The 57,671-nt window shown below is 41.9% G+C and carries 52 protein-coding genes, 1 pseudogene and 1 riboswitch (2 of these 54 cut by a window edge); of the genes and pseudogenes, 26 read left to right on the top strand and 27 right to left on the bottom strand.

Translation table 11 applies throughout. From position 1 onward, the window contains the following. The 4 genes in view from mobA to HNW13_RS19315 are tightly spaced (at most 1 nt apart) and all read right to left on the bottom strand, a layout consistent with a single transcriptional unit that may run on beyond the window. Positions 1-106 carry the 5' end (the start) of a molybdenum cofactor guanylyltransferase MobA gene (mobA, locus tag HNW13_RS19300; protein WP_182744905.1) on the bottom strand. The gene continues 485 nt to the left of window position 1, outside the view, so the window shows 106 of its 591 coding nt (coding positions 1-106); its start codon is at positions 104-106; its stop codon lies off the left edge, out of view. Further along, positions 90-839 carry an energy-coupling factor ABC transporter ATP-binding protein gene (locus HNW13_RS19305; RefSeq protein WP_192116203.1) on the bottom strand — a complete coding sequence of 250 codons (750 nt, stop codon included), beginning with the start codon at positions 837-839 and terminating at the stop codon, positions 90-92. Before HNW13_RS19305 ends, mobA begins: the two co-directional genes overlap by 17 nt. A gap of 1 nt (position 840) precedes the next feature. Continuing rightward, on the bottom strand, positions 841-1,548 hold the full coding sequence (locus HNW13_RS19310) for an ABC transporter permease (protein ID WP_192116202.1): 708 nt from the start codon (positions 1,546-1,548) through the stop codon (positions 841-843). Next, the gene (locus tag HNW13_RS19315) at positions 1,545-2,369 is read right to left on the bottom strand and encodes a substrate-binding domain-containing protein (RefSeq protein WP_192116201.1); all 825 of its coding nucleotides are present in this window, start codon (positions 2,367-2,369) and stop codon (positions 1,545-1,547) included. The genes HNW13_RS19310 and HNW13_RS19315 overlap by 4 nt, the downstream gene beginning before the upstream one ends. Positions 2,370-2,662: 293 nt before the next feature. Here HNW13_RS19315 and HNW13_RS19320 point away from each other — a divergent pair, with 293 nt between their 5' ends. Together HNW13_RS19320 and HNW13_RS19325 are read left to right on the top strand one after the other, a co-directional pair. Continuing rightward, complete coding sequence (locus HNW13_RS19320; protein WP_101088587.1) at positions 2,663-4,051, top strand: sigma-54 dependent transcriptional regulator; 1,389 nt, start codon at positions 2,663-2,665, stop codon at positions 4,049-4,051. Between the two features lie 56 nt (positions 4,052-4,107). Next, on the top strand, positions 4,108-6,198 hold the full coding sequence (locus HNW13_RS19325) for a HAMP domain-containing sensor histidine kinase (protein WP_192116258.1): 2,091 nt from the start codon (positions 4,108-4,110) through the stop codon (positions 6,196-6,198). Between the two features lie 687 nt (positions 6,199-6,885). Here the strand turns inward: HNW13_RS19325 and HNW13_RS19330 are convergent. After that, a complete protein-coding gene (locus HNW13_RS19330; RefSeq protein WP_192116200.1) occupies positions 6,886-7,566 on the bottom strand; it encodes a 7-cyano-7-deazaguanine/7-aminomethyl-7-deazaguanine transporter in 681 nt (226 codons plus the stop codon). Between the two features lie 306 nt (positions 7,567-7,872). Then, the gene (locus HNW13_RS19335; protein WP_162024146.1) at positions 7,873-9,255 is read right to left on the bottom strand and encodes an isochorismate synthase; all 1,383 of its coding nucleotides are present in this window, start codon (positions 9,253-9,255) and stop codon (positions 7,873-7,875) included. A 318-nt stretch (positions 9,256-9,573) separates the two neighbouring features. On the opposite strand from HNW13_RS19335, the gene HNW13_RS19340 reads away from it, so the two are divergent. Next, positions 9,574-10,767, top strand: coding sequence for an HD-GYP domain-containing protein (locus tag HNW13_RS19340; protein WP_192116199.1), 1,194 nt, complete (start codon positions 9,574-9,576; stop codon positions 10,765-10,767). A gap of 28 nt (positions 10,768-10,795) precedes the next feature. On the opposite strand, the gene HNW13_RS19345 is transcribed toward HNW13_RS19340, so the two are convergent. From HNW13_RS19345 to HNW13_RS19360, 4 genes are read right to left on the bottom strand one after another with little or no spacing between them, the layout of a single operon-like run. Then, complete coding sequence (locus HNW13_RS19345; protein WP_192116198.1) at positions 10,796-11,227, bottom strand: group 1 truncated hemoglobin; 432 nt, start codon at positions 11,225-11,227, stop codon at positions 10,796-10,798. Next, a complete protein-coding gene (locus HNW13_RS19350) occupies positions 11,227-12,069 on the bottom strand; it encodes a DUF3034 family protein (protein WP_192116197.1) in 843 nt (280 codons plus the stop codon). Before HNW13_RS19350 ends, HNW13_RS19345 begins: the two co-directional genes overlap by 1 nt. Continuing rightward, positions 12,069-14,399, bottom strand: coding sequence for a bifunctional diguanylate cyclase/phosphodiesterase (locus HNW13_RS19355; protein ID WP_192116196.1), 2,331 nt, complete (start codon positions 14,397-14,399; stop codon positions 12,069-12,071). Before HNW13_RS19355 ends, HNW13_RS19350 begins: the two co-directional genes overlap by 1 nt. A gap of 1 nt (position 14,400) precedes the next feature. Continuing rightward, entirely contained in the window at positions 14,401-15,072 is a 672-nt protein-coding gene (locus HNW13_RS19360) for a methylamine utilization protein (RefSeq protein ID WP_192116195.1), read from the bottom strand. Between the two features lie 154 nt (positions 15,073-15,226). Between HNW13_RS19360 and HNW13_RS19365 the strand changes: the two genes are divergently transcribed. From HNW13_RS19365 to ccoG, 3 genes are all read left to right on the top strand, one after another. Further along, positions 15,227-15,865, top strand: a complete 639-nt coding sequence (locus HNW13_RS19365; RefSeq protein WP_192116194.1) for a paraquat-inducible protein A — start codon at positions 15,227-15,229, stop codon at positions 15,863-15,865. 214 nt (positions 15,866-16,079) lie between these two features. Beyond that, the gene (locus tag HNW13_RS19370) at positions 16,080-17,522 is read left to right on the top strand and encodes a sigma 54-interacting transcriptional regulator (RefSeq protein WP_192116193.1); all 1,443 of its coding nucleotides are present in this window, start codon (positions 16,080-16,082) and stop codon (positions 17,520-17,522) included. A gap of 172 nt (positions 17,523-17,694) precedes the next feature. Further along, the gene (gene ccoG, locus HNW13_RS19375; RefSeq protein WP_192116192.1) at positions 17,695-19,158 is read left to right on the top strand and encodes a cytochrome c oxidase accessory protein CcoG; all 1,464 of its coding nucleotides are present in this window, start codon (positions 17,695-17,697) and stop codon (positions 19,156-19,158) included. Between the two features lie 172 nt (positions 19,159-19,330). Here the strand turns inward: ccoG and HNW13_RS19380 are convergent, their stop codons facing one another. Beyond that, positions 19,331-19,849, bottom strand: coding sequence for a malate synthase (locus HNW13_RS19380; protein ID WP_011639313.1), 519 nt, complete (start codon positions 19,847-19,849; stop codon positions 19,331-19,333). Positions 19,850-19,996: 147 nt separating this feature from the next. On the opposite strand from HNW13_RS19380, the gene HNW13_RS19385 reads away from it, so the two are divergent. Next, positions 19,997-21,532: a DUF3612 domain-containing protein gene (locus HNW13_RS19385; protein ID WP_192116191.1), complete on the top strand. Its 1,536-nt coding sequence runs from the start codon at positions 19,997-19,999 to the stop codon at positions 21,530-21,532. A gap of 76 nt (positions 21,533-21,608) precedes the next feature. On the opposite strand, the gene HNW13_RS19390 is transcribed toward HNW13_RS19385, so the two are convergent. The 6 genes from HNW13_RS19390 to HNW13_RS19415 form a co-directional block, all read right to left on the bottom strand. After that, positions 21,609-22,949 carry an ATP-binding protein gene (locus tag HNW13_RS19390; RefSeq protein WP_192116190.1) on the bottom strand — a complete coding sequence of 447 codons (1,341 nt, stop codon included), beginning with the start codon at positions 22,947-22,949 and terminating at the stop codon, positions 21,609-21,611. Next, a complete protein-coding gene (locus HNW13_RS19395) occupies positions 22,913-23,590 on the bottom strand; it encodes a response regulator transcription factor (protein ID WP_192116189.1) in 678 nt (225 codons plus the stop codon). The genes HNW13_RS19390 and HNW13_RS19395 overlap by 37 nt, the downstream gene beginning before the upstream one ends. Positions 23,591-23,633: 43 nt before the next feature. Next, positions 23,634-24,392, bottom strand: a complete 759-nt coding sequence (locus HNW13_RS19400; protein ID WP_011639309.1) for a membrane protein — start codon at positions 24,390-24,392, stop codon at positions 23,634-23,636. A gap of 25 nt (positions 24,393-24,417) precedes the next feature. Then, positions 24,418-25,227 (bottom strand): hypothetical protein, encoded by an 810-nt coding sequence (locus HNW13_RS19405; RefSeq protein WP_192116188.1) that lies wholly within the window; start codon positions 25,225-25,227, stop codon positions 24,418-24,420. A gap of 275 nt (positions 25,228-25,502) precedes the next feature. Beyond that, positions 25,503-26,135, bottom strand: coding sequence for a type 1 glutamine amidotransferase (locus HNW13_RS19410; protein WP_192116187.1), 633 nt, complete (start codon positions 26,133-26,135; stop codon positions 25,503-25,505). Next, positions 26,132-26,989 (bottom strand): hypothetical protein, encoded by an 858-nt coding sequence (locus HNW13_RS19415; protein WP_192116186.1) that lies wholly within the window; start codon positions 26,987-26,989, stop codon positions 26,132-26,134. Before HNW13_RS19415 ends, HNW13_RS19410 begins: the two co-directional genes overlap by 4 nt. 331 nt (positions 26,990-27,320) lie before the next feature. Between HNW13_RS19415 and HNW13_RS19420 the strand changes: the two genes are divergently transcribed. The 5 genes from HNW13_RS19420 (at position 27,321) to HNW13_RS19440 (ending at position 33,540) form a co-directional block, all read left to right on the top strand. Beyond that, positions 27,321-28,841 carry a flavocytochrome c gene (locus HNW13_RS19420; RefSeq protein ID WP_101088569.1) on the top strand — a complete coding sequence of 507 codons (1,521 nt, stop codon included), beginning with the start codon at positions 27,321-27,323 and terminating at the stop codon, positions 28,839-28,841. 28 nt (positions 28,842-28,869) lie between these two features. After that, a complete protein-coding gene (locus tag HNW13_RS19425; RefSeq protein WP_011639305.1) occupies positions 28,870-29,223 on the top strand; it encodes a cytochrome c3 family protein in 354 nt (117 codons plus the stop codon). Positions 29,224-29,538: 315 nt separating this feature from the next. Continuing rightward, the gene (locus HNW13_RS19430) at positions 29,539-30,783 is read left to right on the top strand and encodes a hypothetical protein (protein WP_192116185.1); all 1,245 of its coding nucleotides are present in this window, start codon (positions 29,539-29,541) and stop codon (positions 30,781-30,783) included. Between the two features lie 40 nt (positions 30,784-30,823). After that, positions 30,824-31,951 (top strand): hypothetical protein, encoded by a 1,128-nt coding sequence (locus HNW13_RS19435; RefSeq protein WP_192116184.1) that lies wholly within the window; start codon positions 30,824-30,826, stop codon positions 31,949-31,951. 287 nt (positions 31,952-32,238) lie between these two features. Beyond that, a complete protein-coding gene (locus HNW13_RS19440) occupies positions 32,239-33,540 on the top strand; it encodes an anaerobic C4-dicarboxylate transporter (protein WP_101088568.1) in 1,302 nt (433 codons plus the stop codon). 76 nt (positions 33,541-33,616) lie between these two features. Here HNW13_RS19440 and HNW13_RS19445 read toward each other — a convergent pair whose 3' ends face one another. Then, positions 33,617-34,483, bottom strand: a complete 867-nt coding sequence (locus tag HNW13_RS19445) for a LysR family transcriptional regulator (protein ID WP_162024128.1) — start codon at positions 34,481-34,483, stop codon at positions 33,617-33,619. A gap of 121 nt (positions 34,484-34,604) precedes the next feature. Between HNW13_RS19445 and HNW13_RS19450 the strand changes: the two genes are divergently transcribed. Beyond that, positions 34,605-35,237 (top strand): TetR/AcrR family transcriptional regulator, encoded by a 633-nt coding sequence (locus HNW13_RS19450; RefSeq protein WP_162024127.1) that lies wholly within the window; start codon positions 34,605-34,607, stop codon positions 35,235-35,237. A gap of 60 nt (positions 35,238-35,297) precedes the next feature. On the opposite strand, the gene gorA is transcribed toward HNW13_RS19450, so the two are convergent. The 3 genes from gorA to HNW13_RS19465 form a co-directional block, all read right to left on the bottom strand. After that, positions 35,298-36,653, bottom strand: coding sequence for a glutathione-disulfide reductase (gorA, locus tag HNW13_RS19455; RefSeq protein WP_192116183.1), 1,356 nt, complete (start codon positions 36,651-36,653; stop codon positions 35,298-35,300). 76 nt (positions 36,654-36,729) lie between these two features. Beyond that, positions 36,730-37,275, bottom strand: coding sequence for a hypothetical protein (locus HNW13_RS19460; RefSeq protein WP_192116182.1), 546 nt, complete (start codon positions 37,273-37,275; stop codon positions 36,730-36,732). 79 nt (positions 37,276-37,354) lie between these two features. Further along, positions 37,355-38,119: a hypothetical protein gene (locus tag HNW13_RS19465; protein ID WP_243756348.1), complete on the bottom strand. Its 765-nt coding sequence runs from the start codon at positions 38,117-38,119 to the stop codon at positions 37,355-37,357. Positions 38,120-38,487: 368 nt separating this feature from the next. On the opposite strand from HNW13_RS19465, the gene prlC reads away from it, so the two are divergent. Together prlC and HNW13_RS19475 are read left to right on the top strand one after the other, a co-directional pair. Then, the gene (gene prlC / locus HNW13_RS19470; protein WP_192116180.1) at positions 38,488-40,527 is read left to right on the top strand and encodes an oligopeptidase A; all 2,040 of its coding nucleotides are present in this window, start codon (positions 38,488-38,490) and stop codon (positions 40,525-40,527) included. Positions 40,528-40,742: 215 nt separating this feature from the next. Beyond that, positions 40,743-41,405 (top strand): PilZ domain-containing protein, encoded by a 663-nt coding sequence (locus tag HNW13_RS19475; protein WP_243756350.1) that lies wholly within the window; start codon positions 40,743-40,745, stop codon positions 41,403-41,405. A gap of 278 nt (positions 41,406-41,683) precedes the next feature. On the opposite strand, the gene HNW13_RS19480 is transcribed toward HNW13_RS19475, so the two are convergent. Together HNW13_RS19480 and HNW13_RS19485 are read right to left on the bottom strand one after the other, a co-directional pair. Continuing rightward, complete coding sequence (locus tag HNW13_RS19480) at positions 41,684-42,061, bottom strand: carboxymuconolactone decarboxylase family protein (RefSeq protein ID WP_192116179.1); 378 nt, start codon at positions 42,059-42,061, stop codon at positions 41,684-41,686. A gap of 58 nt (positions 42,062-42,119) precedes the next feature. Continuing rightward, positions 42,120-42,476, bottom strand: coding sequence for a MerR family transcriptional regulator (locus HNW13_RS19485; RefSeq protein ID WP_192116178.1), 357 nt, complete (start codon positions 42,474-42,476; stop codon positions 42,120-42,122). Positions 42,477-42,814: 338 nt separating this feature from the next. On the opposite strand from HNW13_RS19485, the gene HNW13_RS19490 reads away from it, so the two are divergent. The 3 genes from HNW13_RS19490 to HNW13_RS19500 are packed head-to-tail and all read left to right on the top strand — an operon-like array spanning position 42,815 to position 44,478. After that, the gene (locus tag HNW13_RS19490; protein ID WP_243756352.1) at positions 42,815-43,390 is read left to right on the top strand and encodes a DUF2975 domain-containing protein; all 576 of its coding nucleotides are present in this window, start codon (positions 42,815-42,817) and stop codon (positions 43,388-43,390) included. Next, the gene (locus tag HNW13_RS19495) at positions 43,390-43,599 is read left to right on the top strand and encodes a helix-turn-helix transcriptional regulator (RefSeq protein ID WP_011639279.1); all 210 of its coding nucleotides are present in this window, start codon (positions 43,390-43,392) and stop codon (positions 43,597-43,599) included. Before HNW13_RS19490 ends, HNW13_RS19495 begins: the two co-directional genes overlap by 1 nt. Before the next feature lie 15 nt (positions 43,600-43,614). Further along, the gene (locus HNW13_RS19500; RefSeq protein WP_192116176.1) at positions 43,615-44,478 is read left to right on the top strand and encodes an alpha/beta fold hydrolase; all 864 of its coding nucleotides are present in this window, start codon (positions 43,615-43,617) and stop codon (positions 44,476-44,478) included. 63 nt (positions 44,479-44,541) lie between these two features. Here the strand turns inward: HNW13_RS19500 and HNW13_RS19505 are convergent, their stop codons facing one another. The 3 genes from HNW13_RS19505 to ribB all read right to left on the bottom strand — a co-directional run bounded on the left by HNW13_RS19505 (position 44,542) and on the right by ribB (position 46,355). Continuing rightward, entirely contained in the window at positions 44,542-44,928 is a 387-nt protein-coding gene (locus HNW13_RS19505; RefSeq protein WP_192116175.1) for a VOC family protein, read from the bottom strand. A gap of 143 nt (positions 44,929-45,071) precedes the next feature. Continuing rightward, the gene (locus HNW13_RS19510) at positions 45,072-45,500 is read right to left on the bottom strand and encodes a GNAT family N-acetyltransferase (protein WP_192116174.1); all 429 of its coding nucleotides are present in this window, start codon (positions 45,498-45,500) and stop codon (positions 45,072-45,074) included. A 198-nt stretch (positions 45,501-45,698) separates the two neighbouring features. Further along, complete coding sequence (gene ribB, locus HNW13_RS19515) at positions 45,699-46,355, bottom strand: 3,4-dihydroxy-2-butanone-4-phosphate synthase (protein WP_192116173.1); 657 nt, start codon at positions 46,353-46,355, stop codon at positions 45,699-45,701. Positions 46,356-46,449: 94 nt separating this feature from the next. Beyond that, positions 46,450-46,620: riboswitch (FMN riboswitch) on the bottom strand. A 275-nt stretch (positions 46,621-46,895) separates the two neighbouring features. Here ribB and HNW13_RS19520 point away from each other — a divergent pair. Both HNW13_RS19520 and HNW13_RS19525 read left to right on the top strand, forming a co-directional pair. Next, on the top strand, positions 46,896-47,426 hold the full coding sequence (locus HNW13_RS19520) for a thioesterase family protein (protein ID WP_101088556.1): 531 nt from the start codon (positions 46,896-46,898) through the stop codon (positions 47,424-47,426). Between the two features lie 97 nt (positions 47,427-47,523). Beyond that, a complete protein-coding gene (locus HNW13_RS19525) occupies positions 47,524-48,210 on the top strand; it encodes a DNA-3-methyladenine glycosylase I (protein ID WP_162024118.1) in 687 nt (228 codons plus the stop codon). Between the two features lie 17 nt (positions 48,211-48,227). On the opposite strand, the gene HNW13_RS19530 is transcribed toward HNW13_RS19525, so the two are convergent. After that, entirely contained in the window at positions 48,228-48,845 is a 618-nt protein-coding gene (locus tag HNW13_RS19530) for a TetR/AcrR family transcriptional regulator (RefSeq protein WP_192116172.1), read from the bottom strand. A gap of 96 nt (positions 48,846-48,941) precedes the next feature. On the opposite strand from HNW13_RS19530, the gene HNW13_RS19535 reads away from it, so the two are divergent. The 6 genes and pseudogenes from HNW13_RS19535 to HNW13_RS19560 all read left to right on the top strand — a co-directional run. After that, positions 48,942-50,051, top strand: coding sequence for an MBL fold metallo-hydrolase (locus HNW13_RS19535; RefSeq protein WP_192116171.1), 1,110 nt, complete (start codon positions 48,942-48,944; stop codon positions 50,049-50,051). A 327-nt stretch (positions 50,052-50,378) separates the two neighbouring features. Next, a complete protein-coding gene (locus tag HNW13_RS19540) occupies positions 50,379-51,527 on the top strand; it encodes an efflux RND transporter periplasmic adaptor subunit (protein ID WP_101088552.1) in 1,149 nt (382 codons plus the stop codon). A 9-nt stretch (positions 51,528-51,536) separates the two neighbouring features. Then, complete coding sequence (locus HNW13_RS19545) at positions 51,537-54,692, top strand: efflux RND transporter permease subunit (protein ID WP_192116170.1); 3,156 nt, start codon at positions 51,537-51,539, stop codon at positions 54,690-54,692. 418 nt (positions 54,693-55,110) lie between these two features. Next, positions 55,111-55,650 carry a hypothetical protein gene (locus HNW13_RS19550; protein WP_162024116.1) on the top strand — a complete coding sequence of 180 codons (540 nt, stop codon included), beginning with the start codon at positions 55,111-55,113 and terminating at the stop codon, positions 55,648-55,650. 379 nt (positions 55,651-56,029) lie between these two features. Further along, positions 56,030-56,650 (top strand): annotated as a pseudogene (locus HNW13_RS23580) (lytic transglycosylase domain-containing protein); the annotation flags it as partial. A gap of 16 nt (positions 56,651-56,666) precedes the next feature. Continuing rightward, positions 56,667-57,671, top strand: partial view of a M28 family peptidase gene (locus HNW13_RS19560; protein WP_192116168.1) — the 5' portion only. The gene runs 432 nt beyond the window's last position; 1,005 of the gene's 1,437 nt are visible here — the first part of the coding sequence; its start codon is at positions 56,667-56,669; its stop codon lies off the right edge, out of view.

Raw genomic sequence — 57,671 nt, forward strand, 5'->3', positions numbered from 1 at the left:
GACAAATCATCGCTTGGCCATTGAGATCCACTAAGCCTTTGTCATTGCCGCCCATTCGTCTTGCCATGCCGCCAGCTAAAATCACCGCATCAATTTGTGGTGCCATAATGTAATTCCGTTGTGTGGGTATCATGTAAATCATCTGTTTGAGGTACATGAATACTGGTATGAATTGTGCGCTGCTTTATATGCCAATGTTGTTGACACAACGCGGTCAGGCCACAAGTTTGATGGCTGCTAATTAGCAGTCCTGTGCCGTCTTGTTTGAGTTGATTAATCATCGCGAGAACCAAGCGCAGTGAGTGTTTGTCCATATTCGAAATCGGTTCATCAAGCATTAACAATTTAGGTTGTGCAATCCAAGCTCTGGCAATGGCAAGACGTTGTCTCTCACCACCCGACAGGTCGCTGGCATTATGATTCAGTAAATCGGTGAGTTGAGCCATATGAATGGCCTGTTGGATCCGTTTTTTACGTTGTTCAGGCGCTAAAGCCTGCTGATCCAAGGCGTAGGTTAAGTTGTACTTTACTGTGCCTTCAAAAAGATAAGGATGTTGATGTAAATAAACCGCTTTACCTAAAAGAGATGACGGTCGCCACCACGTTTGAGGCGCAAACCCCTGGCTGGTGATCTGGCCTTGGTTTGGTTTAATCAATCCAGCGAGGAGTTTCATTAAGGTCGATTTACCCGAGCCATTGTCACCTTGCAGGTAAATGACATCACCTTGGCTAAAATGTAAATCAGTTGCGCTAAAGAGTCTCTGCTGATTAAAGGTTACCAGTAGGTTAGTTGCATGAATACTGGCCAAAGAGGTGTCTGAGTCATGTGATAATGTCATTTTAATGACTCCTCGGGACGGCTTTGCCTCGCAATGAACCTAAGATGAAGTTTAACACTACCGCTAATATCAATAAGACTAATCCTAGCGCGATAGCTTGTGCAAAATCGCCTTTGCTCGTTTCAAGTGCTATTGCGGTGGGAATATTACGGGTGACATTCATAATATTACCCCCTACCATCATCGAGCAACCTACTTCAGTTAAAATGCGACTAAACGCTGCAATAATGGCGAGTAGTAAGGGGCCTCGCAGTTCACGACATAAGGTCCAAATCGCGCGTAGCCATGAGGCTCCTAATGTACGAGATGTTTCCCACGCTCTACGATCTACACTGGCAAAAGCGGCTTGCGACAATGCGATTAATACTGGAGCACAAATTAACATCTGCCCTAAAATCATTCCTTTTTGAGTGAATAGCCACTTTAAATCGCCCAAGACACCATTGCGAGTTAACAATAAATACACTAATAAACCGATCACGACAGTGGGAATAGATTGCAATGTTTGCACTAAGTTAGTGACGATCCAGCGGCCTCTGAAATGACTAAACGCGAGGATAAAACCTAACATCATCGACGGAATAATGGTGATCAACAGCGCGGCAAAAGACACCGAAAATGAGATGTTAATAATTGCCCATACATGTGGGTCAAAAGATAGCAGCAAGCTAAATGCTTGCTGCAATAGGGCTAACCAGCCGTCACTCATTTTTTATAAGTTGCCTTAAACAATTGCTCTCCTTGCACTTTATAATTATTGATCATAGTTTGCGTTGCAGGGCTAATAAACCAATCGCTTAATGCTCTTGCCCCTTTATGATTCAAGTCTGGGTATTTTGTAGGGTTGATCAAAATAATTTGGTAAGGGTTAGCTAATTCCGCGCCACCTTCAAAACTAATATTAAGGTCTAGCTTAGCTTTATAAGCAATAAACGTACCGCGATCCGCTAAGGTATAAGCCTGAAATTCATTGGCCATTAATAAGGTTTTACCCATGCCTTGGCCAACAGAGGTATAGCCAGTAAATTCAGGTTTAACGCCCGCATCTTTCCAAATGGCTAACTCTTTCATATTAGTACCAGAGTTATCACCACGAGAAATAAATTTACTTGGCTTATGAGCAATTTTGCTAAATGCTTCAGTGGCATCTTTGCTCGACTTGAGCCCAGCCGGATCATTTTTAGGCCCTAATACAATAAAATCATTTTCCATAATTCCGCGAGGCTCAATACCATAACCGTCAGCAACAAACTGTGCTTCGGCTTCTGGAGCATGAGTCATAACAACATCAACATCTCCCTGACTTGCCAGCTTCAATGCTTTACCTGTACCCGTAGCAATCACTTGTACACTATAGCCTGATTCCGCTTCAAATTTTGGCAACAGCGCCCCAAGTAATCCTGAGTTTTCAGTACTGGTTGTGGTCGCTAACTTGATCACTTCATTTGCGAGTGCAGTTTGGCTGAACATTGCTCCACTGAGTACCGATGCCGCCAACAGAATACTAACGCTTGCTTTGAGTTTTAACATTGCCGCTCCTTGATATATTAATAATCATGATGTTCATACTGAAAACTTGTACAAAACATTAAGCCGTTTTGCTTAATTACTAATGCAATAAGCAAGTTAGATGCCAAGCAGTGTTAATGCAAATACAGTTCACGCATAAAATCGAAACTGTGAACTTGCTCCCAAGCTTTAATCATTTATCTTAGACAAATTGTCCCACGATCACTTTTCTGTGGTTCATAGTGACCAAGTGTTGTGATTTCGATGATACAGTAGTGAAAAGCGCGTCAAAATGTCCAAATAAGAGTCCATTTATGAGTCCAAATGAACATATTTCCCCAGTAAGCAAGACCACTATGTCGGTTCTTATCGTTGATGATGAGCCTGGCATGCGTAGTTTTTTGATGAAAGCCTTGGCAAAGAAGTTTGCCTTGGTAGAAACCGCCTCCACAATTGCCCAAGCAGAAGAATTACGCAGTCACGGCCATTTCGATTTATTGATTGTTGATATTCGATTGCCCGATCGTTCAGGTATCGAGTGGCATGAAGCGCTAGATGATCCAGATCGTCAATCAGATATCATTTTTATGACCGGTTATGCTGATATGGATGTGGCAATCAAAGCATTACGTGCTGGCGCCTCTGATTTCATTATGAAACCGTTTCACTTAGAGCAAATGATTACCGCCGTTGACCGCTGTATCGAGAAACGATTGCTAAAGCGTGAAAATTTTATGCTAAGGCGAGAACTATCGCACGGACAGTCATCCACCATTATCGGCAACAGTGAAGCTATACGTGATGTGAAAGAGGTCATTGAACGCATCGCACCGACTAACGCAGTTGTATTAATTGAGGGCGAATCAGGCACAGGTAAAGAGCTGGTGGCCAGACAATTACATCAACAGAGTGGCCGAAGTGGTGCATTTGTCCCAGTAAACTGTGGTGCCATCGCCCCTGAATTGTTAGCCAGTGAGCTATTTGGCCATACAGCGGGCGCATTTACCGGGGCTAAAGGTAATCGTGAAGGGTTATTTAGTTATGCCTCTGGTGGCACGATATTTTTGGACGAAATTGGCGAAATGCCGATGAACATGCAAACCGCTTTACTCAGAGTGCTTGAGCAACGAGCTATTCGTCCTGTAGGAAGTGAAAAAGAAATCGATATTAATGTGCGCGTTGTCGCGGCCACTAATCGTTTATTAATTGATGAAGTTGAAGCGGGTCGTTTCAGACGTGATTTATTTTATCGTCTGAATGTATTAAACATTGTTATTCCATCTTTGCGCTCTCGGCCAGAAGATGTTGTTGAGTTGACTCATTATTTTACCTTGCAGTTGTCACAAGAGCTGGGTATTAAAGATGTTATTTGGAGCCACGAAGACCTACAAGTACTGCAACAGCATGATTGGCCCGGTAACATTCGTGAACTGCGAAATATGATTGAACGTTGCATCTTATTAGGCAAACCGCCTGCGGAATATTGGAAAAAACCAGTGTCAGTTATGGTGAATGATGCGATGGGCTACCCACTAAATTGGCCATTAAAAGAAGTTGAAAAACAACATGTGACCAAAGTGGTCGATAGCCATAGTGGTAATAAATCTGCTGCAGCGCGAGATTTAGGAGTGTCACGAAAAACATTAGATAGAAAATTTAAAGATTGGCTAACCCATGAAAAACAAGGCCTTGAGGAAGAATAATAGTGGTGCATTCTACTGGTATTTTTACACGAGTTTTCGGTATTAGTTGGCTGCAAATGCAAGCCAAAGTGCGTTATCGGATTTTGTTTTTGACATCATTACCCATCTTATTAACCTTAATTAGCTTAGTATTTATTACCATTTATTGGAATGTGATATACACAGGTAAGCAATTGTTTATGAAGGTAAAGGCTGACTTAATTGTCGCTAATAGTACCTTGGTGCAAGTGCAGGGACGCCAACAAGACAAGCTCGACTCGATAAGTGAATCATGGGATTTTCAACATGCATTTAGGCTAATAAAACACAGTGAGCAACAACCTAATCCAAGTGCGATAAGTGCATTAAATATTCTATTGGCACAACAGAAAAAAGAGTTAGGGTTAGACTTTTTACGTTTAATTAGTGTTGCCGATGCCGCTGGAGACCCTGATTTACGTTTGATGTTACATCAAACCAAACAGAAGGTTTTTTCGGGTTTAATGGTATTGCCAGCCAAACGTCTCGAAAGAATTAACTCAGGTTTAGCAAAACAAGCTCAAATTACATTGATCCCGACATTACATGCTAAAAACCCTAAACAAACTATAGAAACCCGAGGTTTATTAAGTCGAACGCTACTGCCAATAGCCGATCAGTCGGGAAATGTATTTTGGTATTTAGATGGTGGGATGTTGTTTAACCACAATACCGACATAGTCGATAATATTCGTGACTTAGTATACGGCAAAGGCACTTTGCCTGAACGTTCAATCGGTACCGTAACCCTTTTTTTGGATAACATTCGCATTAGCACCAACGTGCCTATGGAGTTGTTTCCAAAAGACAGCAATAAATCCAATAGAGCCTTGGGGACCTTAGTGTCTGATGAGGTTTATCAGCAAGTACTCATTGAAGGCGAAACGTGGATAAATCGTGCCTTTGTACTTAATGATTGGTATATCTCGGGTTATCTACCTTTACTCGATGTTCGTGGCAAAAGGGTTGGGATGGTGTATGCCGGTTTTTCTGAGTCGCCTTTTTTACATAATTATTTACTCAATATTATCGAGCTCGGCACTATTTTAGTTTTCGTGTTATTGATTTCAGGTTTTTTAGTTTATCGCGCTGCTAATAGTTTGCTTCAACCTATTGAATATATTCACCAAGTTGTTACCGCAGTACAGTCTGGTCGAAATGTCAGAATTGGTAAATTAGACATCAACGGTGATAACGAGTTGGCGCATTTGGCCGAGCAATTTGACCGGATGTTAGATCAGTTGCAGCGACGTAATACTCAAATTCAAGCGGCAGCAGAGCAGCTGGAAATAAAAGTAGAACAACGTACCCGCAGCTTGCAAGATAAAACAGAAGAGCTCGAACGTAATGTTGCGTTGTTGCATGCCACCAGACAGCAATTAGTGACTAACGAAAAACTCACCGCACTGGGCGAACTGATTGCCGGTATTGCTCATGAAATTAATAATCCTACTGCCGTTATCTTGGGGAACATGGAGCTATTAAAATATGAGCTGGGTGACAATGCTGCGATAGTCGAAGAAGAAATTGAATTGGTTATTCAACAAGTCGGTAGGATAACGACTATCATTCGTAGCCTGCTGCAATATAGCCGTCCTGGTGAATTTAATGCGCCGATAACATTACAACCTGTGACGCCAATTGTTGAAGAGATGCTGTTATTAGCGCGTCACTCTATTGAGCAACAAGAAGTGAAATTGATCAAGGAGTTTACGGCTACAGGTTCAGTAGAAGTCAATCGACCTCAGCTATTACAAGTGCTGATTAACTTAATGGTTAATGCTGCCCATGCGATTGAGAATAAAGGTCGAATTTGGCTACGAACCTACGACTGGCTAGAAGACGGAATCGCTATTGGGGTAAAAATTGAAGTTGAAGATGAAGGGATGGGGATTTCGAAACAAGATTTGAGTCGTATCTTTGATCCATTTTATACCACCCGTAAAGATGGTACTGGTTTAGGGTTATCTCTGAGTTATGGGATTATTAAACGACTTGGCGGTACGATCGAAGTGAATTCGACGGTAGGCACTGGCACTATATTTACCATTGGGCTTTACCATAAAGCCAAAGATGATCAGCAGCTTGGGCCTTATGAAGGCCTACATTTTGGTGACAGTACACAGTAAAATACTTTACTAAATAGGCAAGAAATAGACAAAAAACAGGCAAAAAAAAGCCGGGTGATTAACCCGGCCACAAAGAGTGTGTGAGCAATGTCGTGCTTGCGAACTCTGCAGACTAATTAAAGGTGATGAAGTCTCTATTTAGTAAACCGAGCTTTGGAACGCAAGTTAATAATAATCATTCTCATTTGTATTTGCAAGTGTTTATCGTCATAAATTTCATTTTTATATATAACTTCTTAAAATTATTAGGTTAGTCATTGATTAATAAAGAAAATATCTTTCTCTATTAGCCTTTTGCCATTCTATTTAGATGTGTTTATTAAATGAAACTATTTTTATGTGGATTTAAGCGTTGTTTAGCGTAATGGCAAATGGGTTTGTGCTGTCTGAATATACTATTAGCCTTACTAGAGCTACTGCGCAGAGATATAGAGTGAAGTTCTGTGTAAATCCGCTTTAATCTACACTATTTAGTTATATAGCCTCAGGTGAGAATTAGAACGGAATGTCGTCATCCCAGCTGTCGAAAACATTATAAACGCCGCATCAATGTCGGCATAATTAATTAAGCCGACAGTCGCTTTTATTGATTAACTGCTTATGTAAATCAAGCAATCATTTAAATAAACCTATTATCTAGATTAAACCTATTATCTAGATTAAACGTTTACGCAAATACTATGATGCTCACTTACTTACTTGGATAACAACGTTGTCATTATCGTTGCTGTCATTAAGTAGAATCTTGTCTTGCAGCACTTTTAGTAACACACCATAAGCGGGCAAAAACAAACCTAGGCTCACTATCAGCTTAAAGGCGTAATCCACCGTGGCTATTTCTGGCCAGTGTGTTGCCATAAACGCATCGTTTGAGGCATAAAACGCTACACTGAAAAACACTAAGGTATCAACTAAGTTACCAATTAATGTTGATGCAGCAGGTGCGACCCACCAAGCTTTGGCCTGACGTAATTTTGCAAATACAGTGATATCCATGAGCTGACCAATTAAGTAAGCCACAAAGCTGGCAAAGGCGATGCGAAATACAAAACTATTCCACTCAGCTAAGGCGCTAAAAGCTTGTAATTGACCTTGATGAAAAAATACGCCGACTAAATACGACACGACAAGTGCCGGTATCATGGCTTTGAGGATAATGCCTCTAGCGGCTTGCTGACCAAACACTCTCACGGTTAAATCGGTTGCTAAGTAAACAAATGGAAAGCTAAAAGCACCCCAAGTGGTGTGGTAGCTAAACAGCTGAAATGGCAGTTGGACAAGGTAGTTGCTTGCGCAAATAATTAAGATATGAAAACTGACTAATAGCATCAGTGCTCGGCGATATTTCGCCTGGGTTAACGTCAACATATTGTGGCCTTTTTAATTGGGTTAGCGCGGGGTGAGGGAACCCGCTATTAGTTTGGTTAACAGTATTTACTGGTGTTAACGAGGCTATTTAGCCGCCGTTAAACAGATAAGCTAATGTCTGTTATAGAGATTATTATTATTTTAGTTTATTGGCCGAGTTTACGTTACACACATCCATTAGTTAGGCCATATTGAAGGCAATACCAAGGTGTTGGCAAACGCGGGGGCGAGATAATAGCATGTGCTTTGCACAAGCGAAAGATTTCGTCGAGGATAACGCTATTGGTTTTAGTTCGCTTAGGAAGATTAAAAGTCGATTAAAATAGACAGAACTGTGGCTAACTTATTTTCCAGTTCTTGCCATTCAGCCTCAGGATCTGAGCCTGCAACAATGCCTGCGCCAGCAAATAAATTGATTCTTCTCGGCTCTATCAGTGCACTTCTAATTGCGACTGAAAACTCTGATTCATGATGATTTAAATAACCACAAGCTCCAGCATACCAACCTCTTGCATAACCTTCACGCTGGCGAATAAAGTTCAGTGCAGCCTCGCGCGGTAATCCACCTACGGCGGGAGTTGGGTGCAGTGCGCGTAGTAATTCAAAATCATTAACACCTGGCTTTAACTGCGCTCGAATAGCACGGTGCAAATGTTGAATATGATTAAGCTTGAAAATTTTAGGTTGCTCATCAGCACCTACATATTGGCTTAACGGTGTGAGCACATCGACAATATGTTTTCTGACCAACTGATTTTCATGGCTATTTTTAATGTCATCTAATAATGCCTGTGCCAGTACATTATCTTCTTCTGGATTGAGCCCTCGGACAGTTGTTCCTGCTAATGCTTCGGTAAACAGTTCCTGTTGGCGACGTAAATATAATCGTTCTGGTGAGCAAGAAATAAATGCGCGTTCAGGGCTAAATTGGAATCCAAATTGAAAACTATTCGGATTACGGCCTTGCCAACATGCTAGTACTGTCCACGGGTCAATATTGTCATCTACATCTATTTGGCTGTGGCGTGATAATACGACTTTAGGTGTTGAGTTGATAAAATTTGCTTGAGTGACTTGTTCAACTAACTCTTTCCAACGTGAAAAATTAGGTAAATCACTCCGACCCATTAATGTGAGTTTATTTGGCGGCGACAAAGGACGTGGCTTTTGCACCATTGCGATAGCATTAAGGGCAGATTGTATTTCGTCTTCAGGCTCACCATTTTCAAAATTAAGATTCACTAATACTCTAACGTGATTACCGCTACGGCGTAATTCAATTCTGGGTAATATAAAGTGCGCACGACCAAATTCAGGCCAACATTCTACAGTGCGATCAAATGCTAAACCGCCATAATAACGAATATCTTGATGATTGGTTTTATTGCGTTGCTGTTGATAAATTTGCGCTAGGGCATTGTCGTCAACTTGGTCGGCAAAATAAAACGTTTTGCATGAGCCTATGGCGGCGACATCTTCGTTTCTATCGCGGCCGTGCCAATAGATTTTTGGGTATAAGGTTTGAGCGCTTAACCAGGATATTAATGGCAGCGCAGCAGTCTCTACAGATAACTGCACGATAGGGTCACAGATCGGCACATTGCGAAGTTGTTCGAGCTTAGTAATTAACTCGCTAAATTGTGATGAAAAAAAGTGACCAGCCAATCTATACCTCTCGTATAACAACATAAGAGTTAACGTTAATAAACCTATTAAATTGTGTCAATTGGCAAGATGAAAGCGTGTGATCTGAATTGCTAATATAACGTACTCTTTACCAGCATCTTTGTACTGTAAATGATGCTGCAGTAAGTTGCTCAATATCATCAACAACAGCTTGATTGTTTCTCGTTGAGGTTTTTTACAAAGATCGTGAACCGGAATGTGACCATGCGGTAATATTTCCCTAAAAAAAGTAGGCGAACGAGCTAAAGTAGTTCAAAATATAGCTAGTATTATGTGAGCTAGATCCCGTTATTAAAGTTCTCTTTCGGAGTAATTGTTACAATGAATGATTCTGTGGAATCAAGCAATGTCATTAAAATCCCCATCGATAAACTTGCTTTAGGCATGTTTGTGACGGCAATAGATCATCAGCAAAGTAAGGTGGCTATTCGTAATCCCGGACAAATCAAACATCGTGATGCAATTTTAAAGCTGAAAAAAAATAACATTCTGCTTGTGTGGGTTGATGTTGATCGATCTTCAGATACTTGCGGGCTAAAAACAGCAGGTAAATCGAGTTCTGCTAGCAGTTTATTGGTACGTAAAGCGACTGTCACTCGAGATGGTCAACAAGTGCAGGCAAAAAAGCTACTTGCTGAAGCAAAAGGCTTAATTCAAAAAGTGATGTCGGAAACCTTCAGCGGTAAAGCCATCGAAGTCAGTCAATTTGAAGATGTCGCCGACAAAATGATTGAGTCTGTTATGGACGATGCGGATGCATTTAAGTGTATTTCTGCACTGCGTAGCAAAGATGCTTATTTGCTTGAACATTCTATTAATGTGGCCTTTTTATTGGTGACTTTTGGTAAACATCTTAAGCTTGATCGCGAACTGCTAAAGCAGATGGCTGTGGGGGGGATTTTGCATGATATTGGCAAAATCCAGGTCGATAACGAAATTTTGCACAAACCAGGTAAGCTAACCCCAGAAGAATTTGAGCACATGAAATTGCATCAGTTTTATGCAATTGAAATCATGAATGAAACAAAAGGCTTATCGCAAGTGAGTAAAGATGTGTGCTTAATGCATCATGAAAAACTCGATGGGCGTGGTTACCCTAATGGTTTAAAAGATGAACAAATTCCTCAACATGGGCGTATGAGCTGTATTGTTGATATTTTTGATGCATTAACTGCTTCGCGTTGCTACAAAGAAGCCATGAGCCCAGCGGCAGCGTTTAAAATTTTGATAAGCTTGACCCCATTTCATCTTGATCAAAAGCTTGTTTATGAGTTCATTCGCTGTGTGGGAATATATCCTGTCGGTTCATTGGTGCAGCTATCGGATGAACGAGTCGGAATAGTATGGGACTCTAAAGGGCGTGATGCGTTGCATCCTATTGTTAAGTGTTTTTATTCGATTAAACATAAGCGCTACACTGAAGTGACTATGGTTGATTTGCTTAAATCAGAATTGCATATTGAACGTGGCGTATCACCAAGTATGCTTGATGTAGATCCCAGCCAGTTTTACTAATCGGTTATCATCATAAACGGTTGCTCAGCTAATGTTCGATAATATCTTGATACAGTGGTGCTAATTTAGCCAGTAATGCATTGCGGGTTGCTAGTGGGATATGCTGTTGTTTAAGTGCTTCGATTAAATGACCCACAACGGCATCAAAGTCAGCTTGGCTAATGTGTAATCCAATATGTGCATCAAACATGGATGCACCTTGGTACACGCATTCTCCGCCACTGATTACACATAAATGCTCAATAAGCCGTTGGCGGAAAATCTGAATATCAGTTTGTTCAAAATGATGCAGAATGCGTTTGTCTTGGGATAAATGGGCTAGAAAGTCATCGGTAATCATACTGACGCCTTTATCTCCTCCCAGTTGCTTATATAGAGTGGTGGATTGGCTTGCACAGGCAACAGACAGTAATAACAACGCGCCAAAAACGACGATATGATGTTTAACAATCTTAACCATTACAGCGTTCCCTCTACAGATAAATACCACCCCTGTTGTTGCTCAAATCCTGCAATGCTGCCTAAATCAACATAAGCGCCCACAACAGAAAGGTGTTTATTGACAAACCAAGCCATAAAAATATCCTGCCAATCATTTTCTTCTGCAAAACCAAGTTGATCAGGCTTTTGTTTGTATTCATAGCCCAGTGCAATATTATCGGTTAATAACACAGCAATAGAGGCTTCAGCTTGCAGTTGGTAATTGTTGTTTGTAGCAGTGCCAAAACCAAGCAAACCGATTTGATTAGCCTTGGTGGCTCTAAGGGTTAAGTTGGTCACCAGGTTGCGGCCCACAATAGCATCAAAATAGACTTTGCTGGCAGCTAAATAGATATCAACTCCCCAGTCATTCCTTGCCCCAACAGCATGTGGTAACGCAAAATCGTCCACCCGTTTATATTGTAGCCCTAAGCTAATTTGTGGCATGGCGGTATATAACACTTCACCGACTAGTTTGTATTTTACGCCAACAATATCTTGGCCCAGTTTGCCGCCTAGAGTGTCTAGATCAAATGTTTGCTTAGCAATACTGAGTTCAAAGCGATTATCAATGCTTAAGGACGCACCAATAGAATGTAAGGTGAAATCGTCAACATAGACGGCAGTATTCATTGCAGTGAAAGACCATTGGTCTGAGCTTGCATAACCATTAATTACTGCCCACGGCACTATTCCTCCGCCAGCACTGCCCTCAATAGTTGTCGCGCCACCAGTAGCAATTACTTTGCTTGTTTCAGCTTGAGCACACACGCTGATTAGGCTTAATAGCACCGCTAATATAATGCACATAGGTTGATACATTAGTGTGGCGTATCCTTACTGAGAGTCTGAATATTAGACTGATTAAATTGTTGGAACCACACAATAAAATCATCTGCTTTTAGCGGCTTAGAATACACATAACCTTGAATTATGTCGCAATTGAGTCCACGTAGAATATTGATCCCTTCTACGGATTCAACGCCTTCAGCCACGACGGATAAATTAAGTCCTTTAATCAGTCTAATGCTGCTATCGACAATCATTAAATCAGTTGCATCAGTATGAATATCTTTAATAAAACTGCGATCAATCTTCACTTCATTAACGGGCAGTAACTTTAAGTAAGCTAATGAAGAGTGCCCGGTACCAAAGTCATCGATGGCAATGGCTAAGCCGATATTTCTAAACTGCTGTAAAACAGCAATCACCGTTTGTGCATCTTTCATCACAGCACCTTCGGTCACCTCTATCGACAGAGCGTTAATCGGTAAATTATTGCTAATCAGTAACTGTTCAATGTCTAACGGCAGCTGAGGATTAGTGAGATCATGGGCAGATAAATTAATCGCCACCGTCAGCGAAATACCTTGTTGCTGCCATTTGGCTAGCTGCTTTATGGTGGTATTTAACACCCAGTCACTGATCATCGAGATATTACCTGAGTTTTCAGCTAAGCGAATGAACTCATCCGGCGGGATAAACCCCAGTTCAGGATGCTGCCAGCGGATCAGGGTTTCTGCGCCATGGCAATGATTGCTCTGAATATTCACTTTAGGTTGAAACACCAAATGCAACTGCCCTTGTGCTAAGGCAATCGGTAAATCACGGATAATCATTAATTCACGTAAATAGCGTTCATCTTCACCTTGTTGATAAGTGGCTATGCCTAGGGATTCCACTCGGGCTTGATTTAATGCAATTTCAGCATGGCGAATTAAAGTATCAATATCATTACAGTCATAGTCACTGGATAAATCAACAATCCCTACCCGCACATTGACACTTATTTTTGAGCCCTGAATAGAAAATGGATGGGTTAATTGCCGTAGATAGTTATCAAGCTTTTCAAGCGGAATACTCGGTTGGAATAGCAACAAAAACGAGTCGCCATCCAAGCGCGATATTAGTTGGGCCGTTGGGGATAAGCTTTCTAAACGGCTGGCAAACAACACCAATAAATCGTCGGCATTGGCAAATCCAATGATGTTATTTAAATGGCGAAAGTTTTTAATGTCTATCATCACTAAGCTGCCATGCATTTTACTCAGCAGCAGGCTGAGTTGTTGTTTAGCGGCCAAGCGATTATATAAACCCGTGAGGTTATCGTGTTGTGATTGATAAACTAAATCGTTTTCGCGCGATTCAATATTTTCACGCATTATCGATAAGGTGTTGGCTAATACTTGTAACTCAGCGGGTGCACCTTTAATCGGCGGAGGGTTTTCACCTTGGCCGACTTTGCGAGCAAAATTAACTAATGCATAAATGGGTTTCGTTAAGCCGCCAGAAAACCAAGCGGCAATCATAAACGCCAGTAAACACGTTATCGCGAATATAATTAACATGTTATTGCGCAGGGCATCGTAATTTTGCTGCCACTTAACATTTGATTGATGTAGTACCGCCCACTGATGACCACTATTTTTATCTAACGCAATGGTGGTCGATAAGTAGTTTGATGGTATGTCATCGCTGACCTTATCCACTGTTTTTGCTAATAGGTTAATACGCGCTAAAACATCTTGTTGTTGAGCTTGGGCTAGGGTCGAGACAATTTCAATTCTGCCAGCGGACTGGTTGATAAAACTGATATCAATTCCGGTAATGGTTTTGGCTTGGTCTGCGACATTCTTGTCCATAGTGAAGCCCATGCCGACCCACGCTATTAATGTTGGCGCTTTGACGGGTTGCAACACAAATTGGTAACTACTGTGGTCATAATTGAAAATTTCGAACGTGGTTGAGCGATTCTTGGTTAATGCAAATAACTCATCTACATTAGCTGCAGTGAGCCCTTGCAAGCTTGATGACAGTAGTTTTCCCTGTGGAGATAATAAAATAGCAGCGCCAGCATTAATGCGCCTGCCATGGTTGGCTAACACTGACGATATTGTATCTTGCTCGCCAGTGGCAACGGCGCGTTTAAAACCAAAGTCCGCACTGAGTAACGACAAACTTTGATTTAGCTGATCGCTTCGGTTCGATAACATTTCGACAAAAATATTGGAACCAATATTAAGGTTTTGAGTTTGCTGTTGGCGAAAATCTCGCTGAGTTGCGCTTAATACAAACAAGGCAGTGGTTAACTGCATTAAGGTCAGTATTAATAGGAAAGCTATTATCAGCCGGTTGCGAAAACTAGTAGGCATGCTATCCCGTGACATCGCTTGCTTGAGGGTAACTACCAAAGCCGCTAGGTGGCGACGATGGTTTATCTTGGTGTTCAACATCAATGCTAAACGTTAACTGATTATCGTCATTGCTTACAATGACCAAAGATGAAGGTGTTGCCGTTATTTGCCAAGGATGCCAAATGTTGACTTGGTATTCGCCTGCAGGTAAATCTGTTAATTGGAGTTTACCTTGTGTATCACTCACCGAAAAATAAGGACTGCTGGCCACATAAATAAAGGCCTGCATGTAATCATGAATATTGCAGCCTATGGCAACTAAACCAGGTTTATCAAATGTAATCGGGTCTTCAGTTGTGCCTACATACAATTTTAACTCAAATTGTTTGGCTTCAGAAAATGAATAAACATGGTGCCGAGTACGATCTAAATTAGGAAAATCAACCTTGGCACCTTGCGGCACGGCCAATACAAAAGGTGAGAACACTCGATTTTGTTGGCGCATTTGGTAAGGAGCTAAGGTCGATGACGTTGTATTAGATGGTGACGTAGAAATTAACTCTACCACGCTATCGCTTAGCATCACGCCTTGCGCATCGGTAACATTAATCGTCAAAGTAGCCGCAGTCACTGCCGCTGAAAAAAAATACGTTAAACACAACAAACATGTCGTAAATGGATTTATTGGCATGTATTGGCCTCATTATTAAGAGTGTAGCAAGAGTGCCGCGTAGTGGTTAATGGTCTACATAATATGGCATCATAACCTACAAGAATCAAAATACAGCATCATCACAGCTTAATGCGACTATTTGTTTCGGTATACATCAGCAAACGAGGTGTTCATGAAAATGTATGTATCCATCAGTTTAGTACTGATATCGTTAATCCTGCTTATTCCCGGGGTGACAGAACCGATGTTAACGATAACAGGCACCATTGAAAAGTCGCATTTAGTGGATACGGGTAAGGATATGTTAATCCAAGATTTAACGGAAGACTCTCGTGCTAATACCCGTGGAATATTGGATATTGCCGCCAGTATGTTAGGGCTAGATACGCTAGAAGGCGAAGTGGAGGTTTTTCGTAATAGCCGCAGTATCATTGATACCATTTCAGCACTATACCAATCACATCATTTCGTCGTTGCCATGTTGGTCGGGTTATTCAGTATTGTGATCCCTGCCGTTAAGTTAATCACCATGCTCATATTACTACTGCCAGTGCCGCCCTTAATTAAGCAAAGATTGAGCAAAATGATCAGTGGTATCGGCAAATGGTCTATGGCCGATGTTTTTGTGGTCGCAATTATTGTGACTTACATGGCAGGTAATGCGTCAGCTGGAATGGGCGACATGCTTAAGACTCAATCTCAGTTTGAAATCGGTTTCTATTATTTTTTAGGCTACTGTATTTTTTCAATCGCTAGCCAGATGATGGTCGACATGACACAAACGCAAAAGTCGCAGAATACCACTCGCTAATATAGACAACCGAGGCTACTAGGTTTGTGAGCTGGCGACATTAAAATTCGACGTTAACGTAAAAAAGGCTTAAATCAGCTTATTATTTTGATGATTCATGGGAATCACGATAACAAGTCATTATGGTTATGGGTAATCGAAGTCGCGATATTTCGCGACTTGTGTTTTGTAATGGTTATAATGGGTCTAAGCACTAGTAACCTTAAGATTGACTATGACTGACTCTACAACCCCTGAATATATTGGCTCCGATCATTTTTTGCCTAAAAATACTCTGTTGCTTAATGCCATGACAGAGGGCGTGTATGGTTTTGATTTAGCCGGTAATGCGGTGTTCATTAACCCCGCAGCAGAGCAAATGACAGGCTGGAAAAGTGCCGAATTAATTGGCCGAAATATTCACGACTGCCATCATCATAGTCATGCAGATGGTAGTCATTATCCTCAACATGACTGCCCCATTTATCGCACCTTACAAGATGCTATTCCTCGGCAAGTGAACGAAGATGTATTTTGGCGTAAAGATGGCAGCAGCTTTCCGGTGTATTACAGCTCAACCCCAGTATATGATCAGCAACAACTTGTCGGTGTTATCGCGATATTTCGTGATGTAAGCATGCAAAAACATACCGAGCAATCATTGAGACAAGCATTAGCGCAAGTGCAGGCTTTGTCAGAACGGTTAGCATCAGAAAATCAATACTTACTCACTGAGCTACAAGGTCAGCAAGGCGCGTCAGGAATATCGGGTAACAGCCAACCTATCAATCAACTCATGCAACAGATCCACTTGGTCGCTAATACCGACAGTACCGTACTCATTTGCGGTGAAAACGGCACCGGCAAAGAGTTAGTTGCGCGTAACTTACACAGGCTAAGTCATCGTAAAGACCAGCCGATGGTGAGTGTTAACTGCGCCGCATTTTCGACCGCATTGCTGGAAAGTGAACTGTTTGGTCATGAAAAAGGCGCATTTACTGGTGCTACAGCGCGTCGCAAAGGCAGATTTGAATTGGCCAATAATGGCACCTTATTTTTAGATGAAATTGCCGAGTTGAGCTTATCGGCACAATCTAAATTGTTACGGGTGATTCAAGAGCAAAGTTTCGAGCGCGTTGGCAGTAGTGAAACCATTAAGGTCAATATTCGCTTAGTGGCCGCCACCCATCACGATTTAACCGCGCGAGTAGAGCAAGGCTTGTTTCGCATGGACTTATATTACCGCTTGAACGTATTTCCAATTACCGTGCCGCCGTTACGAGAGCGCCGCGAAGATATTCCGCAATTAGTCAGTGATTTAGTCGCATCACTGAGTAAAAAACTCGGTAAAAAAATCACTAAGGTGAGTGCTAAAGGGCTGAAGAACTTACAGCAATATGCTTGGCCTGGTAACGTGCGTGAGTTGCAAAACCTAATCGAGCGAGAAATGATTTTATCGCAAAGTGGCCATTTACTGTTTAATACTTTACCCGTAGCGGTTGCAACCCCATTAGCTAGCAGTACGTTAACCATGGCACAAGCCGAAGCTGCGCATATTATTGCGGTATTAAATGCTAGCCACTGGCGTATTTCTGGCCCGTTTGGTGCTGCTGCAATGCTAGATATGCCGGCGAGTACCTTACGATCTCGAATGAAAAAGTTAGCCATTACACGTTAATTTTGATGATTGGTTTTATTAGGTCGCGATATATCGTGTAAAAAGTGATATATCGTGACATTGTTGTATAAGTATTTTATTTTAATCTTTTTAAATCAAATAATTACAATTATATCTAAGTTGGCTTAGTCTTTGCTATAACAGGGCAATATTGTGTTATAGGAATACATTTATGCCCAAATCATCATCTCAAACTCCGGCAGCGACTGTGCCAGTTGATAAAGCTGCCGTTTCACAACGGATTCCAGTGGTGCAAATTGCTACGCCGTCGACAAAAATTCAGGTTCGAGAACAGAAGGGTGTATTTCAACGGCTGCGTCAGCACAGTAATACGTTACTGATTGCGATTTTTTTCCTGATCCCATTTATCAATTACCAAGGCCGGCAAGCCATTCTGTTTGATGTCACCGAACAGCAATTCTTTTTCTTCAATATCACCCTGTGGCCACAAGATTTTACCGTTTTAGCGTGGTTTTTTATGGCCGCGGCTTTTGCATTGTTTTTTGTCACGGTTTACTGGGGCCGAGTTTGGTGTGGTTTTTTGTGTCCGCAAACCGCGTGGACTTTTATATATATGTGGGTAGAAGCCAAGGTAGAGGGCAATCATCATCATCGAGCGGCATTAGACAAAGCCCCATGGTCACTGAGTAAAGTGCGTAAACGAGTGACGAAGCATGCGGTGTGGATGGTGTTTGCCTTGCTAACTGGCTGCGGGTTTATTGGTTATTTTATGCCTGCACGCGAGTTGTATGTTGATATTTTTAGCATGAGTAGTGGTTTTTGGACTGGCACCTGGGTGTGGTTTTTTGCCATATGCACTTATTTAAATGCCGGCTGGATGCGTGAAATGATGTGTTTGCATTGCTGTCCTTACTCGCGTTTTCAAGCGGTGATGTTTGACGCCAACACTAAAACCGTGAGCTATGATGCTGATCGAGGTGAATCTCGTGGGCCACGTAAGCGCTCACAAAAAACGGAGCTAGGTGACTGTGTAGACTGTAATTTATGTGTTGATGTTTGCCCTACTGGGATTGATATTCGTAACGGCTTGCAATACGAATGTATTAACTGCGGTGCCTGTGTTGATGCATGTAATCAAACCATGGAAAAATTTGGCTATGCACCCAATTTAATCAGCTTTACCAGCGAAAATGCCTTAAAAGGACAACCAAAAGCCAGCCTGTTGTCGCTAAAATCACTTGGTTACGCCAGTGCATTACTGATCATGATTGTGCTGATTATTAGCGATTTAAGTCACTTAAGTCATATACAGCTCAATGTAATCCGCGACCGCCAAACCTTGTATCGTCAAGTGGGTATCGATAAAGTTGAAAACAGTTATCAACTTAAAATTCGCAATAAAACTCAACAAATGGCTTTTTATCAAATCAGTATCAGCAATGACGATCCCCAAAAGCAAACATTGCAAATAGTCACTGACAGTTTGATTGCGATAAAACCTGCAGAACAACTGGATTATCCGTTGACCCTCAGTGGCCGCCTGAGTAACCGCACGAGTGATAGCACCCAACAAACAGTGCAATTTAAAGTGACCCAAATTCAAAGCTTGGAAAATCCAACGCCAACAGAACCTGCTAATGAGATCTCGCAAACATCACGCTTCTTTTGGCCATAATCTCAGTATCTCAGTATCTGAGTATCTGAGTATCTCAGTATGGCGGCATAAACGCGTGTCGGCATTATTGGATGCTACGCAGCAAAATGGTTAAGTAACAAAAAGGCTTGTCGCATTATTAATGGGACAAGCCTTTTTTGCTAAACGTTCGCAGTGTTATCGCGATAAACCATTAACGCTGATGTAACGCGTAGTCGCTACCATCTTTAGCAGTAAACACTTTACAGTTGCCTTCAGTTGGCTGACAGCCTGTGTGGATTAAGCTAATCCATTGCTTGTATGGCGTCGGCAAATTCTTAATTGGAATCGCAACTTGAATGTCTTCAATATTAGCCTGGTCTGTGGTGCCCATTTGTCCTTGGCGGTCGAAACAAATCTCAACATGGGTATCATTATTCTTTAATACAACAGATGTTGGTTCACTTTTGTGACCCGTCAATGCCACAAATTGACATGGATTTTGTAAACCACACTGAGAGCCGTCTTTTAAAAATGCCAATAAGTGCGTGTAGTAAACTACATAGCTGCTGACATCTTGGTGCGAGCCTTCAGTTAATGGAAATTGTGCATCCAAAAAGTCTTTGGCGTTTGTGGTGCGATCCTGTTGATTCGTCGTTGCCACAAATTGCTCACCAATGAAGCGGTTAAGGTTTTGGGTGGCTGTTGCGCTTGCTTGAGTAGACATATTCATCGCCTTATTCCTCTTCGTATTGTTGTAGGTCACAAAACCTTTTTCAGTATTGTTTATCATTAAGCCTTGTTCGCAGCTTGATTTTTAGTCTATGCTATTTTTACAAACAATTTCACAATAAAAATTTTACAGTGTGAATTATACAAAATGAGAAATGATAAAAGCTTAATGCGAAAGACCCATTTTTTGGGCACAAAGATAAGAAACTTGCGTAAACGCAATAACTTAACCATGGAAGACTTGTCTGCTCGTTGTATGCGTGTTGACTCAGGTAACTCGCCGTCAGTGTCATACTTATCAATGATCGAGCGCGGAAAACGTGTTCCAAGCGCTGATATGTTGGCGGTAATTGCAGTGGTTTTTCAAAAAGAAGTGGAATGGTTTCTTGATGATGTGCCAGAAGATGAAGCGATTACGCCTGAAAAAGGCAATAAAGGCGGCATAAGTGGTATGCCGCTAGAGCCGAGTTTTTTGTTCTCCAATGACATTTTGCAAATTGCCATCCCTGAAATGTTGTCGCAAACCGGCACCAGTGGCCGCCAATTTGCTCATTTACTGATCCGCGCGCACCAAGAGCATCATCAAAACCATTTTCCTGATTTAGAGCGTGCGGCCGAAGAAGTTGGCTTAAAACGTATGCCGCTTGCCACCGAAGATATTATCGATATTGCCAAGGGCATGGGCTTAAAAATTAAATGGATCGACCGTGCTCCTAAAGAAGTTATCAACGAAATGGGCTTGAGTTCTAAGCAGTTGGTTACCTCATTTTTTGAGCCACCGGGAACCATTTATATCAGTAATATTCTGAAAAATAGACCCAGCAGATTGAGATATGACTTGGCCGTGCACATAGGTCATTGTGTGTTGCACAATAAAGACGGCTTAAAAAGTGTGATGATGTCTGGTCGCCGTGATGACTTTGATGATGCGCTGGTCCCTCAGTCAAACACCTTGAATGCACAAGATATTTTGCATGCGTGGCGTGATTTTGAATCAAGCTTTTTTGCGGGTGCTTTGTTGTGTCCTAAAGTGCCGTATCGGCAGTTACTTGACCGACATGGCTATGAGATTAGCGTGCATAAACAACTGCAGGTGTCAGCGTCTGTTGCTATGCGCCGCATGACGGTAGTGTCGCCTTATCCGCACTGGCATTACTTTGATGCCTACGCACCGGGTAAGCTAAAAGCGGTTTATCGTGGTAATGGTATTCCTTTGCCTTGGGGTAACATGCGCCTGGTAGAAGACCCGTGTCAGCACTGGGCTGTGTTTAGAATGATCAATGAGCCAGTCGACGGTACGTCTGCGCAAATATCGATTTTAAATGTCGGTAATGAACCGCGTATTTATTGTTGTGAATCGATTAAGGTTGATGACTCGGCAGGTAATCCGCATGTGTTATGTGCGGGTATTGATTTAAATCCGGCGATTGAGGCGCAAGGCAAAGATGCGCAGTCGATTGCACATGAATTAAAACAAGCTTGTTCAACGGGTGGCGGTTCAATCATTATCCCCAAACATATCCAAAAAGATCTCATCAGTGTGGCGAAAATCCTTAATATTAACTGGATTGAACGTGGGATTAAAAAAGATGCACAACTAATTTGCTCGCGTGGAGCAGTGTGCCCACGTCAGCCAAGCTGTTATGCCGCAGGGCGTAATTTATGCGAGGGAGATCAAGGCTAAGTTGACCTTTGTTTATGCCGCATCTGCATAAGTTGATGCGGTATAACAGGCGTGATTAAACGGCACCTCAATCCTGTTAAAGAGCAAACTGTACTGTAATGCAAAGCCCGCAGTTATTGACAGGATCGGTTGGCGCTAAGCTAATTTTTGCGTCCATTTGCTGCACAATACTCGCCACAATCGCTAATCCCAACCCTGAGCCATATTCGTTACTGCCCAAGACTCGATAAAAGGGTTCAAACACTTTTTGAGCTTCATCTGTGGCGATACCTGGACCTGTGTCTTTGATGGTCATCTCAATGTATTGATCTGTTTTAGTAATGCTTAAATCAATTTTACCGCCATTTGGGGTATAGCGAATCGCATTGTCGATAAGGTTGTGAATTAAGGTTTTTAAACGAACGGGATTGGCATTGAGTTCGGCGTCGTTCTCTTGGCTAAAGCCCAAATCAATCTCTTTCGCTTCTGCAAGTGGGTACAGATCTTCAATCACCTCAACGAACACCATTTTTAATGATATTGTTTGAGGTTGTTGGACGCTGTTATCTTGTTGACGCGCCATCGACAATAGTTGTTCTAGTAGATGAATACTGCGACCTATTCCGGCTTGTAGTGCATTAAGCTTCTGGCGCGCATCGTCCGTTAACTCTGTCTGCTGAAGACGTTGTGCCTGTAACGACAGCGCAGTTATGGGCGATCTTAATTCATGAGCGGCATCGACAATAAAGCGCTTTTGGCTAGCAATAACCTGGCTATTTTTGCTGAGTAAACGATTAATTGCCTCAACAAATGGCACTATTTCACTCGGTAATTGAGTAGTGGGAATTGACTGTAGGTCGTGCTCAGTTTGACGGTCAACTTCGTGGGCTAAAATACTAATCGGGCCAAGAATTTTACCTAGAATATACCCCAGTAATAACAGTAAAAGCGGAATTAATACTAACAATGGCATCAGAGTATGCAGCGCGGTTTCAAACGCAATATCGTCACGAATAGCAGTATCTTGGGCGATGGCGATACGTTGAGTGGATGACAAGGTGCGAACAAACACCCGCCAAGATTGGGTGGCTAAATCAACCGTATGAAATCCATCGGTTAAATTGCTCGGCAAGGCTAGGGTATTTTGGGCTAAGGCATTACTTGCTGAGTTGCTACCCAATAACTGCACTGAAACCTGAAACTCCAACTGATCTTGGCTTAACGGGGTGAGTGTTCCGTTGTTTAGCGTAAGCGAGTAATGGTCAAACAGCACGGCCATTTGTTGCAATACATCATCTTGGAGCTCATGGGCTTCTTCAAAGGCACTGCTAAAGGTAAAGCTAGCGGCTATGATCGCAACAGACAAAATGGCTGCTGAAATCCAATAAGATAAGCGTGTTTTTAACGAATTACTGGGGCGTTTTTTGACACCATCCATCCTACACCTCTGACATTTTTAATGGTTTCTGTACCCAATTTTTTACGCAAACAATGAATTAAAAACTCTATCGCATTGCTTTCTACCTCTTCACCCCAGCCATAAATTCGTTCTTCTAAATCACTTTTTGAATGAATCGAACCGGGTCGAATAAGCAATGTTTGCAGTAAGACGAACTCGCGGTTAGACAGTAAAATATTATCTTGAGTGAGGGTTTTGGCTTCATGTGTGGCTGGATTTAGCCAAACAATATTATTGGTTAATTCTGATGTATGTTGGTTGGCATTGCGCCTTGTTACTGCACGAATGCGTGCCAGTAGTTCGGTTATATCGAAGGGCTTAACGAGATAATCATCGGCACCTAAATCCAGCCCTTTGACTCGGTCTTCTAGGCTGTCTCTGGCGGTAATAATGATCACCGCCAGTGCGGGATGCTGAGCTCGAATATATTGCATTACTTGCAAACCATCCAGTTTCGGTAAGCCAAGGTCGAGCAACACCACATCATATTGCTGGCAACGTAAACTGTGTAAGGCCGCTTCGCCGTCGCATATCCAATCGACCGCATAGGCGACATCTTTTAAGGCGCTTTGCATGGCATCGCCAATCATTTTATCGTCTTCTACTAATAAAATACGCATAGCACCTCAATCGGACATAATGACACAAAATGAAAAGTCTTGATTAATGATGTGTTGTCGCGGCTTGCTGCTTAAATAGCATTAAACACAACACCATACCAAAGAGTAATGCGGCCGACGCACTAAAGCGACTAAATTCTAATCCACCATGGCTAATGGGTTTATCTAAAAAGTCACCCACCACGGCACCTAAAGGTCTGGTTAAAATAAAGCTTAGCCAAAATAACAGAGTGCGAGATATAGAGCTCCAAAGATAGGCAGCTAATAACACTAATAACAGGCTACCAAAGATTAACGCACTGACATCATAACCAAGGCCTGCACTGTCTACTGTCCAGTCGCCTAGCGCTGTACCTAAGGTTTGTGACAGTAAAATCGTCACCCAATAAAAACATTCGGTTTTGGTATTGTTTATCGACTGATTAGACAGGCTACCTGCGCTGACGTACCAAATTGAAAATGACATACACAACAAGCTCACTAGTAGCAATGTGCCGCCGGTATAGCCAATGCCTAAAGAGCGGTCGGCAAAGTCAGCCATCGTTGTGCCAGCCGTCGTTGTAGCGATAATGGTGGCCCAATAAATACTCGAAGAATAATGTTTACTGCGAATTTGTATTGCTACCGCTATCGCGAATAAACCGATAAAAATAACAGAGCTAACTAAATAGCCGAGGTTAAGCGACATCGATAAAGCATCTCCTGCCGTTTCGCCTAAGGTGGTGGCCAGTATTTTTACCAACCAAAATATTAAGGTGACTTGCGGCACTTTAGTCAGCGCCTGCTTTTGTAGTGTGTCCATATCGATACTCACTTATATTGATAGATTATTGGCTTTTTTGCTGTTTGGCGCGAACGGTTAGGTATGCCACAAGTGCAATAATAATCACTAAAAACACAATGCTGGTGCTGGTGGTACCAAACCCTAGGCCGCCTTTACGAATGGGTTGTGACAGTAAGTCGCCGATAGATGCACCGAGTGGACGAGTTAATATATAAGCTAGCCAAAAGCACAATACGGCATTCGCCTTGAAGCGATAAAAGACTAGGCTTATCAGCGTAATTAACCCACCAAATACGATTGCCGACATGCCATAACCTACATTCATATCTTCCGACACCCAATCGCCCACAGCAGTACCAAGTGCGAAGGTAAATAGAATGGCCAACCAATAAAATAGCTCACGTTTAAGAGTGACAATGGAGTGGATGGATAAGGTGCGTTCTTTACTGAACCAGTATGCAAATGTTGCCGCTAATAATGCGCTAAACACCGCTGTCGATACCGGTAGAGGCACATCGAGTTTGTCTGTGAGAATGTCGGTGACTAAGGTGCCAAAAATACTGATAAGCACCACAACACTCCAATATGCACCTGGGCGATATTGGCTTTGTTTAAGCTGCACCCATAAGGCGAAAAGTAAAAATACTCCCATGATGATGCTGGTATTAATCATGCCTACGTGAAGATGGAAGCTAAGATAATCTGCAGCGGTTTCACCAACGGTGGTCGACATCATTTTTATGACCCAAAAAATCAACGTGATTTCGGGCACTTTGTTGAGCCAACCATGTTGCGGTGTATTGCTGCTACTTGGGGCATGACGGGTTACTGGTGTGATGACTAATGGTTTCATGTGGACTCCTGATCCAATAGTGAAACTTGCTGTAGTCATATAGTGCCGAGCAATACTTAGCCCAAACATAGGGCTAAGTATAGAGCGACTTTTTTCGGTTATTTTTTAGCGATAGCGTTTGGCTAAGTTATTAGACTAAGACATATAGGTAAACCATTTCGTTAAGCACTTACGGAGGTACTTTCATCAAATACTTTTGTGAACCATTACGGCGCATTGATAATTTTTATGCAGTTCTGGGCGCCATATATTGCGCTATAGATTACACCTAATTTTCAACAAAAGTGCTCAGTAAGTAGCTTAAAAAAGAACGGTTCGAGAGTATCTTGCATAGCGTGAGTGTGCGGTGTGTTAGTTACAGGGCACTCATCACCAAAATGACTGATGAGTTGCCCTATTTGCGCGGAATTCCATTCAGGATGAAACTGCAAACCAATAGCCTGTTGGTGGTGATACATTTGCACATTACACTGTGCTGAACGAGCCAGCGACACAATACTGTCAGGTAAGTTAATGGCTTGATAATGCCACTGCGGCACAGCCATTATCGTACCATCAGCAAAGGTTACCTCATGCCAACCCAGTTCAGGATTAGGCATATCAATGACTTGGCCACCAAGTTCAATTGCCAATAACTGCGCGCCCAAACAAATGGCCAATAAAGGGACTTGTTGAGTTAATGCCTGTTTAATTAATCTTGACTCGGTTTGCATCCAAACAGGGTTATCCACCACATTCATCGGCCCACCTAAAATAATTAATCCTCGGTAAGCATCGAGATTTTCGAGCAAAGATTCTGGTGCATAAAAACACTCAAGTTCGATACTGTGTTGTTTAGCCCACAGTGCCATTCTACCGACGCCTTCGGCAGGGTGATGCTGAAATACTGCAATAGTTTTGTGGATCATTTCAGTTCATCCAACTCTATATACACTCTTGAAACCGTAGTCATTGGACTAGTGATGTTTGGCTTTGTGTTTGGGGCCACTAGAGAAGTGTTTTTAGGTGTTGTGTCGGGCAATGCAGCACGAAGTTGGGCTTCATTGTTAAATAAGTTTGCCGTATCAATAGGAATAACAATTTCTGCAGGTAAGCTATTGCCGACATTATCGAGGCGTACAATATGATCGGCATCGGGTCGAGTCGTCAGGCGTTTAACAAGAAACTGCACTTTATCGTTAGGGTTGTTATTAACCTTAAGGTAAGTATTGTTGCTGGTTTTTTGTTGTTCGAACTGAGTATCTAATTCATTGAATACTAACACCCTCGTCACGGTTAGCCCTTGGTTCTTCCATTGCATTTCACCGCCGCGTTCAAAATGGCCTTTAACAATATCCACGTTTAAATGTTCATTATGGCTAGGGTGAGCGGGAGATAGCATCGATAGGTCAAATTGTTGCGGCACTATGGTCCAAATTGGATATCCGCTAGCTGCCGATAACGTTAAGCCGTTGATTACCGCTGTGTTGATCTGAGGATCATCAAAGGTTAGTTGCAACACGACTTGGGCATTATGTGGGAGGTGAAACATCGGTAAATGCGAGGCAAATAGACCATATTCACTGCCAAACAATAGCATGCCGTGAAGTCCAACTCGAACTTGCGCAGTTAACGGACTATCTGTTGGAGTATCAACTTGTGTCGCATTGGCGCTGAGTGGCAGTAGCATCAAGATGGCCAGTAAACCCCGATACAAATCATTGTCAAAGCGACGTATGGATAATGGCGAAAACAGTGTGGTGATATAGCGATTCAGTAACATATTAGCGGCTCTTCTGTGTAGATGGCAGATGGGGCCGTCCCCGATGTGAATACCTGTCGATGAAACATGGTGCATGTCAGGCTGAGGTCGTCCTCAATGGGTTAATCATATCGATTAAATAAAGAATAAACCAGCTGTTATGCGGGGCGGTTCACAATTTGGATTCAGTTCCAAAAGCAAGCTTATGCAGTAATTTTCTTGAAAGTCCTACCTACAATTGATTAGTCGATATTCGCTGTTATTTTCACCAAACATTAACAATAGTTCCCGTTTTGGAATTGATTCCATCGATATGATGAAGCGTCAATAATATAAAAAGGGGTGATAACCTATGAGCAATATAGATCTATTAGGGCGCCGTAAGTTTATTGCAGGTCTAGGTATTGCTGCTGGTGCAGCGATGGTAGCACCAGCAATGGCAGTGTCTGAAAAGGCAGATGGTGTTAAATGGGACAAAGAAGTTGAAATCGTCATTATTGGTTCTGGTTTTGCGGGGTTAGCTGCCGCAATCGAAGCCACCAAACATGGTGCAAAAGACGTTCATATATTTGAAAAAATGTCCTATTTTGGTGGTAACTCGGCGATTAACGGTGGGCTTTTTGCCGCACCAGGCACGCCGATGCAAAAGAAAGAAGGTGTTGAAGACTCGGTAGACAGAATGGTTAATGACCAATTATTGTCTGGCCGTGGCATTGCCGATGAAGGGTTATTGCGTCATGTCGCATCTCATGCGGTTGAAGCGTTACAAATGACCTTAGATGCAGGTTCTGAATACCATCCTTACTTACAACAACTAGGTGGTCACTCGGTTGCACGTACTTACCAAACCTCAGTAAGTTGTGGTGCTGGTATCACCCAACCATTGTACAAAGAGTGTAAACGTATTGGTGTAAACACCCACAATCGTTCAAAATTTGAAGGATTCCTCGTTGGTAATAAAGGCGAAGTTGTTGGTGTTAAAATGCGTCAAAATTATCACTTTGGCGAAGACCAGCCTGGTAAAGTCCTCAATATTCGCGCCAAACGTGGTGTGATTATGGCTACCGGTGGCTTTGCGCAAAACGTTGATTTACGTATGGCGCAAGATCCAACCTTAACTGCAGACGTTGGTTGTACCAACGCACCAGGTGCAACAGGCGAGGGTATGTTCGAAATGTTCCGTTTAGGAGCTATTCCTGTGCATTTGGCTCACATTCAATCAGGCCCTTGGGCTTCACCTGATGAAGGTGGCTTTGGTTATGTGTCTAACTATTCAATTTTCAACTTACCTCATTCAATTGCTGTTAGCCGCACAACCGGTAAGCGTTTCATGAATGAAATTGCCGATCGTAAAACACGTGCTGATGCTGAATTAAGTAACCGTGATGAAAAAGGCAATCCTGTACCACCACTGTTGATTTCAAGCTTTAAAGACTCTAAAGCACATCCAAATACCGAAAAAGTGATTAAGTACAATGTCGGTTGGAAGTTTGAAAGTCTTGAAGAGTTGGCAACACACTTTGGTGTCCCTCTAGCTGGGTTAAAAGCACAAATCGCTGAATACAATGGCTATGTAAAATCTGGCGAAGATAAGCAGTTTGGCAAAGATATGACGTTGGCGAAAAACAAAATGATCGAAGCGCCATTTACTGTCGTTCGCTTGTGGCCAAAAGTGCATTACTGCCAAGGTGGTGTAAAAGTTAATACCAAAGCCGAAGTAACAGATAGCTTTACTGGTAAGTCTATTACTGGTCTTTATGCCGCTGGTGAAGTGTGTGGTGGTATTCATGGCGTTAGCCGTTTAGGCAGTTGTTCTATCCCAGAATGTATGGTGATGGGCATGACTGCTGCTAGAAGTCTCATGAACGTTTAACCAGACCAGTGAACAAGAGGAATCATTAATGAAAAACTTTAATATTATACTTGGGCTGGTACTACTTGGATTAACCAGCTTATCAGTACAGTCAGCAGAGATCCGTGACTACCATAAAGAGGTTATCGGTAAAGACTGTAAAACTTGTCATGATAATGGCATCAAGCAGTTTCCATCTGATCAGTCCTGTTTGCAGTGTCATGATGTTGATGACTTAGCAAAGAAAACCGCCAGAAGTGAAGAAGACAAGTGGCAGAACCCACACAATAACCTTCACTATGGTAAAGATGTACCTTGCCAAGAGTGTCACAGCGAACATAAAACCAAACAACCATTATGCAGCAATTGTCATACGTTTAAGTTTGATAAGCATAAAGGGTAAACTAATTTAAATTGATATTAGTTTTAAAAGCCGCATATTAATGTATTAATATGCGGCTTTTATATTATATGTGATTGTTTTTTCATTATTCATTATTAATTATTAATTTAGATTTTAACTTATTAGGTGTTAAGTTATTAGGTTTTAAGTTATTAGAAATTTAAGGTTGAACGCCTACAGTTTTTTAATCACTTTTTAAGTATTAATTGTATTTTTGTTGTTTATATTTGTTGTAAATATGTTGAATGTAATTTTTTGGAATTAATTCCAAGGGTAATATCCATCCGTCTTAAATAATAAAGAAAGATGGATGATATGAAATATAATACCTTGTTAGTTATGATGTTGTTATCTAGTTCTGCTATGGCAAGTGAAATGCCTAGTTTTTTAGATAAGAACGATGTCGATAATGCTGAGTTCACTTGTTTAGGAGCTGAATCTCAGTACGATAAAAATGATCAAAAATATGTCGATATTTTATGGAATGAAACACTGCAATATTTACAATCTTACGCGGTAGCATTAACCAATAGTGAAAATGGTCCATGTTTAAATTCAGACCAAGCAATATACGATTCTACCGAAGGTGGTAAGAATATGTGCATCATGGATCGCAGAGACATGAAGCTATTAGTTAAAAACATTTATCAAGTTATTAATAATCCAGATAAAGCGAAAAAGTGTTTTGGTGCGCGCCAAGACGTCGATTGGATTTACAGTCCTGGTGGTCAATTAGCTGAAAAATCCCCAGTAGCTAAATGGCTTAAACGTGCAACATTCGATTCCTTTTTTGACACAAAAGTCACTAATAAAGACGTGCGTAAACTCGGCAAAGAGTTTACTAAAAACTTTACTAAAATGGTAACGGGCGATGAAGTGAAAATGCCCTCAGCTTTCCCAACAGATATTAGTGCCAACACATTACCTAACTTATGGGCAGCAGCAGGTTGGTACCCAATGTATGCTGAAGAAAGTAAACGCAATGATAAAAACTTCAACAACATTCGTGGTGGTTATGCCTATGCCGAAATTTTTGGTCACTGGGGACTATTACGCATAGACGAAATTAATGGCGAAAAGGTTGGTGCAGAAGTCGGTATGACAGTGCAATCAGTCGATACCTTATATCCCTATCATAACCATGCAATATCTGAAATTTATTACAACATGCGCGTACCTGCGTGTGCGAATGAGTTTAAGAGCTTTGCCGTGCGTGAAGATTCACCGTTAATTAACACCGTTAAAGAAGACGACAACGTTAGACAAGTTCAGTTTGATGCAGGTCAACACAATGGGCAGACCATGTGGCTGTCGAGCAGTGCTGATATCGATCCGCTAATGTATTTTCATCAAAATACTATCCATGCCTTTGAAGTCGATGGCAGCTGCGAAGCTAAGCCAGAAGAGCGCGCTATAGTGTCTGTTTGGGCAAGAAGTAATGCCAACGACAAGCGTAATGACTATGGCACCACGCTACTTTGTGAGTCAGCTAAAAACCCCGGTACACCTGCTCATAAAAATGAAGTTATTCAATGTGACTTAACAAAAATCAAATGGTAACGGCCAAGTTATTAATTATCGAATTGGGAAATACAATAAAATGAAATTATTAAAGTTATCTTTATTATCTACTTTAGTATCGCTATGCATGGTTTCTTTTTACTCTACAGCACAAGATGTTGAAGATGGAATTAACGTATCCGGTACCTTAAGAGCTAATTATTCATATAAGCAATATAGTGATAGTTCTAAAGATAAATCAGGTGATTTAACCTTTGAGATGGCATCCGTTAAATTCAACGGTAAATTAGATAACTGGGGGTTATCATCTGAATATCGTTTTTATGATGGATGGGAAGCACTACGTTATGGTTATGCCTTTTATGATTACTCAGAACAATTGCAAATTCAATTTGGTATAAATCAAGTACCATTTGGTAACCCGGGTTTTATTTCAAATAGTTTTTGGTTTGGCGTACCGTATTATTTAGGTTTTGAAGATGATTATGATGCAGGTATTAAAACGGTTTATTCAAATAATAGTTGGGGAACTGAGTTTGCGTTTTATAAAGGCGCTGAATATGGTGCCAGTCGTAATGAACGATATTCAACAGACTTATATTCTGGCCAAGTCAACGGCACTGACTATTACAATGAAGAAACTAACCAATTAAATTTACGCCAAACCTATGCGATGGAGTATGAAGGCGGTAAAACCGTGGTGGGTGCTTCGGTCGAGGTAGGGCAGATTTATAATAATAATACTGGCAATAATGGTGACCGATATGCCGTCGCCTTACATCTCGACAGCAGTTATAAAGGTTGGGCGCTGCAGTTACAGGCAATGCAATATGAGTACAATGCTGCTGATGCGTTAGACGATAACAAGCTTGCGGTATCGGCTTACGATTGGCAGTACGAAATTGCGTCTAAAGCGCAAGGTTATAGCATAAACATTGCTAAAACGATCACTACCAGCTGGGGCAGTGCAAAAATCTATAATGACTTCGGCGTGGTAACCCCCGATGTTGACAATGAAGACTATGACAACAGCTATCAAAATGTTACTGGTGTTGCGTTATCTTCAGGACCAACATACACCATGATTGATTTTATTATGGGTAAAAATATGTATGCCTCTACGCGTGATAATGGTCATGTTGGCTTACCTGAAATGGGTGATAGCTGGGACCACCGCATCAATATCAATTTTGGTTACTATTTCTAATCGCTGGTTTTCATCGATAGTTACGTTTCACTTTTATCTCCCCTTAAATGCCAATCATTGATTGGCATTTTTATATTTCTACCCACATTAGCATCTAAGCGAAATTACATCATTGCAAGTTAACTGGCCAATAAACCTGCAGACAAAACACCTCTTTTGGCTTGCAATGCAGTTAATTGATCCACGTCTACATTCGTAAAATCCCAACAGAGTACTATCACGATCTCTAAAGCAGTAATCCCTGCTATTTCATTCAAGACATTTAGGTTTTAAATAGAGTTAACACTATGATGATATTAGAAATAATTATTGTGCTTGGGGCGATTTACCTCGGCGCAAGAATGGGCAGTATAGGGATAGGTTTTGCTGGAGGTGTAGGGGTATTAATTCTTACCGTTGGATTAGGGTTAACGCCAGGTGCTATCCCCATCGATGTAATGCTGATTATTATGTCGGTTATTACCGCCATAGCTGCGATGCAAGAAGCGGGTGGCATGGACTATTTGGTATCTATTGCTGAAAAATTACTGCGTAAGCACCCGAAACACATTACTTTTTTAGCACCAATAGTGACTTACACTATGACCTTATTTGCCGGAACTGGTCATACAGCATTTTCGACGCTGCCTGTGATTGCCGAAGTGGCTAAAGAGCAAGGCATACGACCATCTCGGCCGTTATCTATTGCCGTAGTGGCATCACAAGTGGCGATTACTGCATCGCCTATTTCTGCTGCCGTGGTATTTTTCTCGGGTATTTTAGAGCCGTTTGGGGTGGATTATTTAGTGTTGTTGGCTGTGTGTATTCCATCGACGTTTATTGCTTGTTTAATGGGTGCAGCAGTTGCGTCGATACTCGGCAAACCGTTAGCACAAGATCCTATCTATCAACAGCGTTTAGCCAGCGGATTGGTGAAAACCCGTGGTGAAACTCAAGTCACGTTATTACCGGGTGCTAAGCGATCGGTGGCCATATTCTTGATTGCGATAGTGGCGGTGATGTCTTATGCCACTGCGATATCTGACAAAGTGGGCTTAATTACACATCCAGTGCTGTCGCGCGATGTGGCTATTATGTTGTTTATGCTCTCTGCCGCAGCAGCAATAACGTGGTTTTGCCGTTTAGATGCCAGTAAAATTTCTAACGCATCAACATTTAAGTCTGGCATGTCGGCGTGTATCTGTGTGCTGGGTGTAGCCTGGTTGGGTGACACTTTTGTGTCTAATCATATTGACGAAATTAAAAACGTTGCAGGAACCTTACTTCAAAGTCAGCCTTGGCTGTTATCGGTAGCGTTATTTTTTGCCTCAATGTTGTTGTATTCACAAGGGGCAACCACTAAAGCGTTAATGCCTGCTGCATTGGCGATTGGAGTGAGTCCATTAACGGCAATAGCCTCATTTGCAGCGGTTAGCGCGTTATTTGTATTACCTACTTACCCAACGCTGTTGGCTGCCGTAGAGATGGATGACACTGGCTCAACGCGGATTGGCAAGGCGGTTTTTAACCACCCATTTTTGATTCCTGGCGTGGTGACAATTACGTCGAGTGTGTTATTGGCCTTTTTGTTTGGCAGCCTAATGCTGTAAGGCATAGTGGAAACGAGAGTAGATATGTAGATATGTAGATAGTAGAGCAGGCAGAGCTGGTTGATGTGAGAACTGGCTAGTCGAGTTGATAGCCCTTGTGCTCGACATTGGCTTTAATCAAATTAATCAGCTGTAACGTAGCGTAGGTTTGCGTATCTGGGTTGAGATAAAGCGATTCATTAAACATGGGCAGTATAGGTAATCCATGTTCAATCGGGTCTAGCACCTGCATTTGGTCGGTGATTCTAAATTCGGCTATTGGCGCAATCACTAAGTCGTTCTCGACAGCCATGCATAAGGCTTGTGGTGATGGGGTCGACAGCAATACATTAATGGGCCGCATCGAGAGTCGATGGTTAGCAAACACTTGCGCTCTAATCGGGCAATTTTCTGGATATAAACCCATCAGGATCGTCTTGCGCTTATGAGCGTTGCCTTCGACCGCCGCAACCCACTTAAAGCGACGAGTAAAGAGTAATTCGCCGTTAGTCGGTAGTTGCCAATGGGTTGCGACAATGACGTCAAATTCCCCTTGGTGTAAGCGTTTGTATAAGTTACCACTTACGTCAGTGTCGATAACAAGCTCTATGTTAGTAAATTCGCGGATAAATTCTAATAAACAGCTGCTTAAGTAGCACTTTATAAAGTCGGTGGGTACACCAAGGCGGATCACTTCACGGTTTTGGCAATCTTTTAACTCATCAATAGCTTGTGAATTAAGTTGCATCATTTTATAGGCGTAGTTAAGCAGCGTTTCACCAGACTCGGTCAAGGTCACGCCTTTGTTGTCTCTAATCAGCAAGGTTTGGCCGACACTTTCTTCAAGTTTTTTAACTTGTAGGCTAAGTGTTGATTGGGTTCGGCAAATTTTATCGGCTGCTTTAGACAAGTTGCCACATTCAGCAACAGCAATAAAACTTTCTAATAATTCTATTTTTAACATGGGCTATTGAATAAGTTCATAGTGGTATCAGTATTACTCAATAAAGGGTATCCACAAAGCTTGCTATAGTGTAAATGTGAACTGTTAACGCTTTATTAACCCAAATAAGATGAGGCCCGAAATGAGCAGCTGGGAACAACGTGGCAACTATCTGATAGAAGTATCACAACGTTGTTTAAAAGGGCATAAAACCTTTGATTTATGCCGCTCGCATTTAGTTCAAGCTAGCCAGATATCTAAAGGCACCATCTACAATCACTTTACCTCAGAGGCCGACTTAATTATTGCCGTTGCCTGTGCGGACTACCGCAATTGGCTGATGCAAGCTGAACAAGACACGCAGCAGTATAGCGACCCTTATTTACGGTTTATTTTTCATCATTGCCAACGTTTGTATCGTATTTTGTCTGAGCAAGCATTTGTCATTGCCCGAGTGGTTCCTAACGAGGCCGTTTTATCACAAGCGAGTGATTACTATCGTGAGCGCTTTGATCGCGTGCTTGAGCAATATAAACAGTGGAATGCACAAACCTTAACGGAAATTGGTGAGGTCAGTGGTTTTAACCGTAGTGAGTTACTGTGTGACTATTTACGCGGTGCGATGATCAATAGTGATGATGCGCAAAAGCACTATAACGATGCAGAAATGTACTATCAACATAGTTTTGCTATGACGCAACTTATGGGGCATTCACAAAAGCGTCCACCTAATATTAAGGTGTTTGTACAGTGGTTGGCTGACAAAGAGGCATAAAAAAACCGTGTTTAATAACACGGTTTTTTATTAACTATTAGTAACTTAACGCATAGTAACTTAACGCATAGTAACAAACTCTTCTGCGCCAGTAGGATGTATCGCAACAACTGAGTCAAAGTCTGCTTTGGTTGCGCCCATTTTCATTGCCACGCCAAAACCTTGCAGTATTTCATCCATGCCAAAACCGATACCGTGAATACCGACAACCACTTCATTATCACCCGCACAAACCAGTTTCATTTTGCAGGCTTGGCGATGTGCTGTAACAGCTGAGTACATAGAGGTAAACGTTGAGGCGTAAACCTTAATATTGTCTTGGCCATACTTTTCAGCGGCTTCTGGTTCAGTTAAGCCCATGGTGCCGATGGGTGGATGGCTAAATACCACTGTCGGAATTAAGCTGTAATCCATTTTGGCATCAGGTATGTTGCCGAATAAACGTTCTGACAATAAACGACCCGCTTTAATCGCGACGGGAGTTAATTCAACACCGCCCGCCATAATGTCGCCAACACAATAAACACCTTTCGCGGTGGTATTTTGCTGCTCATCAGTAATGACATAGCCTTTAGCATCTAACTGCACATCGGTATTTTCTAAGCCGATATTGCCCGTTGATGGTGAACGACCAATAGCCCAAATTAGGCAGTCAATCGTTAAGCTTTGGTCATTTTCTAATAGTAACGTCAGACTACCATCAGCATTTTTGGTGACCGATTTAGGTACGCTGTGAGTATGAAGCGTTGGGCCATCGGCGGCCATAGCATCAACTAATGCGTCGGTCAAAATTGGGTCAAAGTTACGTAGTGGTGCATGCTTACGTACTAATAAATGAGTTTCGCTGCCTAGTGCATGTAATACACCCGCCACTTCAACCGCTATATAACCGGCACCCACAACTGCGACACGCTTAGGTTGTTCACGTAATGCGAAGAAACCGTCTGAGTCGATACCGTATTGTGCACCAGGAATGTTAGGAATTGTTGGTGCTCCGCCAGTGGCAACCACAATATGGTCGGCAGTGTAGTGCTCGCCATCAACTTCAATGGTATTGTTATTAATAAAGCGACCATAGCCATTTAATAAGGTGACCTTATTGCTCGCAAATCCACGGCTATAAGCATCATGAATGCGACTAATGTAGGCTTCACGATTGTCGACTAGTGTACTCCAATCGAATTTATTGACGGTAACATCAAAACCATAGTCTTTAGCGTAGAGGTTCAGCGCTTCAGCGACATGAGCGCCATACCACATGACTTTCTTAGGGACACAGCCGACGTTAACGCAAGTGCCGCCAACGTGTTTTGCTTCAATAATTAATACTTTTGCGCCACGCATTGCTGCACGGTTTGCTGAGGCGATGCCGCCACTGCCTGCGCCAAGCGCGATATAGTCAAAATGTTGAGCCATGATGATCTCCACTAGTTTAATGTATCCATTGTAGGGGGGATTGTGTTTGCAATCTAGTCGTTAAACCAATGCATTGTTAACGTTTATGTTGGCATTCACCACGGTCAACGTTATTAGGGCCGCTGGTTGCGCACTTAAGACAGGTCCACTCGCTTTCCCTAATATCAATTTCATCTTGATAATGACTAAATTGACTGTTTTGGGTCTGACGTTGTTTTTTCTGAAGATGTTTTATGCGGTTATTGAGCCAGCGACAACTTGGATCATTGGCGATTGTTTTACTGGCTATAGCCGTGTTGGTTATGGTGGAGTGCTTTGAGATTGATGAGCGCGTGTTGTTTTGTTTGGTTGTTGGTTTTTTGTGGCTTGGTTTAAGGTAAATATCGTCGGCTCGATATTCTAACGCTGAGCGTTGCTCGGTGGGGATAATAATCACATTACCTTGATGATCGGTCGCGTATTGCGACGGGAGTGAGTTGGCATTGTCATTGGTTAATGGGGGGCGTTTATCGGGCTCTTTGATCATCAGTTTGGTGAGCTCGCTGGCAAGTAATGAGGTACTGAGTAGCATCATCAAAACCGCAAATAATACAAATAGCATATTGATAAGTCGAGTTAACATAAGCTTCCTTGCTTGAGTAAAGGTGGCGTCCAGTAGCCCCCTCTAGTCTAGTCTTGGATTGCTAAAATGCTAGCAAAGCTTAAAAACTCAGTTTGAAATGCACCCCTGCATAGGTTTGATCTAAGCTGCCCTGAATATTGTCGGCACTGGCTTGTTGCTTAATGTCCCCCAGGGCAATGCTGTGGCTAATGTGCGCAGACAATGCCATTGAATCATTAAGTTTCTGTTCGGCTTCTAGTCCAAATTGGAAATGGTTAGCACCGTTGTGTTCTTCACTGCTGTATTGAAAATCAAACCCCTGAACAATGTAAGGTGTCAAAGTTAAGTGTTGAGTGATTTCCCATGGACTATGTATGCTCAGTTCAATGAAATAGCCGCCAGCTTCGGTTGCATAAGTGTAGTTAACCGCGGGTACAAACCACGTTAATCCATTAACCGTTAACGCGCCGAAAAATTCATTATCAGAACAGCGCTCATCACCATAAAATTCTAAGCGCTGATAGCCTACTGTGGCATCAATATTATTAGCGAGATGTAAGGTATATTCTAGCCCTAGGTTCCATTCCACATAGTTCACCTGGTCTGCTCGACCTACAATGGCATAAACAGCGAGGTCGTTTTGTTCAATATTGGCCACTGCCCATGCAATACCGCCATGATCTAAATTGTCACGACCTTGAGTGACGTAATTATTTTCCCAAGCAACATCAAACCCCGCAGTCGGCTGGTATTCTGCCGTGGCGAATGCTGACGAGGTTGTCAGTAAACACATCATAATAGCCATTGTACGATAAAAGGCGCGGCTACAATGGTTACGGTTTGATAGGCAAAAATCAAAGGTCATGTTTATTGAACTCATAATAGAATAATGGAACAGTGCTTTTAATAAAGCGAATGGTAGTCCTTTTAACGTGAAAATAAATGATAATCAGTCTCGTTTGGGATCTGCCTGTCAATATTGATTGTGTAAATGAAGTGTAAAGTTAAATTGGGACCTGAGTCACTCTATTTATTGAATAAACCAGCTAGGTAGTAGAGCTGGTTATACATTAAATCAACGATAATATGGTCAAGTTTGGCGATAAGAAGGTCAGATTGTCGCCTCGAAACCGAGGTTATATTTATTAGGATAAATTGTTTTTACGCTTGAAAACGGTAACATTTAACCCAATATAGGCTAAATACTCACGCGACATATTTCGAGGAATCTTTATGAGCAATCCATTGCTAAGTAGCGCAGAATTACCAGAATTTTCAAAAATTAAACCTGAACACATTCAGCCTGCAGTTGAGCAAGCCATTGCCAAATGTCGTGAGACTATTGAAGTACTATTAGCAAAAAATAGCCAATACACTTGGGACAATCTCATTGAGCCTCTTGAAGACGTTGACGATGAGTTAAGCAAAATGTGGTCGCCTGTGTCGCACATGAACTCGGTGATCAGTAGTGATGAATTACGTGATGCTCACGATGCTTGTTTGCCGTTGTTGTCAGATTACGGCACCTATGTTGGCCAGCATCAAGGTTTGTACGAGGCGTATAAATCGATTCATGAATCGACAGACTTTGCCCAGTTAACTCAAGCGCAAAAAATGGTGATAGAGCAGAGCTTACGTGATTTTGAATTGTCGGGTATTGGCTTGGATGACAGTCAAAAAGCGCGCTATGGCGAAATGGTTAAACGCTTATCTGAACTCACCAGTAACTTTTCTAATCAACTGTTAGATGCCACCGAAGCGTGGACTAAGCTTATTACCGACGAAGCAGATTTAGCGGGTTTACCTGAGTCAGCCATCGCCGCAGCTAAAGCTATGGCCGACGCTAAAGAGCAAAAAGGTTGGTTATTCACCTTAGATTTTCCGTCTTATTTGCCTGTGATGACCTATAGCGAAAACCGTGAGTTACGCGAAGAGTGTTATCGTGCATTTGTGACTCGCGCATCTGACCAGGGCCCGAATGCCGGTGAGTTTGATAACACCAATAACATGAATGAAATTGTGGCATTGCGTCATGAGTTAGCCAATTTACTCGGTTTTGCTAGCTACGCAGATAAATCGTTAGCCACCAAAATGGCAGAAAATCCAGCACAAGTATTGGGCTTTTTAAATGAGTTAGGCGAACGGTCTAAAGACCAAGCCTCAACTGAATTAGCCGAACTGCGTGCCTTTGCCAAAGACCATTACAACGTGACCGAAATGGCCTCATGGGATTTGAGTTTTTACGCTGAAAAACTGCAGCAACACAAGTACGAAGTGTCGCAAGAAATATTGCGTCCGTATTTCCCAGAAGACAAAGTCTTGTCAGGCTTGTTCTATACCGTTAATCGCTTATTTGGTTTAACTATTAGCGAACAAAAAGGCGTAGACACTTGGCATAAGGATGTTCGTTTCTTCCATATTCATGACGCCGATAAAGTACATCGTGGCAGCTTCTACCTAGATTTGTATGCTCGTAGCGGTAAACGTGGCGGCGCATGGATGGACGATTGTCGTGGTCGCCGGGTTACCTCTACTGGTTTGCAAAAGCCGGTAGCGTATTTAACCTGTAACTTTAATGGTCCTGTCGATGGCAAACCGGCATTGTTTACCCATGACGAAGTCACCACCATGTTCCATGAGTTTGGCCACGGCATTCACCACATGTTAACCAAAGTGGATGTGGGCGGAGTGTCGGGTATCAATGGTGTACCTTGGGATGCAGTAGAGCTGCCAAGTCAGTTTATGGAAAACTGGTGCTGGCAAGAAGAAGCATTAGCGGAAATTTCTGGCCACTATGAAACGGGCGAACCATTACCAAAAGCATTGTTAGACAAAATGCTAGCGGCGAAAAACTTCCAATCGGGCATGATGATGGTGCGCCAACTTGAGTTTTCACTGTTCGATTTTAGAATGCACCACGAGTTTGACCCCGCTAAAGGCGTCGATATTCAAGGCATTTTAGACCAAGTTCGCAGCCAAATTGCGGTATTAACCCCGCCAAGCTTTAACCGTTTTCAACACGGTTTTGCGCACATTTTTGCGGGTGGTTATGCCGCAGGTTATTACAGCTATAAATGGGCCGAAGTATTATCGGCAGATGCGTTCTCGCGTTTTGAAGCCGAAGGTATTTTTAATGCTGAAACAGGTAAAAGCTTCTTAAATAACATTCTTGAAATGGGGGGAAGTGAAGAGCCAATGGAGCTATTTAAACGCTTCATGGGCCGTGAACCCAATACAGATGCTTTATTGCGTCACTGTGGTATTGCTGTTTAATAGGATTCATTAAAGGAAGAGGAGACGCTGAATAAGTGTCTCCTCTTTTTATATCAGCTGCATATTATTTAACCATAAACGTTCGATAAACGTACATTAATTAAAGTTGGTGACACTTTTTACTTTTAAAAGATATATATCTATTGCCTTAGTGATATTAACGCCATACATTTATGGTTGAAAACTTATAATTACACTTGAATGGATTCTTAACATTGTCAGCCATCCCAAGCCCTATCTTTTTCGAACTAACACCCGGGAAAATTGTTGATTTACAGATCGACCACCCCGTTAAGCTTCGCATAAAAGCGATGTTAGTTGGGTATGATCTCGGTCAATATATTATCTTAAAGCATCCAGCGCCGCATAATATGAGTAACTATGGCGATGTATTTGTTGATGGTAATGTTGTCGTCGTTCGATACCTATTAGAAGGTCAGCAAGGCGAGTGTTATGCGTTTAAATCGACAATTAGGAATATCACAAAGATCCCTGAAAAATTTATCTTTTTACGCTACCCAGATAAAATTGAAAATCGCCAGCTTAGAACTCATCAACGTTTCATTACTCATTTACCTGCATCAATTGTTGCAAAAGAAAATCAAGATGTTAAAAAAGCCGCTCAATTAAAGGGTATGATTTCGGACATATCAGCCAAAGGCTGTGGGTTTGTATTTAAAACGGATAACCCAAAAATCAAAGTGAATCAAAAAGATATCTTCATTATCATACGTTCTCCTAGTGATAAAGAAATAACCATTCCGGCAAAGGTGTGTAATAGCCGTTTTGAAAGTGGGAAAGTCAATGTGGGTATTCAATTTGAAGAAAATGATTTGCAAATTAAGGATCTATTGAATCAGCTTTTCATTGAGTTATAACGGAAAATACCAAAGAAATAATTCGTTAATAGGTTTTTTGTAAGAGTTGATCATTCCATAACATAGCCAATGCTGTTTAAAAATCGACCTTAAGTGTCTAACTAAAACATCTATAGGTTGTATACCAGTAATTTATTAATTTGAATTTTACATTTATTGATTTAGTTTTGTGTTAATCGATAAATATGAAAAATAATTGTAATAATCATGTTGAAAATCTACACTTATTTAATTCTTACAGTTATTAATTGGCGGTATTAAATACTATCGGTCATTTGTTATGCCTTTCGTTCTTGAAGGACTTCTTTAAACGCGAACATGCCATTTAACGCTGCTGGAAAACCGGCATAAATAGACATTTGTAACAGCACTTCTTTTACTTCTTCTTCGCTGCAACCAACATTCAAAGCGGCATTTAGATGGACTTTGAGCTGAGGCCTACAATTGCCTAAAGCGGTTAGTGCCGCAACAGTGGCTATTTCTCGCGACTTTACATCTAAGGCGGGTCGGGTATAGATATCGCCAAACGGATATTCAATGGTAAATCGGGCTAAGTCAGGGCAGATATCTTGCAGGCTTTCGATAACATTATGACCTGCTTCGCCGTCAATTTTTGACAACTGTTCCAGACCTAAAGTGAATCTTGAGTTTGGCATTGATGTACTCCTATCGATAAGTAGAAGCCATACCTTACAAGTTAGAGTTAACTCTAAGTCAACGGACTTTATTGGCTTCATACAAACTAATTTTGTTTTCTAACGCCAGTAAATGATTTTGCTGAAGTTCAATGTGAGCCTGTAACTGGTCTTTGTGACACTCAAGTAGTTGTTGGCGGTCTAACACAGTACCTGGCCCTAATGATCGCAATTGGGCATATTGCTGAATTTTGGTTAAAGCCATCCCCGTGTCTTTAAGGCGTTTGACAAAATTAATCCATTCTAAGTCTTTGGCTGTGTAGACTCGATGGCCACTGCTATTTCGTTGAATGTTGTTGAGTAAACCGACTTTTTCATAATAACGCAGCGTATATGAAGATAATCCGGCTAACGTCGAAAATGCTTTCATATTCATCACTTTACTCCTGAGTTAATGGTTTTTTCTGTTAAACCTTTATAATACAATCAGTTATTAACGATACCCTCATGTGTTATAGATGTAAAACAAAGCTATCAAGTAAAAGTTGTTGAGCATTATCAACAAACTTATGTCATCTATCTCGAGTTAATAGCATAGGCACTTTAATCATTTATTTCGATAGTCATTTATTGTGATTCAAACGGGTGATTTGGCATTCTGACTAATAGGTACATTAGCTTTAATACATTTAAAGTATCGTTTATCGATAATTTATTGCTGATAAAAGGTTTGTGTGTTAACTTTAGTTTAACATTAACCAGCTTAGAATGATCATGGATAGAATTGTCTCGTTAAGTAAATGGATTAAATTGCTGATTGTATTTTTAGCTTTATTACAAGTCACTAGTTATGGCGGCACTATGGTGTTCGGAGAATTCCAAGCGGGTGAATATGTGTTAACCATTGATTGGTGGGGTTGGTTTAGTAGTTATCTAGCTGTCGACTTTGGTACACCTTGGCAAGCTCTCGCTCAAAGCCTTTATGATGCGGGATTTCATCCTGGGATCATTCTGGGCAGTGTTGAAATTCTACCTTACCTGTTTATTTACTCTTTTCTCTACCAACTTTTTGGTCTGTATCAGCAAGGTCATGTGTTTACTCCACGTAACTTCCGCTGCTTGAGCCGTATTGCCTTGGTATTTTTAGTCTGGATTTTACTCAGCCTTTTCTACCCGATGATCATCGCATTTACATTGCACTTTAGTGGTACATCTAGTGCGGTACCTGTTTATTTTAGCCTTGGCAGTCAAGAATTAAAGTATGCACTTTTCGGAATGATTTTTTACTGTGTGGCATGGGTAATGAAGCATGCAACTGAGCTTCAAGAAGAGGCGGAGTTGACAATTTAATGGCCATAATTATTGAGCTGGATGTGATGTTGGCAAGGCGAAAAATGAAGTCCACTGAACTAGCTGAATTGATAGGTATAACCCCTCAAAATTTGTCGGTGCTTAGAAGTGGCCGCGCAAAAGCGATTCGATTTTCGACACTAGACGCTATTTGCCAGCATTTACAATGCTCGCCAGGTGACATTTTAGTCCACAAGGACGATGAATAAATTAAGGACAATAATATGCAAAATTTGCTTAAAAAAATAACCACAGTAGCAATGTTAGGCACCACAATGCTGGTTACTTCAGGGTGTACTATGCGCCTAAGTGAAAGCACCTTTATTGCCAGCGATGAAGTCCCCGCAGCCTTTACCGCTGAGTTTACTCAACAATTACAGCAGGCGATGCCTAATCATTTGATTACCCCAGTCAGCTTAGAGTCAATTGATCACGTTAAGTTAAATGGTTTTTATATCGATAACCCCAATAGCCTTACAACCTTGGTCTTTTATCAAGGCAACGGCATGAAAATCGAACCACATGGCCTGTCGGTACTGACCACATTATCAACGCTCAATACCGATATTTTAGTAATGGATCGTCGTGGATTAGGGGCAAGTGAGGGCCAACCAAGCATTAACAATATTATTGCAGATGCACAGCAACAACTGGATTATTTACATCAGCAATATCAGCCTAAGAAAGTGATATTGCACGGTTACTCATTAGGCAGTTTTATTGCCGCTGATTTAGCAAAAAATAATAAAATAGATGCGCTGGTTTTACACGGTTCAGCAACTAATGCCGACGACTGGGTTGATGAAAAAACACCGTGGTATATGGCACCGTTTATGACTTTGGAAATGTCAGAAGATTTTCGTAAAACAGATAATAAGCAAGTGGTAGCGCAATATTATCAAGGGCCATTATTGGTGATTGCGGCAGAAGATGATGAAGAAGTCCCGCCTAAACTGTCTGAAAAACTGTTTGTCGCTAGTCAGTCAGCCAATAAGCAGTTAATTATGGTGCCCAACGTTGGCCATCAAGGCATGTTAGACGATGCCAGTACCATGAGTCAGTATCAAACGTTTATTACTGCATTGTGATTTAGTTTGTCTCCAAGTTAATTTCACATGGATGTGAACAGATTCATTAAGCCACAATAGTTGCTATTGACCTAAAGGCGGCTGCCATAATTCGACTTTATTACCTTCAGGATCGATGACCCACGCAAACTTGCCGTATTCAGATTCATCTATTTTATCGAGGACATTACAGCCTTCTGCTTTGAGGGCTGCGATGACAGCGTGAAGGTCTTCAACGCGATAGTTGATCATAAATGAGGCTTGGCTTGGGGAGAATTGGTCGCTTTTCTCTGAACTCACCGCCCAGATAGTGGTTCCACCTACGGGCTTGTTATTTGAGTCGCTCCAAGAAAAAGCCGCGCCGCCCCATTCTTGAACATCAATGCCCAGATGACGCTTGTACCAAGCCTGCAATGCAGGTGCATCTTTTGCTTTAAAAAATATGCCGCCGATACCCGTGACTCGATTCATGTGAACCTCCATATATCATGTTTAAAACCATGTTCTGCTATAGGGCTAGCGTCCTAATATTGGTTGCTGAGTAATATGTTAACGTTACAAATATGCTTTTTTTAAAGTGTTATAACCAATTTTTTATGTGGGTTGGAATGAGTCTATGAGCTGCTAATTTGCATAAAATATTCGTGCTGATCTTCACCGGTAATTTCAAACCCTAACCTTTTGTATAGTTGCAACGCAGGGTTCTGTTTCAATACAGTTAACTCAATCAATTTTTGCTTCGAGTCTGTGATAATTTGCTGTAATATTTTTTGGCCAAATCCTTGCCTTTGAAACAATGGATGGATTTGGATCTGCATGATTTCGACTGTAGCTTCACTGACTCGATATTTTAACGTCCCGATTAACTCGTTGGCGTACACGACCAGATAAGAGCATTCATAAGCATCGTTTAATCTATATTCATGTTGCGCATCAGACAAGAACTGCCCAGACTTTTCAAAATGCTCAACCATGGTTAATTTACGTAAATCGAGTAGATAGGTTTTGTCTTTTTCGGTGGCAGAAATAAACTCACATCTCATTTATACCTCGTTGCGCATCGGTTATGACGTTTGACTTGTAATATTGCATTACTATAAGCCAAATCGAGCTTAGTCTATATTTAAGATATTTTTTATAACTTATTAGATGTAAAAAAAGAGACGCCATTTGATAATGCGCCTCTCGTTTTTATTTAATAATGCGTCACTATTGTGACAGCCTATTAATGACTTTGCTCATTACGCCAGCTTTAAATCATACTGGTTACGGTACATCACCATGTCTTCGATGGTGAGTACAGGCATGTTGTGCTTAAGGCCAAAGGCGATAATTTCTGGTGTTTTGGCCATGCTGCCATCTTCGTTGGCCAGTTCGCATAATACGCCAGCTGGCATTAAGCCTGCCATTTGCATTAAGTCGACAGTGCCTTCGGTATGACCGCGACGAGACATCACTCCGCCAGCGCGAGCACGTAATGGGAATACGTGTCCAGGATGAGCCAAGTCAGATGCTTTGGCATCGCGGTTTGCGGCAGTTTTAATGGTGGTCACGCGATCTTGAGCGGAAACGCCAGTGGTAACACCATGCTTTGCTTCAATAGAGATGGTAAACGCAGTTTGGTTGGCGCTGTTGTTATTAATAACCATTGGCGGCAATTGTAACTTGTTGGCGTGTTCGTCGGTTAAGCATAAACACACAATACCGCTGCATTCGCGGATCATTAATGCCATTTGGGCTGTGGTTAAATGCTCGACAGAATAAATAATGTCGCCTTCATTTTCACGATCTTCATCATCGAGTAGTAATACGCCTCGGCCTTCTCTAAGCGCCGCTAATGCGTTTTCTACACGGGTGATTGGATCGCCAAATTCGGCAAGTAGTGATAACTGATTCATGGTTGTACTCCTAAAATGACCAGAATCAGGGCTTGTAAAGAGGGATATAAATCCAAAACAAATTGCATCAACAAGCCGAGGCTAATTGATGTATCTCTATTCTCTCTCATCCGGACTGTAACCGTCGGCTCTGGACTGTTAGACATTACTCATGAGTAAATACCTAAGTCACCAGATCTGCTGACCTCGACGAATCGAGCGCTCGCGGGCTCACTTTTTCAAGTTTACCGCCGGTGGGGAATTGCGCCCCGCCCTGAGAATTATAAACAATGTGTTTGCGCTGATTTGGCTGTAATCGACTCAACGACTACGGCGTTATTGTTAGTAAGTTACGTGAAACTCAGTTAACTCACTGCCAATTTAATCAAAACGCCTCGCTATGTTAATCAGTTAAGCCACAGATGAAAAGGGGGATAAGTCTCAAAAAGAGTAACAAATAAAGTGTAATGCCAATTTTGTGCTACCAAATACAGCTAAAGCCGCTTGCTCGCTGGTATGACCTTTGTTAGCCTGTCGCGCTTACATTAGGAGTAACCGTGCATGAATCTGTATTTTCGTATTATTTTGTTGTTTTTATGGCGAATAGGTCATTGTAAAAGTATTGGTTTTTTAGGCACTAGCCGAATTGATTATCGTGCTTTACCGTTAGATTGCGATATCAATATGCATTTAACTAACTCGCGTTATCCTGCTTTTATGGATTTAGCGCGCACCTATTTGATTGCCGAAATGGGTTTGATGAAACAGTTTCTAAAAAACAAATGGTTACCGATAGTGAATGCGGCAGAGTTTACTTATATCCGCGATATTAAGCCGTTTGAAAAGTTTACCATTGAAACTAAAATCGTTGGTTGGGACGAAAAATACTTTTATATTGAGCATCGTATGGTTACCGCCCGTGGTTTACATTGCATTGCGCATGTTCGTGGTGTGTTTGTATGTCGAGGTAAACAAGTGCCTATTGAAACCTTAATTGCTGCTGCCGGTTACACAGGTGACACACCTGAAATGCCTGCTGAAGTGGTTAAATGGAAACAGTTTTTACAACTTAAAAAAGAACGTAATATATAGCGTTAGTTGTTTTTGGTATCAATGTTAATGTTTAAAGATCAACAAGCCTTTATCTGCCGTATTGGCAGATTATCGATTGGGTTAAAGGAGCTACGCGGTGGCATTAGAAAAGTTCAGTGATATTTGGGCGCGAGCATGTGAGCGTAAAGGCGGGCCGGCGGCAGTTAAGTCATTGCTGCCTGGCACTCTCGATGCCGATGAAATCAGCGAATATACTGATGCGCAGTTATTGTCTGTTATGAGTAAACGCGTGTTTCAAAGTGGCTTTGTGTGGCGAGTGGTTGATAACAAATGGCCAGCTTATGAAAAAGCCTTTTTTGACTTTGAACCAATGAAAGTGCTGATGCTGTCACCCGATCAAATTCAACAGCGGGCAACCGACCCAGTGCTTATTCGGCATCAAAAGAAAACCCAGGCGATTGTTGATAACGCTTATATGATCCAGCAGATTAATGCTGAACACGGCAGTTTTGCGGAATTTATTGCTCATTGGCCAAGCGATGATATTACTGGTTTGTGGCAAGTGCTTAAAAAGCGCGGCACCCGTTTAGGTGGCAATACTGGGCCTTATTTTTTACGTGCAATAGGTAAAGATACCTTTTTATTAAGCCAAGATGTGCAGTCATATTTAACTGCTCATAACGTCGTTGATGCTGGCTTTACATCGCAAACCGCTTTACGCCAAACCCAAGCTGCATTCAATCATTGGCAACAAGAATCTGGCATGAGTTTAGCGCATATCAGCCGTATTATTTCATTCGGTGTGGGTGATAACCGAGTGTAGAGTAGCCAACAATGGACTTATGCCTGATAACGACATAAAAACATGGTAACGATGCTTGCGGCAATGTCATCTTTTTGTTGTTCGTTTAATGGCTCTTCGACTTGAAATATTAATGGCCAAAAACATTGGCCTTTAATCAAGCTTTGCACTTCTGTTTGGGCCAGTTCAACATTTTTCACTGTTAAGCGTCCGTCCAGCGTTGCTGCTTTTATCCAGCGCAAAATAGCCGTTTCTTCTTTAATTACCTTTTGTAATTCTTCTTGCATTTCAGTGGTATAAAACAGATGGCCAATCACCATTCGCGATACTTCAACGTGCTCTTCTGATTGAATATAATCCATATCAAAACGCACCAACTGTTGCAGTTGTTCAGCCAAAGGTTGATGTGAGTCATATACCACAGAGGGTTGAGATAATGCTTGTTGCCATAAATCAGTCATCAAGGTCATCACCAAAGCTTCTTTGGTGGCAAAGTGGTTGTACACTGTTCGCTTAGACACTCCAGCTACTTCGGCTAATTTATCCATACTCGTTGCCGCAACCCCTAATTCTTTAAAGGTTGTTCTAGCTGCTTCAATAATCGCGGCGCGTTTAATCTGGCTGCGTGTTTGCTTTTCTGTGTTCATTGGTTTCATCTAATCAATCTTATTGTAATATTTTACACTGAGTAGTTTACTTTTCAATAAGGGATTATTAAACTACACCGTGTAGTTTACTTTTGGAAGCGATAGATGAAAATATTAATGAGTCTTTTAGTCGCGCTTAGTGCATTGATTGTGATTATTTTGATCAATAAATATTGGTCTGAATCGCGTGGACATAAGACACAAATCTTCAGCAATACCGATAAAGTCTATCAAGCGGGTATTAGCAGCTTATGGCCAATTGCCAAAGCCTATTGGTCGACAAAGCGTCAAGCGCCCATTCCCCAAGGTGTGATCCCATTAGAAGCATTAACCCCAGAGATATTGGCTCAATCGACACAAGATACCGTTTATCGTTTGGGTCATTCGACGTTATTGATGCGTCTTGATGGCGAATATTTATTGATTGATCCGGTATTTAGCGAGCGAGCATCACCGGTGCAGTGGGCAGGACCGAAACGTTTTCATCAATCGCCAATCAGTATTGCTGATTTACCCGCAATAAAGGCGGTGATTATTAGCCATGATCATTACGATCACCTCGATAGCGCTGCCATTGAGCAATTGGCTACCAAGGTGCAACATTTTGTTACCCCACTTAAAGTGGGTAAGTACTTAACGGCTTGGGGCGTTGATCCTATTCAAGTGACCGAACTGGAATGGTGGCAGTCTGTTGAATTAAATGGCTTGAGTATTACCGCGACACCAGCGCAACATTTTTCAGGCCGTGGCTTGCTTGATCGGAACCAAACCTTATGGGCGAGTTGGGTTATTCAAGGTTTACAACATAAGGTGTTTTTTAGCGGAGACAGCGGCTATTTTAATGGATTTAAAGAAATTGGTGAGCGTTATGGGCCATTTGATCTCAGCATGATTGAAACGGGCGCCTATAATGAATTGTGGAGTGATATTCATATGTTGCCAGAGCAAAGCCTACAGGCGCATATTGATGTTAAAGCAAAGGCAATGATGCCAGTACACAATGGCACTTTTGATTTAGCGTTACATGATTGGTTTGAGCCTTTTGAACGTATCAACCTGTTAGCTAAACAGCAAAATGTCACCTTGTTAACGCCAAAATTTGGTCAAGCGGTGATGTTAGCCAATCCGCAAGCTAGCGAGTTGTGGTGGCGTGCCATTATGCTTGAGCCACAAAAAACAGATGAATTAAATAAGGTTGTCATCAACAATAACTAAGTTAATGTATTAACAGTGTACGTAGGCATGGATAGTTAATCCATAAATTGACTTTACCAGCATGTTACCAGGTAGTGTATTTAATGACTTAATAGGTAATGTTTGTTTGATTACCTGCGTATCGATTACAGTTTGATAACATATTCAATATATTTAACTGAAACTTATTATTTATTTACAATTTATTCGCATTAGCTTAGTTGTTTGAATTTTATACCTATGCGATAAAGTACACAGAAAATTTAACAGTTTAATTTTAGCTATTTTCAAATGAAATTCCTCAAGACTGAGGTGTCATATTGAAAATAAATTGGAGTAGGAGCACTCATGCACAAAGCATTGAAAGTCGCCGCAGTTATTTCTGCTGCATTATGGATTACCGCATGTGGTCAAGGGGATGAAAATGCCCAGTCACAGCAACCGCGACCACCTACACCCGTTGGCGTGATGACAGTTGAAGCAATTTCGCAAGCGATTAAGGTTGAATTACCGGGTCGAAGCCGTGCCTTTTTAGAAGCTGAAGTGCGTCCACAAGTGTCAGGTATTATCACTAAGCGTGCTTTTACCGAAGGCACCGAAGTTAAACAAGGTCAATCTCTGTATCAAATTGATGCAGCCACTTATAAAGCGGCATTAGTGAGTGCAGAAGCCGATCTTGCTAGCGCAAATGCGGGTTTAGCCTCAGCAAAAGCCAAAGCGGCGCGTTATGCCAAATTAGTCAAAACCAATGCAGTCAGTAAGCAAGATTTTGACGAGACGGAAGCGTTATTTAAAGAAGCACAAGCTTCAGTAGCGGTAGCGAAAGCCGCTATTAATACCGCGACCATCAACACCGAATATACTGAAGTTAAAGCACCGATCTCTGGTCGTATTGGTAAGTCATCTGTTACTGCTGGCGCGTTAGTGACCGCTAATCAAAGTAATACCTTAGCGACAATTCAACAGCTTGATCCGATTAACATCGACATCGTTCAGTCAAGTGCACAATTATTGCGTTTAAAAGCCAATTTACGTTCAGGCCAGTTATTGAAAAGTGACAATGCTAAAGTGACCTTAATTCTTGAAGACGGCAGAACATACGATCAACAAGGTATATTACAATTTGCTGAAGTGAATGTAGACGAAACTACCGGTTCAGTGACGTTACGTGCCGAGTTCCCTAACCCTGACGGTACCTTGTTACCCGGTATGTATGTGCGTGCGCTATTAAATGCTGGCCAAGACCCACAAGCTATTTTAGTGCCTCAACGTGCTATTACCCGTAATTCCAAAGGCCAAGCGGTTGCAATGATAGTAAACCAAGACAGTAATGTTGAAATGCGCGTGGTACAAACCGCTGAAGTGATTGGTCATCAATGGCGTATTGTCGATGGTTTGTCTGTTGGCGATAAGTTAATTGTCGAAGGATTACAAAAAATCCGCCCTGGTGCACCGGTTTCTGCACAGGTGTTAACGGCTGACCAACCACAAAAGTAGGGAATCATTATGGCTCGTTTTTTTATTGATCGCCCTATTTTTGCGTGGGTGATTGCACTATTAATTATGCTTGCAGGTGTGTTAGCCATTAGAGGCTTACCCATTGCGCAGTATCCAAGTATTGCACCGCCAACCGTAGTGATCAGTGCTTTCTATCCTGGTGCGTCTGCCAAAACCATGGAAGACACAGTCACTCAGGTGATTGAGCAGCGCATGACTGGGCTTGATCACTTACGCTATATTTCTTCAACCAGTGACAGTTTTGGTAATGCGAAGATTACCCTAACGTTTAATGCAGAGGCTGATCCAGATATTGCTCAAGTACAAGTTCAGAATAAGCTGCAAGCGGCTACGCCATTGTTGCCTACTGAAGTTCAACAGCAAGGTGTACAAGTTAACAAGTCCAGTTCTGGATTTTTAATGGTACTTGGTTTTGTGTCTTCTGACGGTTCGATGGGCAAAAGCGATATTTCTGATTATGTTGCTGCCAACGTTCAAGACCCAATGAGCCGTGTACCTGGTGTGGGTGAACTCACGCTTTTTGGTGCGCAGTATGCGATGCGTATTTGGTTAGACCCGTTTAAGTTAACTCAATACAAATTAACCAGTATTGATATTATTGCGGCAATACGTGAGCAAAATGCCCAGATATCAGCAGGACAATTAGGTGGTGCCCCCTCGGTTGCAGGTCAAGAACTTAACGCGACCGTATCAGCACAGAGCCGCTTACAAACCCTTGAGCAATTTAAGCAAATCATTGTTAAATCTGACTCATCAGGTGCCAATGTTTATTTAGGCGATGTCGCCAGAGTTGAGTTAGGTGCAGAAAGCTACGCAGTAGACTCATATTACAATGGTAAACCAGCGTCGGGCCTTGCATTCAAGCTGGCTACAGGCGCGAATGCGTTAGACACGGCAGAAGGCATTAAAGCCAAAGTTAATGAGATGAAAGAGTTTTTTCCTCAGGGACTTGAAGTCGTTTATCCCTATGATACAACGCCATTCGTAGAGCAATCGATAGAAGGTGTTGTGCACACATTGATAGAAGCCATTGTGTTGGTATTCTTGATTATGTATCTGTTCTTACAAAATTTTAGAGCAACGCTTATTCCTACCATCGCTGTACCAGTAGTATTGCTAGGTACGTTTGCGGTGCTATCAGCAGCAGGTTTCACCATCAACACCTTAACCATGTTTGCCATGGTGTTGGCCATTGGTTTGCTGGTGGACGATGCGATTGTGGTGGTGGAAAACGTCGAACGCGTGATGTCGGAAGAAGGCTTAAGTCCGCTGGAAGCCACCCGTAAATCGATGGACCAAATTACCAGTGCGTTAGTGGGTATTGGTTTGACCCTGTCAGCTGTATTTGTACCAATGGCATTTATGTCTGGGTCGACAGGGGTTATTTATCGTCAGTTCTCGATCACCATTGTATCGGCTATGGCCTTGTCGGTGTTTGTGGCAATTGTACTAACGCCTGCGTTATGTGCCACCATGCTAAAGCCTGTTAAAAAAGGCCATACTCATGCAGATACCGGTTTCTTCGGTTGGTTTAACCGTAAATTTGATGCCATGACATCACGTTATGAATCAAGTGTTGGCAGTATTTTAAAGCGTTCATTCCGTGTCATGTTGATCTACGTTGGTTTGGTTATCGCAGTGGCCTGGATTTTCTTACGCATGCCAACTGCATTTTTACCCGATGAAGACCAAGGTATCTTGTTTACCCAAGCTATTTTGCCAACCAACTCAACCCAAGAAAGCACGGTTAAGGTCTTAAAAGAGGTATCCGACTATTACCTTACCGAAGAGAAAGACCTCGTAAATTCAGTGTTTACTGTGGCGGGCTTTAGTTTTGCGGGTTCTGGTCAAAACATGGGTATTGCGTTTGTGAGCCTAAAAGATTGGTCCACACGTGAAGCGCCGGGTGAAGATGTTAAGTCGTTAGCGGGTCGAGCTATGGGTCGCTTTATGCAAATTAAAGAAGCCTTAGTGTTTGCCTTTGTGCCGCCATCAGTGATTGAACTTGGTACCGCAAATGGTTTTGACGTTTACTTAAAAGACTTAAACGGTCAAGGACATGCCAAGTTAATTGAGGCGCGTAATCAATTATTGGGCATGGCTGCGCAAAACGCTAATCTTGTAGGGGTTCGTCCAAATGGACAAGAAGATGCGCCTATCTATAAAATTAATGTTAATCACGCCAAATTACGTGCTTTAGACATTGATATTAATAGTGTGAACAGTGTCTTGGGTACCGCGTGGGGTGGGTCGTATGTGAATGACTTTATCGACCGTGGCCGAGTTAAGAAAGTTTATGTTCAGGGTGAGGCTAAATACCGTATGCAACCTGGCGACTTAGACTCTTGGTATGTGCGTAACAATAATGGTGAAATGGTGCCGTTTTCGGCATTCGCATCAGGTTCCTGGGAGTTTGGTTCACCTCAGTTACAACGTTTTAACGGTGTGCCTGCGGTTAACATTCAGGGCGCTACAGTCCCGGGCTACAGTACCGGTGCGGCGATGGATGCACTTGAAAAAATGGCTGAGAAGCTTCCACCTGGCTATGGCTTAGAGTGGAATGGTTTGTCGTACGAAGAACGTTTATCGGGTAACCAAGCGCCTAGCTTATATGCGTTATCTATTTTAATCGTATTTTTAGTGTTAGCGGCATTGTATGAAAGCTGGTCGGTACCATTATCGGTCATTTTAGTTGTTCCACTCGGGATTATTGGTGCCTTACTGGCAATGAGTGCCCGTGGTCTGCCTAATGACGTATTTTTCCAAGTAGGCTTGCTAACCACGGTGGGCTTGGCGACTAAAAATGCCATTCTAATTGTCGAGTTTGCTAAGGAATACTACGAGAAAGGCTCAGGCTTAATTGAGGCAACCTTGCATGCTGTTAGAGTACGTTTACGCCCAATTCTAATGACCTCTTTAGCATTTGGTCTAGGTGTTGTGCCATTAGCGATTAGCTCAGGAGTAGGCTCTGGTAGCCAAAATGCCATCGGTACTGCGGTATTGGGCGGTATGATGACCTCCACCTTCTTAGGTATCTTCTTTGTGCCGTTATTCTTTGTGGTGGTTGAACGCATTTTCAGTAAGCGTGAAAAACCGACTGAAGAGGAAAATGAAAAAGTGGATAATGATAGAAAAGATATTTAATTTTTTACATTATTGATTGTCAAAAGCCCAGTTTTGCTGGGCTTTTTTGTGACTATTGTTTCTCGATAGATGCAGCTGCTAATAAATAGCCTTAATGGTGTTAAGTCAGCATTATTAAACGATATTTTAATTATTTGTGCAGGGGAAACTGTAAATGTGTTTAAAAAACACTCTTGTGCGAATGGTTTTAGGTAGTTGATAAAACTAAAGATTAAAATTTTAACTGTACAGTATTCAACCGTGCTAGTACTATTTTTTGTGTTATAGTTAAGATCTGAATCAAAACAGTTTATTAACATCTATTGGTGTTTGGCTTACTCTTTTGTGGTTTATTTTTAGTAAAGGTATCGCCAATAAAGATGAACTTTTGATTAAATAATGATTATGATAGTGAATAACAATAATAAAGGATGTCACCATGCAGGCGCTGTTTATAAGCCTCACTTTAGCCGCTATTCTGGCTTATCTTTGGTATGCCAGTTTACTTAAAAAACGCACTTCAGCCATTGAAGCGCTGAAAGTGATCGACTCAAAAATTGATAAAAGACTGACATTGTTTACCGAGCTATGTCAGGAAAAACCATCTTATCCACGCCCTTTAACAGATGACCAACAAGCCCAGTTGGAGCAACTAAAACTGTTACAGCCCGAACATGATTGGGAACAACCGATTGAAGAGTCAAATATGGCTGGTGGCTCTTTGTCGGTATCGATAGCCGCTTGGCAGCAGATTGATCAAGGTTTAGAAGCGCTATTAGCTACAGTGAATAAAGACAAACTGAGTGCGGATCAGCTCGCTGAATATATACAGCTAGAGCTCGACTTTGTCCACGCAGAAGACTTTTACCGTAAAGCCGTAGATGAGTTAAACAGTGGGGTTAAAATTTTCCCAGGTTCGGCGGTGGCAAAATTCGCCCGTATCGCGCCGATGCCTATATTCGATCAAGTGCAGGAATAGTCACATGACATGGCGTAATCGGCAGACGCTATTGGGTATCGCTACCTTGTTGGCTTGTGTTTGCATACCTGTGCAGGTACAAGCCAAGCAAGTGGTTTATCCTGCCGTGGAAGACGTTGAAAAGCCGCAAATCAAAGCTAAGTATATTCCTCAGCAAGCCGCAGCAAAAAAGCAGTTATCGTTACAGCAATCTCAAACTACCACAGCTGAAAATCACCCAGCGCCGACTATAGAAACATATAACGTGTTGAGTCGCCGCAACACTAAGCCTGCCGATGAGCAATCAATTAATGATCAGCTGTCGTTGAATGCAGGCTATGTAGGAAACAAACAGAAACCGCGTACCTTAACCAATAATTATGCGTTAACGAAAGCGGGCACAGTATCGAGTAAGCCTCGTGTTAAAGCCAGTTACTCCGAAAATGGTATTGTCAGTGATTTAGGCGTTGAAAAGCGTAAAGTGTTTCAATACAAACAAACCAATGGGGTGATGGTGTTTAGCGACCAACAACCGCTGGATGCAGACTATCAAGTGTTATTGTATGAATGTTTTGCATGCCGGGTCGATTCGGTTATCGATTGGTATAAGATCCCATTATTTACCTCACATTTCGCCGCAGACGTCGCTTTAGCCGCGCGGCAGTATCAGCTTGATCCTGCACTTATTCGAGCAGTGATCCATGCAGAATCAGCGTTTAAAATTGGCGCATTATCCAAAGCAGGTGCCAAAGGCCTAATGCAATTAATGCCAGGTACTGCTAGCGATATGGACGTCGATGATCCTTTCAATGCTCAACAGAATATTCGTGGTGGCAGTCGTTATCTTGCGCAGCTATTAAGCCAATTTAACGGCGACATTGACCTTGCTTGTGCGGCATACAATGCCGGCCCAACGACGGTGATGCAATACCGCGGTATACCGCCCTATCCTGAAACACAAGATTATGTGAAGCGCGTAAAAATATTATTAAAACGCTACCAAAAAGCATTAGCCAGTTAATTTAAGGTATTTATTAATGAACCATGTAATTCATAAAGTACAACCTAAGCGGGTCAAACTCAGTCGTAACAACGGTTATTGTTTAGTGGGTATGGCCGGGTTGCTAATATTGGGTGCTGTAACCGTGCCAGCATTTGCTGCCGACAAATCAACGTTTGTTGCCCCATCACAAGAAGATGTGCGTTTATACGACATCGCTACCGCACCGCAAGCTAAGCGGATTGAACAAGATATTCGCACCTTAGTTGGCTTCGGGACCCGTCATACTTTGTCTAATACCACATCTGACACCCAAGGTATCGGTGCTGCTAGGCGCTGGATTGAAGCTGAGTTTAATCGTATATCAAAAGAATGTGGTGGCTGTTTAGAAGTGGTGACGGTTGGCGACACTGTTCAAGGTAAACGAATCGAAAATCCAACTGAAGTGGTTAACGTTATCGCGATTCAGCGTGGTAAAACGGATCCTAAGCGTGTGGTGATGATGAGTGGCGACATTGATTCTCGCGTTAGCGATGTGTTGGATGCTACCTCAATTTCTCCTGGTGCTAACGACAATGCATCGGGTGTGGCAGGGGCGCTAGAAGCTGCGCGAGTATTATCAAAATATCAATTTAACGGCACTATCGTTTATGCTGCATTGTCGGGCGAAGAGCAAGGTTTGTATGGCGGCAATATTTTAGCTGATTATGCTAAAGCGCAAAATTGGCAGGTTCAAGCAGTATTAAATAATGACATGATTGGCAATATATCTGGCATTAATGGCGTGGTGAATAACAGCAGTGTACGGGTGTTTTCTGAAGGCGTACGTTTTGCCGAAACCGCAGATGAAGCCAAAGAACGCTATTTTAGTGGCGGCGAAAATGATTCTGCTTCACGCAATTTAGCTCGTAAAATTAAATCGCTAGCCGACCAGTACATGACTAATTTAGAGGTGATGTTGGTGTATCGACTCGATCGTTTTGGTCGTGGTGGGCATCATTTACCGTTTAATCAGGCTGGTTTGCCTGCCGTGCGGATTATG

Origin of the sequence: Shewanella sp. BF02_Schw (genome assembly GCF_014596695.2) — a bacterium.
Lineage (GTDB): Bacteria > Pseudomonadota > Gammaproteobacteria > Enterobacterales > Shewanellaceae > Shewanella.

Coding starts and splice junctions, on each gene's coding strand:
- HNW13_RS19415 (WP_192116186.1), bottom strand. CDS start 26,989: ATGTTACTGAATCGCTATATCACCACACTGTTTTCGCCATTATCCATA.
- HNW13_RS19500 (WP_192116176.1), top strand. CDS start 43,615: ATGCAAAATTTGCTTAAAAAAATAACCACAGTAGCAATGTTAGGCACC.
- HNW13_RS19420 (WP_101088569.1), top strand. CDS start 27,321: ATGAGCAATATAGATCTATTAGGGCGCCGTAAGTTTATTGCAGGTCTA.
- HNW13_RS19535 (WP_192116171.1), top strand. CDS start 48,942: ATGAAAATATTAATGAGTCTTTTAGTCGCGCTTAGTGCATTGATTGTG.
- HNW13_RS19355 (WP_192116196.1), bottom strand. CDS start 14,399: ATGCCTACTAGTTTTCGCAACCGGCTGATAATAGCTTTCCTATTAATA.
- ribB (WP_192116173.1), bottom strand. CDS start 46,355: ATGAATCAGTTATCACTACTTGCCGAATTTGGCGATCCAATCACCCGT.
- HNW13_RS19370 (WP_192116193.1), top strand. CDS start 16,080: ATGACTGACTCTACAACCCCTGAATATATTGGCTCCGATCATTTTTTG.
- HNW13_RS19385 (WP_192116191.1), top strand. CDS start 19,997: ATGAGAAATGATAAAAGCTTAATGCGAAAGACCCATTTTTTGGGCACA.
- prlC (WP_192116180.1), top strand. CDS start 38,488: ATGAGCAATCCATTGCTAAGTAGCGCAGAATTACCAGAATTTTCAAAA.
- HNW13_RS19400 (WP_011639309.1), bottom strand. CDS start 24,392: ATGGACACACTACAAAAGCAGGCGCTGACTAAAGTGCCGCAAGTCACC.
- HNW13_RS19405 (WP_192116188.1), bottom strand. CDS start 25,227: ATGAAACCATTAGTCATCACACCAGTAACCCGTCATGCCCCAAGTAGC.
- HNW13_RS19345 (WP_192116198.1), bottom strand. CDS start 11,227: ATGGTTAAGATTGTTAAACATCATATCGTCGTTTTTGGCGCGTTGTTA.
- HNW13_RS19390 (WP_192116190.1), bottom strand. CDS start 22,949: ATGGATGGTGTCAAAAAACGCCCCAGTAATTCGTTAAAAACACGCTTA.
- HNW13_RS19465 (WP_243756348.1), bottom strand. CDS start 38,119: ATGACCTTTGATTTTTGCCTATCAAACCGTAACCATTGTAGCCGCGCC.
- HNW13_RS19530 (WP_192116172.1), bottom strand. CDS start 48,845: ATGAAACCAATGAACACAGAAAAGCAAACACGCAGCCAGATTAAACGC.
- HNW13_RS19430 (WP_192116185.1), top strand. CDS start 29,539: ATGAAATATAATACCTTGTTAGTTATGATGTTGTTATCTAGTTCTGCT.
- HNW13_RS19540 (WP_101088552.1), top strand. CDS start 50,379: ATGCACAAAGCATTGAAAGTCGCCGCAGTTATTTCTGCTGCATTATGG.
- HNW13_RS19445 (WP_162024128.1), bottom strand. CDS start 34,483: ATGTTAAAAATAGAATTATTAGAAAGTTTTATTGCTGTTGCTGAATGT.
- HNW13_RS19490 (WP_243756352.1), top strand. CDS start 42,815: ATGGATAGAATTGTCTCGTTAAGTAAATGGATTAAATTGCTGATTGTA.
- HNW13_RS19505 (WP_192116175.1), bottom strand. CDS start 44,928: ATGAATCGAGTCACGGGTATCGGCGGCATATTTTTTAAAGCAAAAGAT.
- gorA (WP_192116183.1), bottom strand. CDS start 36,653: ATGGCTCAACATTTTGACTATATCGCGCTTGGCGCAGGCAGTGGCGGC.
- HNW13_RS19330 (WP_192116200.1), bottom strand. CDS start 7,566: ATGTTGACGTTAACCCAGGCGAAATATCGCCGAGCACTGATGCTATTA.
- ccoG (WP_192116192.1), top strand. CDS start 17,695: ATGCCCAAATCATCATCTCAAACTCCGGCAGCGACTGTGCCAGTTGAT.
- HNW13_RS19335 (WP_162024146.1), bottom strand. CDS start 9,255: ATGTTGTTATACGAGAGGTATAGATTGGCTGGTCACTTTTTTTCATCA.
- HNW13_RS19520 (WP_101088556.1), top strand. CDS start 46,896: ATGAATCTGTATTTTCGTATTATTTTGTTGTTTTTATGGCGAATAGGT.
- HNW13_RS19365 (WP_192116194.1), top strand. CDS start 15,227: ATGAAAATGTATGTATCCATCAGTTTAGTACTGATATCGTTAATCCTG.
- HNW13_RS19305 (WP_192116203.1), bottom strand. CDS start 839: ATGACATTATCACATGACTCAGACACCTCTTTGGCCAGTATTCATGCA.
- HNW13_RS19310 (WP_192116202.1), bottom strand. CDS start 1,548: ATGAGTGACGGCTGGTTAGCCCTATTGCAGCAAGCATTTAGCTTGCTG.
- HNW13_RS19550 (WP_162024116.1), top strand. CDS start 55,111: ATGCAGGCGCTGTTTATAAGCCTCACTTTAGCCGCTATTCTGGCTTAT.
- HNW13_RS19325 (WP_192116258.1), top strand. CDS start 4,108: ATGCAAGCCAAAGTGCGTTATCGGATTTTGTTTTTGACATCATTACCC.
- HNW13_RS19480 (WP_192116179.1), bottom strand. CDS start 42,061: ATGCCAAACTCAAGATTCACTTTAGGTCTGGAACAGTTGTCAAAAATT.
- HNW13_RS19350 (WP_192116197.1), bottom strand. CDS start 12,069: ATGTATCAACCTATGTGCATTATATTAGCGGTGCTATTAAGCCTAATC.
- HNW13_RS19485 (WP_192116178.1), bottom strand. CDS start 42,476: ATGAATATGAAAGCATTTTCGACGTTAGCCGGATTATCTTCATATACG.
- HNW13_RS19510 (WP_192116174.1), bottom strand. CDS start 45,500: ATGAGATGTGAGTTTATTTCTGCCACCGAAAAAGACAAAACCTATCTA.
- HNW13_RS19395 (WP_192116189.1), bottom strand. CDS start 23,590: ATGCGTATTTTATTAGTAGAAGACGATAAAATGATTGGCGATGCCATG.
- HNW13_RS19450 (WP_162024127.1), top strand. CDS start 34,605: ATGAGCAGCTGGGAACAACGTGGCAACTATCTGATAGAAGTATCACAA.
- HNW13_RS19315 (WP_192116201.1), bottom strand. CDS start 2,369: ATGTTAAAACTCAAAGCAAGCGTTAGTATTCTGTTGGCGGCATCGGTA.
- HNW13_RS19435 (WP_192116184.1), top strand. CDS start 30,824: ATGAAATTATTAAAGTTATCTTTATTATCTACTTTAGTATCGCTATGC.
- HNW13_RS19360 (WP_192116195.1), bottom strand. CDS start 15,072: ATGCCAATAAATCCATTTACGACATGTTTGTTGTGTTTAACGTATTTT.
- HNW13_RS19545 (WP_192116170.1), top strand. CDS start 51,537: ATGGCTCGTTTTTTTATTGATCGCCCTATTTTTGCGTGGGTGATTGCA.
- HNW13_RS19320 (WP_101088587.1), top strand. CDS start 2,663: ATGAGTCCAAATGAACATATTTCCCCAGTAAGCAAGACCACTATGTCG.
- HNW13_RS19440 (WP_101088568.1), top strand. CDS start 32,239: ATGATGATATTAGAAATAATTATTGTGCTTGGGGCGATTTACCTCGGC.
- HNW13_RS19410 (WP_192116187.1), bottom strand. CDS start 26,135: ATGATCCACAAAACTATTGCAGTATTTCAGCATCACCCTGCCGAAGGC.
- HNW13_RS19425 (WP_011639305.1), top strand. CDS start 28,870: ATGAAAAACTTTAATATTATACTTGGGCTGGTACTACTTGGATTAACC.
- HNW13_RS19495 (WP_011639279.1), top strand. CDS start 43,390: ATGGCCATAATTATTGAGCTGGATGTGATGTTGGCAAGGCGAAAAATG.
- HNW13_RS19460 (WP_192116182.1), bottom strand. CDS start 37,275: ATGTTAACTCGACTTATCAATATGCTATTTGTATTATTTGCGGTTTTG.
- HNW13_RS19380 (WP_011639313.1), bottom strand. CDS start 19,849: ATGAATATGTCTACTCAAGCAAGCGCAACAGCCACCCAAAACCTTAAC.
- HNW13_RS19340 (WP_192116199.1), top strand. CDS start 9,574: ATGAATGATTCTGTGGAATCAAGCAATGTCATTAAAATCCCCATCGAT.